The sequence below is a fragment of the Hahella ganghwensis DSM 17046 genome (assembly GCF_000376785.1).
Lineage (GTDB): Bacteria > Pseudomonadota > Gammaproteobacteria > Pseudomonadales > Oleiphilaceae > Hahella > Hahella ganghwensis.
In genome coordinates this window covers 1-43,706 of sequence record NZ_AQXX01000085.1, presented here as the reverse complement: position 1 = coordinate 43,706, position 43,706 = coordinate 1, and the positions used below count along the sequence as shown (strand labels likewise).

Genomic DNA, 43,706 nt, shown 5'->3' with positions numbered 1-43,706 from the left:
AAACCAGATCCGGCCTTGGGCGCTGGGTCGTTCCAACTGGTTGTTTGCCGGATCGCTGCGCAGTGGTCAGCGGGCAGCGGCAGTAATGAGTCTGATCCAATCGGCCAAACTGAACGGACATGATCCCTATGCTTATCTGAAAGATGTACTGGCGCGTCTGCCGACGCAGAAGAACAGTGCCATTGCTGAATTACTGCCTCACAACTGGAGCGGTCCGGTCAACCTGTGATAGCCGGACGCTTACGCCTGTGAGGCTGGAAAGCTTAATGACCAGCAATTGGCGCGTATTAAGCAAGAATACCTGGGTGAGGAGGTGGCGGATGGCGTCTAACCAAGATAGAACGATCCTGGACACGTTGAGGTCTGCATTGCGCAGCCCTCAGACAATTCAAAATGAATGCCTAGCCAATGGTTTGGATCGTTTCAAACTGAGGCAGGTAATGCGCCAGGCGGAAGAACGGAACCAAGAGAGGAGGCAGGTAGAAATTGCCGAAAACCGCAGTAAAGCGCTTTTCAGCTCGAAAATAGATGAATTGGAGGATTTGTCCCGTATTTTTGAAGACTGAAACCGCACTCATGCGGTTTTCGTCATTCCCTTTCATTGAGTGGGCGGGGTTTCGTGCGGTTTTCGGCACTTTCCCGCTCAGTTTTCATGGCGCAGCAGATGTTAGGCAATGAGATTGGTTCATCTGGCACCACGACATAGTTATAGCGGCTCCGCTCTTCAGGGGAGGCTGCATCATATTCAGCCTTGGTAACCAGAAATCTGGAAAAATATCTTTCGGCCATGCGGGACTTAATCCGGTGTGTTGATAAAGGGTAACAGATACCCCTGTACAAAATTATTGGCATGTAACGACGAGTTTGAAAGGAGTCGCTCACATTCGGCGATGAGATTGTGTCCTGACAGTTGTGATTCGGAAAGCTTGGACAATAACGCCCTAGCATCATCGATCAGGATCGCTAACTTAGCATAGGTCAGGGCGTGAGATGCTCCTGCTACTGCGGCTCTGGTTGCAATATTTTCCGGATGTACACTAACTCGAATACATTGATAACTTGGGTAGTGATTTGAAAACCATTCCGCTGCAACCAACAGTTGTCCGTGCTCTTCTTTCGTTAAAGCATTTTTAGCTTTCTTCCTACTTTTGGCCTCTATTACAAGTCCAACATTTCCAGGTAAGAGCCACAGTATATCTGGGCCTTCACCGTTACTATCGTGCCTTTCAGAGGATAGGCCTATCATGGATGCCAAGTCTGCCAACGCCTGTTCAAATTGGTTCGCTGTGGCGTTTTCATTGAGGCTAGTTACCGTGTTTTCGAATGATTGTAATACCCCTCTTCGTAATCTATAGCTACCTAGCATTTCAACAATAGCTCCAGCCTGGCCATTGGGGATTGGCAGTGGTCGATATGGAGGTAAAACTTTAGGCCGAACAAGGTTTCGGTTATGAGCATAAGCTTGACGTTGAAGGTCTTCAGCTCTTTCAGGGTGGCCCCATTTGTCTGCTACTCTTGCTGCTAATTGCTCTAACCAGCCACAGGTCTGCGGATCAATATTTTCTGCTGCTATGGTTTTTTCTATTTTTGCAATAGCTTGCTCGTGATAGCCGTCTGACCACAAGTTGAAAGCTTTCCTTTCTCCAGCGGCTTGCATAAATCCACTTTTATCTTGAGAGGTTTCATCAACTAATTCGGCCAGTGTCTCTGCGTGGTATTCAATCCACCCTTGATCCCGGTTGTAGCTTCTAAGCATTGTCTGAGCTAGATCATTTAAATCAGTGACCTCTTTACTAATTTCTGCTCCCATTTCTAGCTGAGCACGTGTTGCATTAGTGAGGAATTTAAAATTAGCATTTTTGGCTATCCAACCTGCTAAATCCGATCCGGCGAGCAAAACTACACAGTGATCGCCAGCACCTCTGGCGCCTCTTCCAATTCCTTGTTCAATTCTTTGAGCAAGCATTCTGGTTATAGTAACGCCACCGTATAAAGAGCTCGCTCTGAATAGCTCATAATTCGATGTTCCAGATGGCAATCCACTCATAACAAGAAGACGGCAAGAATTACCTGGTAGGTCAATTCCATCATATCCATTTGCAAATATTACAGGGCCATACGAGGTTCCATTTTGTAAGGCTGCGACCAGTGACTCAACGTTTTGTGAACCTTTTGCTACTTGGCCTACTTGACTCCATTGGGATGCAGAGTGATCTGAAGATACGAGCACTACGGAGCCTCGTTGGTTTGAGGATGTCCACTGTAAAAGCTGGAACACATTTTGGGTACTAAACTCAAAAGGCATGAGATCAGGTATCAAAACCATTCTTTCACTAATACCTGCAAGTGAACGAGAGGTTAGCGGTTTTGCCACCATATTAGCGTCAGCATCAAACATTCGGATAATATCGCTATCGTCGGCAATAGTTGCGGACATATATATTCGTCTAGGAGCTTCTGAAAAAGTTGGGAATAAACTTACTAGAGGGAGTATCGGCGTGATTGTGAATGATTTTCTGCTGATGAGTGCGTGGCAGAGGTGTAAGTTATCCCTCAGTAGTGGCCAGACTAGACCATATGCTTCTGCATTTGCTCTAAGTAGCTCCCTGACTGAATCCAGCTTTTCGTGCCAAGCCCAATAAGGAACCTCCAATACTGAATATTCGAGGCCTGAAACTACATCATCAAAGGTGCCTAATCTATCGGTATCCTTAAATGCTTTTCGGAATAAGTCAGCTAGGTTTTGGTATGTCTCTCGGCTTTCACTCGCATTTACTTCAAGCGTAAATGACTCTCGGACTACCGAAAATGCTGCATGAGCATCGTCAAGAATGACGGCTCCGACTCTTTGTGGGTTAGGATCTCCACGTAATCCGAATTTGCTCCTTCCATTGAATAGTGCTTTATAAGTTCCAACCATAATTGCACTGGAGTTTACAAAATCATCATTCAATGGTTGTCCCCGTTCATAAGGCACTGCGTGAATACCTAGCGCTCTGGCTTTCTCCAGGGTTTGATTTACAAGCTGCACAGTTGGAGCTAAATAGAGGACAGGCTCTGATGTTTCGTTTAGGGTCGATTGCGCCATTAACAGGCCAACTAAGGTTTTTCCGCCTCCTGTGTGCAGCTTAATAACGACGTCTCGTTCAGTACGGCGATCAAACCAAGAATTTAATACTTCTGCCTGGCTAGTGTAGAGGTCATTAATGCCTGGCGGTTTAGGGAGGCGGCGGAATATCTCTAACGGCTCTATCGCCTTCGTTTTCTTCTTCTGTGTTCTCAGCTTGTTGAAATCAACCACTGCCTGTATGCCCTAATTATCTGATTTTGAAGTGCGAGATGGTCTTACCTCATTGCTATCACTGTGTTGGCCATCTGTATTTTGGGAAGCAGGCTAACCCCCTGCTTCCTATTGAGCCTGCTTAAATTGAGTAATTTCTACGTCCTGGCCATCGGGAAATTTAGCGTGGATTTCGAGTTTTCCTCCCAACGCTTCCACGTAGGAAGCCAACGTGCTGACCATTGTATCTGGGCGCTTTTCGATTTGAGAAACATTGGGCTGAGCAATTCCAAGTACTCGCGCTACAAGTGCTTGGCTGCGGCCACGTAGCTTGCGAGTTTCTGCCAGTGACATTTCTGCGACTATGCCGACGGCCTTTGCTCGTGCGGCAGCCTGTACCTCAGGATTCATTTTCTTGCGCAGTTCGCTTAAAGGCTTTGCCATTTCATTTCTCCTAGACCTACTTGAGGCCTTCGCTTTTTAAGTGATCCGCAAACTCTGCTTCAGCTAGCGGAACCATCTGTTTGTAAAACTGTTTATCTTTCGATCCATCTTTTCGACCACCGCATAGAAGAACAGCGCGTCGTTTGGGGTCAAAGGCATAGAAAACTCTATATGGTTTTCCTGCGTGCTGAATGACCAGCTCCTTAAGGTTTTTAACCTTCTTTGTGCCTTTTATCGTATCTGCCTGAGGGCGGCCAAGGTTAGGGCCTTTGATCTCCAGAACATCAACCATTGCTTGAACGTCAATTTGTTCCGCATCAGTTAGATCTAGAAACCAGCCCTCATATTCATCTGTGACTAATATTTCCCACGTCATGTATTGTCCCTGCTTTCTTCAAAATATACTCTACAGCTTATATATCGTCAAGCGTATTATTTGGCTGGATGGGAGAGAGTTTGACACGCCTAGCCAGTAAAGCTAATCGGGTGGTTAGAGGCTGTAAAGGCTATCGTTATGTAAGGGGTATGTAGATGATGTAACCCCAGTGTAACCCCGGAAAAATTAGCGTTTCGCGCTTAGGTGGGAGAAGTGCGGCGGGGATTGGTTGGGGTTACGTCTTTTTGAACCCCAGCGGGAGGCGTCAGAAACTGCGGGAAACGCCTAACATACTGATTTTAAAGGTGAAAATGGTGGGCCTTCCCAGACTTGAACTGGGGACCTGCCGATTATGAGTCGGGTGCTCTAACCAACTGAGCTAAAGGCCCATTTTCACTTTTTTGACCCTGGCCTATTGATTATGAGTCGGGTGCTCTAACCAACTGAGCTAAGGGCCCAATTTCACTTTAACCTAGCCGGAAATCAGGGTGATATCTGGTTAGGTCTTTAAAGAGGGCGCCAATTATACTCAGAGAGTACGCTTGGCGCCAGTGCTTATTACTGTTCGTCGATAAAGCTGCGCAGGTGATCTGAGCGGCTTGGGTGACGAAGTTTCCGCAGTGCTTTGGCTTCGATCTGACGGATACGCTCCCGGGTGACGTCGAACTGCTTGCCGACTTCTTCCAGAGTGTGGTCCGTGTTCATTTCGATACCGAAACGCATGCGCAGTACTTTCGCTTCTCTTGCTGTCAGGCCGGCAAGGACGCGACGGGTCGCTTCTCTCAGGCCTTCGGAAGTGGCTGTGTCGATCGGAGACTCTGCATGAGAATCTTCGATGAAATCACCCAGATGCGAATCTTCATCGTCCCCGATCGGGGTTTCCATGGAGATCGGCTCTTTTGCAATTTTCAGGACTTTGCGAACCTTGTCTTCCGGCATGTCCATTTTCTTCGCCAGTTCTTCTGGTGTGGCCTCGCGGCCCATTTCCTGAAGCATTTGGCGAGAAATACGATTGAGCTTGTTGATGGTCTCAATCATATGGACCGGAATACGAATCGTTCTGGCCTGGTCTGCAATTGATCGGGTGATGGCCTGACGTATCCACCAGGTTGCATAGGTCGAGAATTTATAACCACGACGATATTCGAACTTGTCGACGGCTTTCATCAGACCAATGTTACCTTCCTGAATCAGATCCAGGAACTGCAAACCGCGGTTGGTATACTTCTTCGCAATGGAGATAACCAGACGCAGGTTTGCTTCCACCATTTCTTTCTTGGCGCGACGAGCTTTTGCTTCGCCAATAGAAATACGACGGTGAATTTCCTTGATGTCTGAAACGGGCAGGCCCACTTCATTTTCTATCGCCAGAACTCGACGCTGCAGACGGGTAATCTCGTCTTCACGGGCCGTCAGCATTTGTGCCCAGCCGTCCCCGCCTTTTGCCTGCGACTTCACCCAATCCGGGTTGGTTTCGTTGCCGGGGAAGGTCTTGATGAAATTCTTCCGGGGCATTTGGCACTCACGGGTACAGATCCGCATGATTTGTCTTTCGTAAGCACGAATGATGTCATTGGTGTTGCGGATTGTATTAACCATTTCATCAAACTGCTTTTGAGCCAGTTTGAATGGTGCAAAGACTTCGCTGAGAAGCTCAAACGCTGTCTGGGTAACGCTGCTGTCTCTGCCGTATTTGGCAATGCAGTCTTCTACCGAGAAGTAAGCTTGGGCTAACGCATTAAAACGCTCTCGGGCGAGCTCGGGATCCGGGCCGCTTTCAGTTTCGTCATCAGAATCATCCGAGTCACTTTCTTCGTCCTCGTCTTCATCATCCGAATCTTTTTCGCCTTTGGGCTTGTCTTTCGCGTCTTTGTCTTCTTTCGCCTTGGGGGCGACCACTGCTTCCTCTTCTTCATCCTCTTCATCGTCGGCCACTGCAGCAGTGGCAGCCTGAGGGATGCTGGCATCGTCAACTGGATCGAGGAAGCCGGTAATAATGTCGCTTAAACGCCCGCCATCTTCGCCTTGTGTGGCGTCGTAGGCAGTCAAAACGTTAGGAATGGTACCTGGAAAGTAAACCATTGCCGCCATGACGTCGCGAAGACCTTCTTCGATACGTTTGGCAATCTGGATCTCACCTTCACGGGTCAGCAGCTCTACAGTCCCCATTTCGCGCATGTACATGCGAACCGGGTCAGTGGTGCGGCCTACATCATTTTCGACAGATGCAAGCGCTGCAGCTGCTTCGGCAGCGGCAGTCTCATCAGTTGCTGAATCGCCATCGGTGATCAGCAGGGTATCCGCATCAGGAGCTTCTTCCGAGACCAGAATCCCCATGTCATTGATCATGCGGATAATGTCTTCAACCTGGTCAGGATCGGCAATATCTTCTGGGAGATGGTCGTTTACTTCTGCGTATGTAAGGTAACCTTGTTCCTTGCCTCGGGCGATAAGCTCTTTCAAACGGGATTTTCGGGAATTGCCTGACATAGTCACCCTATAAATTCGGTGGCTTAATGGGGAAAAATCAAACAGCCATTATAGCTTGTAAGCTAATTTTGCGCTAGAAATCCAATGTGGAGTTGATTAAAAAATTTTCAAGGTCTCACGCATTATTTTTTCTTTCGTGCGGTCATGGTCTGTTTCTCCTTTGTAAGTGTTTGAAGTTGCGTCAGTAACGCTTTGTCTGTCGGGTTTTCTCGCAATGCCTGATGCAGTCTCTCGAAAGTGATTTCGAAGTGCTTCCGTTTTAGCATACGAAGAGAGTCCCGGGCCTCTGCCTGAAGTTTTTCAACTTCAAATATGTGCTCAATTGCACCGAAAAGGTTCTTAAAACGCTGTCTTTGGCGGGGATCAGTCGCTAACTGGTATAAAAGATCCTGTTGCGTACGAATTTTGTTGTCCAATATCCACTGCAGGAAAAGTCGGAGCGGTGCCATGTCATTTTCGAGCAGTTCAAGGTCGATTGTTTCCGCTACCTCTTCGGCCCAGGCCGGTGCCGAGTACAAGCCCAGGCAAATACGGGCGGCTGTACGATTGGGAACCGGGAGCGGTTCCTCCACAATAATTGGCTGTCGTTCAAAGTCCCGTCGTTTTCCGTTTTTACGGCCTTTCCAGTCCTTGCGGTCCTGCCAGCGGGGGGAGCGGGTAAGTTCACGCAGCCGGGAAAAAAGAGCATCCTTGAGTATTGGGGCCTGGATATTCTGAAAGGCATCTCGGGCCGACTGGTTCAAAACGCCTTTATCTTCGGCAACCTGTAGATTAAGTCCACGACTTAAAGCAGTAAAAAAGTACTCGGAGAGCGGCGAGGCGTTATTGATTCTGTCGCGAAAAGTTTCGCCGCCTTCCTTCCGGATAAGAGTGTCTGGATCTTCGCCCTCGGGCAGGATCAAGAAAGACACTTTGTGGCCGTCGCGAAACAGTGGCAGGAGATTGCGAAGGGCTTTATCCGCTGCATTCAGTCCAGCTTTATCCCCATCAAAGCAGAACACGATATCCGGGCAAGTAGAGAGTAAATGACTGAGGTTTTCTTCATTGGTGGCGGTACCCATGGCCGCCACGGCGTTGGAAATTCCGAATTGCGCCAGTGAAATGACGTCCAGATAGCCCTCTACAACAATGAGTTGGTCCAGTTGTCTGGCTTGTTTGCGCGCTTCCCACAGACCATATAACTGTTTGCTCTTATGGAAAATTGGGTTTTCAGGACTGTTGATATACTTGCTGCGATCCTGTCCCAGGGTGCGTCCGCCAAAAGCGACAACCCGGCCTCTGGTGTCCCGGATGGGGAACATCAGGCGGTTTTGGAAAAGTTCGTAGCGTCGGCCATCCTTTTCGCCAATCAGGCGAACTTCCTGTAAGGATTTTTGTTGTCCAGGAGAGGAGTTATCCTGCAGGAAGGTTCTTTCCGGTGGAGCGAATCCGATCCCGTAAAGCTCTATCATTTCTCTGGAAAGACCACGATTTTTCAGGTAGTTGATGGCGACGTCCCTTTGGGGGTGTTTTCGCAGAGCATCCTGAAAAGCTTCGGAGGCAAAGTGTGACGCGTCGTATAAAGGCTTGAAACGGCTAACCGCCTGCTGGGCAATGGGGTCTCTTGGAATTTCGAGTCCGTACCGTCTGGCAAGTGATTCAACGGCTTCATTGAAGCTCATATGGTCCTGGTTTTTGAGAAAGTCTATGGCATCGCCATGGGCGCCACAGCCATAGCAGTGGTAATGTGCGGGGGAGGCTTCGTTGTATACGTGGAAAGAGGGGGTCTTCTCATCGTGAAACGGGCAGCAACCTTGATAAGTGGCACCACTTTTCTTTAGCTGAACCCTCTCGCCAACCAGTGTGGCAAGGTCAATCCGTGAAACCAGATCTTCAACAAAGTTTTGAGGAATGAGGCCGGATGACATCTGGGAATGGTTACCTTCACAGCATGTGGTGGATTAAATCTGCTGAAATCTCGGAAGTTCCCGCCAAGATTAGCACAGGTTGCAGGAGTTACTATTTTTTCGTGAAAGCGAGTCTTGGTGGAAAGCGCGCCGGCGGATTGATGTCCACTGGCGCGAATATCGAAATGCGGTATTAACCAGCCAATGCGGCTTTGACCATTTGGCTGATAGCGCCCATGTCGGCGCGGCCCTGTACCTGAGGTTTTACCAGGCCCATGACTTTCCCCATATCCTGCATGCTACCTGCGCCTGAATCTGCGATTGCTTTTTCAATAATCGCTTTGAGCTCGTCTTCAGATAGGGCTTCAGGAAGGAATTCGGCAATAACGTCCAGTTCGTTCTGTTCTACAGCGACCAAGTCATCACGGCCAGCATCTTTGAATTGCGTGATCGAATCCTTGCGCTGTTTGCTCATCTTATCGAGAATCGCCAGGATGCGCGCATCATCGACTTCGATTCGCTCATCTACTTCCACGCGCTTGACTTCCGCCAGGATTAGGCGAATGGCGCTAAGACGTTCCTTTTCTTTGTTCCGCATGGCGGACTTCATAGACTCTGTGATCTGGTCTTTCAGAGACATGGCGTTACCCGTCAATCATCATGGTGGTAGGAATAGTGTTTCTGGTAGGCATATGCCGGAAGGAGAGGGCAGTTGCCGCTGGAATTCCAGAAACAGCAATAGCCCAAAGTCGGTCACCACAAAATGTGCTGACCCTTTCGGGCTATTGAAGTCTTTTTTTAAAAAAAGAATTAGCGCTTAGTACAGGCGCTCAAAGCGACGCTGTTCACGCTGAACTTTCTTGGCGTGGCGCTTAACAGCTGCAGCCAGCTTGCGCTTACGCTCTGCAGTCGGTTTTTCGTAGAACTCGCGACGACGTACTTCTGACAGAATACCGGCTTTTTCGCATGAGCGCTTGAAGCGGCGCAATGCAACGTCAAATGGCTCGTTCTCTTTAATTTTTACCGAAGGCATCTAATCTGCTCTCTCTTGGTTACTCTGGTTAAAGCCCCGCTGCGTTGAAGCTTGTGGCCTGAATCTAAATGAATGTTCTTAACCAAACAGACCAAATTCTAGTCTTTGGTCAAAAATAAAATTGGTTAATTTGTATCAATACAAACAAGGGCGCGCATTGTAATCCCTTTACAAGGCACTTGTAAAGGTAGATTACCACATAATCGGTCGTAATTTGATCTTTTATTCCCTTAATAACCGTATGCAACCTTGGCAAGAGGAGGTGTCGGCCTTAAACTGCGGGGCTTTATTTTTCACTTCAAACAATTGGGTTTTCAGATTAAAGAGGCTGGGGAAGGAACTGATGCTGGTATTGGGTATTGAAACCTCATGTGATGAGACAGGAATAGCGCTCTATGAGAGTGATGAGGGCCTGTTGGGGCATGAATTATATAGCCAGATCAAGTTACACGCGGATTATGGCGGTGTCGTGCCTGAGCTGGCGTCCCGGGATCATGTCCGTAAAGTGATACCTCTCATCGAGTCTCTGCTGCATCGCTGTCAGCGAGGCTTATATGATCTGGATGCTATTGCTTATACCGCGGGGCCTGGTTTAGTCGGTGCTTTAATGGTTGGCGGTGCGATTGCCAGCTCTCTGGCCTACGGATTAGGTGTTCCTGCAATTGGTGTGCACCATATGGAAGGCCACCTGCTGGCACCTATGTTAGAAGATAATCCTCCTGAGTTTCCTTTTGTCGCCCTTCTGGTTTCAGGTGGCCATACCCAGCTAGTTCGGGTGGACGGCATAGGTCAGTATGCGCTTTTGGGAGAGTCCGTCGATGACGCGGCAGGAGAAGCCTTTGATAAGGTGGCTAAGATGCTGGGCCTCGATTATCCCGGTGGGCCCCAGGTGGCTAAGCTTGCTGAAAAAGGAAGTACGAACCGTTTTACATTCCCGCGTCCAATGACTGATCGCCCCGGTCTCGATTTCAGCTTTAGTGGTTTAAAAACTTTTACATTGAATACGTTGCAGGATGCTGACTCGAAAGGTGAACTGGATGAACAGTGTCGGGCGGATATTGCTGCCTGTTTCCAGGAGGCGGTGGTCGATACCATGGCGATTAAGTGCCGTCGGGCCTTAAAAGAGACTGGGCTGAAACGCCTTATTATGGCCGGTGGTGTCAGTGCCAATCGCTCTTTGCGGGAAAAACTTGCTGATATGGCAATCAGGGAAAAGGCGCAGGTTTTTTATGCGAGGCCAGAATTCTGTACTGATAACGGTGCAATGATTGCCTATGCAGGACATTGTCGTTTGGTTGCAGGGCAGCAGGCCGAGCTTTCTGTTGTTGCCCGTCCACGCTGGCCACTCACTGAGTTAGCAGCAGTTTAGTTTCTGCGTGTTTTTTGGGAAATGATCGCTAAGGGCTTTATAGCGAGCGCTCATTTCCCTTGGCGAGATTAATAATGTTCTCCCGGTGTCGGATCAGTATGAAGAGTGCTAACGACATGAACAACGCGGAATATTCAGGGTTGAATGCCCAGGCAATCCAGGGAGCCAGCAGCGCGGATGTCAGCGAGGCTATCGATGACACCCGTTTCCAATAAATAATCGCCCCCCACACCAGAGCCAATATCACCGTTGTTTGCCAGGCGAGTACCAAGCCACAGCCCAGGACAGTTGCAACCCCCTTGCCGCCTTTGAAATGGTGAAATACCGGCAGCATGTGCCCCATGATCGCCGCGACAGCGACGACCCCTTGTTCGTAGGGAGATAATGACAGCCAAATGGTAATGAAGATTGCGATCGCACCTTTGGCGGCGTCCCAGAGCAGGGTGAGTGCAGCGGGAAGCCAGCCTCCAAGTCTGTATATATTGGTGGCCCCAGGGTTACCCGAGCCGGAATTGGTCGGATCCGGGAGGCGGAAGATGCGGCAAACCCAGAATGCTCCCATGACAGATCCCAGAAGGTAGCCTGCAGTTGTGCAGATAATCAGTTCTAAAGGTTGATCCGGCATGAGTTGTGAGTCTGGTGAAAAGTCGGTAACTGGTTGAAATATGTCTAAGTCTGCCTTTATGCGAAAAGGAATGCCAGCGATGAAAGCTGAGACCTGTTCAGTGTAAGGAAAATGGCAGACGCTTTAACCTTGCCTGGAAAGCTGAGAGATGGTTGGATTATTGGCCATTACCGACAAAAGGTTTGACAGTCGGGTGCCGTCCTCCTATAAGGAGACCCTGATAACTCCCTGGTGTCTTGCCGGACTCAATCAGTTCTCTAGCTGTCTGGAAGGCCAGGGGAGAGATAAAGGTGAAGAAGGTTGTGAACAAGTCGAATCAGATGCCTGACAATGGGCTTGCCCCGGATAAAATTACTATCGAATCCCTCCAGATAGATACCGTGATTGGGGTGTATCATTTTGAGAAAACCTATCCCCAGAGGCTATTTCTTGATCTGGAACTTGAGTGGGATATCAAAGCGGCGGCCCAATCCGATGATTTAGCCGATACGCTTAATTATGCTGCAGTCTGTCAGAGATTGCGCGACTTTGCGGCAGAAACTCAGTACCAGCTGCTGGAAGTATTGCTCGAAAAGATGGCAGAGTTATTACATCAGGAATTTGGTATCGCCTGGATGCGTCTACATATCCGAAAACCCAGTGCTGTGGCGGAGGCTGCATCGGTGGGAGTTAAAATCGAGAGGAGTTATTGAGACGTGAGCAAGGTGTTGGTCGGCATCGGAAGTAATATTGACCCGCAAAAGAACTTGTTAGCGGCATTTGAGTCTTTGAGTTCTGAGTTTGATGGGCTGCGGTTATCACCGGTCTATCGATGCCGGGCAGTAGGTTTTGATGGTGACGATTTCTATAATCTTGTGGCCTCCTTTGAAACCCAATTGGATGTGGGGCAGTTGCAGCAGGCTCTCAAGGGGATTGAAGCCAGTACAGGAAGAACAGGAAAGGAAAGTAAATGGTCAGGCCGTACACTCGATATCGATATTCTGACCTACGACGATAAAGTGGGAATTATCGATGGTGTTGAGTTGCCCAGGGATGAGATCGTCAAGCATGCATATGTGTTAAAGCCATTGGCAGATTTGTCGCCAGAAGGGGTTCATCCGGAGTTGAAGGTGAGCTATCAGGTATTGTGGGATGAATTTAGCGGTGACAAGTTTTTAGAGCCCGTTACCTTTCAATGGAGAGGACAATGCTGGTAGAGATTGCTGCCTTGAAAATGGAAAGAAAAAAGGGTCGATATTTATCGACCCTTTTTTATGTCTGACTACTGGTTGGCTTGTTTAAAGCGGTTGACCAAGTCAGCGGTTGATGCGTCAACCTGAGCGCTGTCTGACTCTTCACCTTTTAGCAAAGGCAAAATACTGTCGCTCAACTGTTTTCCGAGTTCTACACCCCACTGATCGAAAGAGTTCAGGTCCCAAATGACGCCTTGGACAAACACTTTTTGCTCGTAGAGAGCAATCAGGGCGCCAACAGTTCTGGCATTCACCTGATCCATCAGGATCGTGTTGCTGGGACGATTGCCAGGGATGACTTTGTGTGGAGCGAGTTCCTCAGCTTTTTCCTCTGACATGCCGGAAGCCATTAGTTCGGCTTTGGCCTGTTCGAAAGATTTACCGCACATGAGTGCCTGGCTTTGGGCGAAGCAATTCGACGTCAGCATGGCATGGTGTTCACCAATGGCGTGATGGGTTTTCAGAGGCAAAATGAAGTCTGCCGGAGTCCATCTTGTGCCCTGATGAAGCAATTGATGGTAGGCATGCTGGCCATTGGTTCCTGCACCACCCCAGATTATTGGGCCGGTGCCGTAATCGACCTGATGCCCACCCCGGTTAATGCTTTTACCGTTACTTTCCATGTCGACCTGTTGCAGGTGGGCCGGAAGATTTTCCAGGCTCTGGTCATACGGCAGGATAACGTGGCTGTGTGCGCCCAGAAAATTGTGGTACCACACGCCAAGTAGCCCCAGAATAACCGGCATATTGGCTTCCAGAGGGGCTGTCCTGAAGTGATTATCCAAGTCCTCTGCGCCAGCCAGTAGCTCACGGAAGTTGGCCATTCCTACCTGAAGTGCGATAGGCAGGCCAATGGCTGACCATAGAGAATAGCGTCCGCCAACCCAGTCCCACATGGGGAAGATATTGTCTGCGTCGATTCCAAATTCGGTAGCCAGATTGATGTTGCTGGATACGGCAACAAAATGGCGCGCTATATTGTCCGCGTCACCACCTGTGGAGAGGTACCACTCTTTGGCGGAAAGCGCGTTAGCCAGGGTTTCCTGAGTTTTAAATGATTTGGACTGGACGATAAACAGGGTGGTTTCAGGATTTAGTGATTCCACACAATAGGCAAGATCAGCACCATCCACATTGGAGACAAAGTGGCTTCGTATGTTGTCCACCCAGAAAGGACGCAAGGCTTCTATTGCGACCCTGGGGCCAAGATAGGAGCCGCCGATACCCACGCTGACGACGTCAGTGATAGGTTTTCCAGAGTAGCCCAGCCACTGGCCTGATTGCACTTGGTTAACAAACCCTTCCATTTTGGTAAGCGCTGCGCTGATGTCTTCCCTGATATTTTTGCCGTCAACGATCAGGGGAGCGGTGTCTGTGCTGCGCAGGGCGGTGTGCAGGACCTGCCGGCCTTCTGTATGGTTAATGGCAGCGCCGGAGAACATGTCCTGAATGGCTTGCTTCAGGCCGGAGGCTTCCGCCAGAGCCTTAAGCCTTACCAGGGTTTCTGTATTGACCCGGTTCTTTGAGTAATCCAGGTAAAGGCCTGCCGCTTCCATGGATAGATGGCTAACTCTGTTCGGGTCATTGCTGAACAGATCGACAATAGTGGTGCTTTCTATATCCTTCCGATGGTCGATCAGTGCCTGCCAGGCCGCCGTAACACCGGGGTTGGTTGTTTGTGGTGCAGAATCCATAAAGCTGTTCCCGCTCGTTCGATAAATAGTTGAAATTACAACGTAATACTGATGTTATCAATGAGCCGGGTGTTGCCGAGATAGGCCGCCGCCAATACAGTGATTTCTTTATCGTCGGCAGTGGCCGGGCGCAATGTGTCACTGGCAACGATGTTGTAGTAATCCGGACGGAAGCCTGCCTCAGTCAGCTTTGCCCTGGCTTCAGTTTCCAGGAGGGCAAAGTCATCATTCACCGGCTTGCTTGAGAAAGAGTTTTTCAGCTTATCAGTAGTCTGCTGCAAAGTCTGGTAGAGGATAGTCGCAGTCTTGCGCTGGTTCGCATCGAGATATCCGTTTCTTGAACTCATGGCCAGACCATCATCTTCGCGTATGGTGGGGTGTCCTTCAACAGTAACCGGCATGTGCAGGTCTTGGACCATTTTGCGTATAACAGCCAGTTGCTGGAAGTCTTTCTGGCCGAATACGGCAACATCAGGCTGAACCATATTGAAGAGTATGGAGACCACCGTGGTCACGCCGTCAAAATGGCCAGGGCGGCTGGCACCGCAATGATCTTCGGTCAGGTTGGGAACAACGACTTTGGTGTGTTCCTCCAGTCCGCCTGTATAGATTTGACTGGTTTGTGGCAGAAACAGAGCGTGGTTGCCTGCCTGGACCAGCTTTTCCTTGTCTGCCACCAGTGTGCGCGGATACTTCTCCAGGTCTTCATTGGCGCCAAACTGGAGGGGATTAACGTAGACTGACGTCACTACGTAATCGCACAAATGCAGTGCCCTGTTGACCAGCGCAATATGGCCGTCATGCAGATTGCCCATGGTGGGAACGAAGCCGATGCGCTTGCCCTGTGATTTTTGCTGTCGGATGGTTGCCCGAAGCTCTTTCTCGCGTTGTATGGTAATCATAGGTTGAAGCAATTCTCCTCAGCAGGAAAGCTACCATTCTTGACGGCTTTCACGTAATTCTCCAGAGCTTCCTGAATGGAGCCGGCTTCTTCCATAAAGTTTCTGACAAAGCGTGGACGGCGATGTAAGCCCAAACCCAACATATCATGAAGAACCAATACCTGTCCGTCGGTATCTGGTCCAGCCCCGATCCCGATAACGGGGACGGGGACAGCCTTGGTCAGTTCAGTTGCAAGACGGGAGGGAACGCATTCCAGCAGCAGAATATCGGCTCCGGCATGAACCAGGGCCTGAGCGTCTTCGATGATCTGTTGCTGGGCTGACTCATCTTTACCCTGTACCTTAAAGCCGCCGAACTTGTTTACCGCCTGAGGGGTCAGACCCATGTGTACGCAGACGGGGATACCTTGCCGGGAAAGTGCGGTGGTAGCATCACATAGCCAGGCGCCGCCCTCCATTTTGACCATGTGAGCGCCTGCCTGCATCAGCACTTTGGCATTTTCCATGGTTTGTTCCGGAGTTCCGTAAGACATGAACGGCATATCGGCAATAATCAATGAGCCTTGATTACCACGTTTTACAGCGGTCGTGTGGTAAGCCATATCGGTAATACTGACTGGGAGGGTGCTGTCATGTCCCTGCAGGACCATGCCCAGAGAATCTCCTACCAGAATTGCTTCAACACCAGCACCGCTGACAGCGTTTGCGAAGGTGGCATCATAAGCGGTCAGAACCGCAAATTTCTCTGATGCGTGTTTGAGCTTTTGTAACGTGCTTAGGGTAACGGCCATACACTCTATCCACCTTTGTTGTGGGCCATAGACTAAATGTAATCGATTGGACAATAAAGTCCCGCTTTTGATAGTGCGAATCCGTATTTGATTATCGGACTTCTGCGGGAGGCTTCAGGTCTCCGTCGTATTACAGTGGTGTCATACCTTCCTGGGTCAGCGTATCGCTTATTTCCGCCAGGGAACCAAGGCCCGGGATGTGACAGTCCGGGCAGAGTTCGAGTAACGGAAACACCACAAAGTTACGTTCATGCAGGGCGTAATGGGGGACGACTAGCCTTTGGCTGCGAATGACTTCCGTACCGTAGAGCAGCAAATCCAGGTCCAGAGTTCGGGAGCTCCAGCGTTGGCCGTTTCGTTCTCTTCCCTGCTGGGTTTCGATAGTTTGCAGCTCATCAAGGAGTGATTCGGCCTTCAGTTGCGTCCTGATGTGGGCGACCCCGTTAACATACTGAGGTTGGTCCAAGCCGCCCAAAGGGACGGTACTGTATAGACGGGAAACGGCCTGCAGGGCCATGGCGGGGTGTTGCCTGATTGCCTCAATTGCCTGATTTAACTGCAGTTCCGGTTGGTTCTGGTTGCTGCCCATGCCTATATAGCAATCGACCACGGGCCCAGACTGATGGGGAACATTAACGCTCATGCACATTCCAAAATAGTTATTATAAGGGGCGGTCAGCTGGGTTTGTTATGGTGGCGACGACGGCGTCTTGGGCGACGCTTGCCTTCACCTTGTCCCTGCCCCTGTTGTAGTTTCTGGCGAGTGTTTGCATCGCCTTCCTGGAAATCGGTCCACCATTTGCCCAAGCCTTGCAGATCTTCGCCGCTGGCTTCCCGCAGAAGGACGAAGTCATAGGATGCGCGGAATCGTGGATGCTCCACTATCGCTTGGGCGCTTTTACCTCTGCGGCGCGGCAGTCTCAGCTGTAATTCCCAGATTTCTTTCATGGGCTGGCTGAAACGCTTGGGTAATGCCGTATGTTTAACCTGCGCATCAATGACCTTTTGACTGGCTTTGTGCATGGCAGGTATCGGTGGAATGCCGTCATCCAGACAACGCTGAAATTCCAGCTGAGTTGCAGGCCATAACAAGGCTGCATAGAGAAATGCAGGCGTTACTGGCTTATCGGCATTAACCCGCTTGTCGGTGTTAATAAGAGCCTGCTCGACCAGCTTTTGTGCGTGCGGATGGCCATCATTGATTAGTTGATCGGTGGAAGGGAACAGAAACTTGAACAGATTCAGTTCTCTCAGAATGTTAAAGGTCGCCTCTGCCTTTCCAGAGAGAAATAGTTTTAATACTTCTTCAAATAGACGGGCTGACGGAATGTTCAGCAGGAGTGGGCCAAGCTCGGAAATTGGCGCAGCTGTTTTTTCCTCGATTGTAAAGTCCAGCTTAGCCGCAAATCTGGCGGCTCGCAGCATTCTTACCGGGTCTTCACGATATCGGGTGGCTGGATCGCCTATCAGGCGCAGTAAACGGTTGCGCAGGTCTTCCATTCCATTGGCGTAATCGTAGATACCAAAGTCTTTGACGCCATAGTAAAGCGCGTTGACTGTAAAATCGCGGCGTAGGGCATCTTCTTCCTGATTGCCGTACACATTATCCCTGAGGATCTGCCCGGAATCGCTGGTTGCAGCCCGATGAGTATCGTCTTCAGCTTTTTGATGACTGGCCCGAAAGGTGGCTACTTCAATGATTTCCCGGCCAAATCTGACATGGGCAAGGCGAAACCGCTTGCCTATCAGGCGACAGTTGTTGAATTGGGCGCGTACCTGTTCCGGTGTGGCATTGGTGGCAATGTCAAAATCTTTGGGATGTTCCCCCAGTAACAGATCACGGACACCGCCGCCTACCAGAAAAGCTTCGTATCCTGCACTGTTGAGACGGTAGAGCACTTTTAATGCATTTGGGCTGATTTGTTTGCGCGAAACGCTGTGTTGTTCTCTGGGGATAATGCTCAGAGAAAAGCGCTTGGAGGATTTTGTCCCCGGCCTAATCATGCCAATAAACTTTTTTAACATTGCAAAAGGGTATCTTGACACCTGCTTATAGAAGGCGGGGAGTTTACCCTGTTGTGGCCCAATTTGCGACCAGCTTGCAATAGATATTCTTCGATAGGGAACAGTTAGTTAAGTTATGTTGAGGCAATAACAGTTCAGGAAGGTGTAAATGGTGAGTCAGAGGAGAAGAGAACTATGGGGATGGATATCCATCCCCACTGAGAAGAAGGTCAGACGATTTTTTGTTTTTGTTTCGTCCCAGTCCCATAAATTTCGCTCCACAATTAGAGCCTTCGAATTCTGTATGCAAACGGAACGCTTTGAATACGTCGAGCAGTAATAGGTGTGAGGGAAGAGTTGAATGTCTAGCGTTTCTCGCATTCGCGTTTGTTGTTCTTCTAGACCGCTACCCATACCTTTGATACCGCTAAAAAGCCTGGCATCCAAAACAATCAGTTCGCCACCCGTATTCTTGTTTTTGTTCTGGGTTGTTTTTGTTGTTTGCTCTGCTTTTTTATTTTTATTTGTGCAGTTTAAGGGGCTCTTATTTTTATTTTGTGATTGGTAAATAGCATCGGCTGTGCCAGCTTTATTAAAAGGCTTTTATAAACAAATAGTTAAGTGTTTTTAATAAAGGGTGATAAGTAGTTTTGCGTACGAAAGTGTTACCGTGCCCCACTTTGTCGCGCGAAGTTGTTCCCACGGGTAACAACTGGTAACAAGTGAGCAGGTAAGTTGGAATGTTTCAGCTCAATTACTTTTTGTTTTGTTTAAATATTGCACAGGTTTGACGTACTGCAAGAAAAAAATATGGATATTTGATTGGAATTATTAATCCCTTTGTTATTTCTAATAGCTAAATGGGTATTGATGTAGGGAAATAACCAATTTGGTGCATTCTTGGGTATGGGGAGGATTTCTGGCTGGGAGTCATCTTGTTGGAGAAATGACTTGAAAGTGTTACCGAACTGTTACCTGAAAATAGAGGTAAGCTTCGAAGAAATATCGAGAGGGAGGCTATAAAGTTCAAAAAGTTGGAGTATAGAGGGCCGGACGAAAGACGCAGAGTTCATCCGGCAGAGTGGAAGGGGTTATTTAGAGCTCTTCTTGGTTCGGGGTATACCGAGGCGCTGACGTCTTTCCCACAGGCTTTTACGGCTGATACCAAGTTTCTTGGCTAGCTCGGTTTCGCTCATGGTGTCCTGGTTCTCGAGCACAAAGTGCTGGAAGTAATCTTCCAGAGACAGATCAGCGGCTTTATCACCTCCTTTTTCCACTCCCATCATGCCTTCCGGCATATCGAAGTCTCCTTCTGTTTCAATATCGAGAAGATCGGATGAAATGATATCGCTGTCTGCGAGGATAACGGCCCGTTCCACAGCATTTTCCATTTCCCGGACATTTCCGGGCCATTCGTAGTGTCTGATGGCGGAAAGTGCTTCTTTCTCAAATTTAAGGCTGACCTTGCCCATGCGATCACCGATTTTTTTCAGCAGCATCTTCGCCAGGCCGACAACATCTTCTTCTCGCGCCCGTAGAGGCGGTATTTTAAGTTGCATCACATTGAGGCGGTAATAAAGGTCTTCTCGAAACTGACCTGTTTTCGTCATGGCCTTCAGGTTTCGGTGAGTGGCGGCCACCAGCCGGATATCGACCTGCTTGGACTGGGTTGAGCCTACCCGACGTATTTCACCTTCCTGAAGTACACGCAGTAACCGGGCCTGGGCTTCCAGAGGTAGTTCGCCGATTTCATCGAGAAACAGGGTTCCACTATCCGCGGCTTCGATCAGTCCACTGCGGGCGCCGACGGCTCCGGTAAAAGCACCTTTCTCATGGCCGAACAGCTCTGATTCGATTAACGTTTCCGGTATCGCTGCGCAGTTGACGCAGATCAGTTGAGCAGAGTGCCTTGGGCTCAGGGTGTGAAGTGCCCGTGCGGCCAGCTCTTTACCTGTGCCTGACTCGCCCTGTATTAAGACGGTGGTATCTGTCGGGGCAACTTTTCGGATGAGATCAAAAAGTTTCTGCATCTCATAGCATTCGCCGTACATTAACTGGCTGAGGTCAACTTTTTTAGGTTCTTCCCGGGAAGAGCCTGCTGATGTAGGGGGCGCTTCTACTGCCGGCTCATCCGTTGTGCGGTCCAGAATCGTCTGGATGGATGAGAGCATTTCTTCATGGTCGAAAGGTTTGGCAATGTAATCAACCGCGCCGAGTTTCATTGAATCCACAGCTGACCGGAGACTGGCGTAACTGGTCATGATCAGAACAGGTACGTCGGTTAATGTAATTAATTCGGTGCCCGGTTTTCCAGGTAGTCTTAAATCGGACACGATGATGTCTGGTTTTGTTTCGGCTATCGTGGCCATGGCAACATCAACGGACTCTGCCTCCAGGACCTGATGACCATTGTGTTCCAACAGGCGTTTTAACGCCGAGCGGATAATGCTTTCGTCTTCAACTACTAAGATTAAAGCCATAAATCAGGATTCCGTCTGTTCTTGAGTCTGCGGCGATTTATCAATGGCGGCACCCGGTACTTGCATAATAACCCGAGTTCCGCGCCCGGTGTCCGGGTCAGCTGGGCTTTCAACACGAATGTGTCCATAGTGCTCTTCTATAATACTGTACACCAAAGCCAGGCCCAGGCCTGTCCCCTTATCAGGATCTTTGGTGGTGAAAAACGGTTCAAATAAATGATCGAGCTGATCTCCGGGAATGCCTGAGCCTTCATCGATCACTTCGATTCGCGTCGTATAGTCTTCAATGCTTGCCTTGATCCAGACATGAGCCCCTTCCGCAGGAGAGGCATCTCTGGCATTGCTCAGCAAGTTGACGAACACCTGCACCAATCTTTGTCCGTCCCCCATGACCTGTATCTCAGAGTTGACGTTATTTATAAAGCTCACCTGGGGATCTGCCGCAGACAGAGAGAGTAAGTGGATTGCTTCATCAACGCAACGTTTGAGTTGTGTTGGTGTATGCTGCAATGGCTGGCTGTAATTCCCTGACCGGCTGAACCGCATCAGGGTCTGTAGTATTTTCGAGACTCGTTGTGTCTGGTCGAGTATCTGATCTGCTGTAAGCAGCACTTCCTCATTCTTGGTCATCAGCCTGAGGTTCTGGGCCAGGCAGGCAATACCGGTCACAGGGTTTCCGATTTCGTGGGCAACTCCGGCAGCAAGTCGCCCGACAGAGGCCAGGCGTTCACTGTGAACCAGTTCTTCTTCCAACAACTGGGTTTCAGTGTAATCTTCGATCATCAACACCTGGCCGGCAGCATCGCTGTCTATGGTGGCTTTGTGCAGATTAAACCAGTGTGGCCGGCCTTCAAGGTCAATACGCTTTTTGGAAACGTGGCGTTCTTCACCGTTGGCAAAACTGAATAGCAGTTCCGCCCAGGGAGCATCGATTGAGCTGATGTGAGAGCCGATGACCTGGGGGGCTGAAATGCCGGTTATTTGCTCCATGGCCTGATTCCACATTAAAACTTCCAGGTCAACGCCCAGTGAGCAGGAGGCAATAGGAAGGTTCTGAAGCGTCTGCCGGTGATAGCGCCTGAGGGTGTCCAGTTCGCCTGCCAGACCGCTAAGGCGATGGTGGTAATCTTCAAGCTTGGTTTCAACAAAGTAGATGTCCTGGGCGGGAGTGACACTGCTGGCCGGTTTGAATTGCAGATATTGCTGGACAATGTCCTGGGCAATGGCTGGCCCGAGTAAGCCTGACAGGTTGGCCTCAATCTGATCTCGTAAACGCCTGAGTGCATAGGGCCGGAACTCGACCTCGTGCAGCTGGAGCTGAGCAATGGCGTGGTTAACCTCCCTGTCTGCGGCGGTTTGTCCCAGTGGTACCGATAGAAAGTCTTTGAACTCTTCTGAGCTTGTGGCAATCAGTTCGCGTCTTGAGGGACGCATTAACGTATCCACGGAACAGGCCTGCGCGGCGCGTTCTTCTTCTGTGGTCAGCTTGAAGAAAAGTGATAGACCGACAAAGACGCAAATGTTGGCGGTCAGAGAAATCATGACATAGTAATGCCAGTCATTATTGTTCAGCCGGTAGTCCGTAGGCCAGATTCCCCAGGCCAGAATATCAATTTCCAGTATTAGTGGAAGGGCAAGTGTCACCAGCCATAAGGTGAACCCTGTGACGAGTCCCCAGATGAAGCCGATGCGATTGCCCAAAGGCCAGTAAATGACACATAGAACGCCGGGTAGGAGTTGCAAGCCGGCAGAAAAAGCGAGAACCCCTAGGATAGACAGGGATAACTTCCCGTCCAGCCAAACGGCAAACAGATAACCGCTACCCAGAATGACCGTGATTAGCAGGCGTCTGACCAGGGTCAGCCAGCGGTAGATATCGCGTCTGGCCAGAGGCTGGTAAACGGGCAGGATAATGTGGTTCAGTGCCATAGAGGCCAAGGCCAGACAACTCACAATCAGTAAACCACTGGCGGCTGTGAGACCCCCGAGAAATGCGACAGCATTGAACCAGGGCATTTCGAACCGGTCGCCCAACCCGAGAATAAAGTAGTCTGGCTCTGTCGGCACTGACATCTTGATGCCAGCCCACATGAAAAGCGGAACCGGTATGCTGATCAGTAACAGATATAGCGGGAGCCCCCAACTGGCTTTGAAGAGTGCCTGGGAGTTGAGGTTCTCAGTGAATATCATATGGAACATGTGTGGCATGACCAGGGCGGAGGCAAAAAATATCAGCAATAGCGCCCGCCAGGGGCCATCTTCCAGGTGTCTGTCCAGGGAGCTGACACGCTGGGCATTATCCGCGAGCCATTGATTCAGTTCACCGAAGCCGCCGAATACCTTGTACGCAACGATAGTTCCCAGAACCAGGATGATGATAATTTTTAACAGACCTTCCAGTGCTATCCCCACCATCAGGCTTGGATGGCGTTCCACTCTTGACTGTCCCCGAGCTCCAAAAAAGATCGTAAACAGAATCACCATTGCGCAAAACACCGAGCCAACCCAGAAGTGGTGATCTGTTCCGGTCAGCACATTCATCGACATCATGACTGCTTGAAACTGAAGGGCCATCAGGCAAAGGGAGCTGATGATCATGAACAATGTGCTGAGCGTTCCCGCCCATTGGCTGCGATAACGGAAAGTAAACAGGTCGGCGATGGAACTGAGTTGATAGGATTTGGCTACTCGCAGGATAGGCATTAGCAGTACTGGGGCCAGCAGGAAAGCTCCACAGATACCGAGATAGAAAGCAAGAAAGCCAAAACCGTATTCATACGCCAGCCCGACAGAACCGTAGAAGGCCCAGGCGCTGGCATAGACACCGAGAGAAAGAATATAAACGGCAGGATGTCTCACCCAACGCAGAGGTATCAGGCCGCGCTCGCTGAGGTATGCGAGTGTGAACAGAGTGGACAGGTAGAGGCCGCCGAGACCCAGCAGTTGCCAGGCACTAAAATTCATTCGGACCTCGCTTACGTTCCAGCCAATAGGCAAGAATGATGATCAGAAACCACATGATGTAGGGGCGGTACCAGGCACTGCCTGGCGCGATCCACCAATCCATGATCACCGGGGAAAATATGTAAACTCCCAGTATCAGCAAAAATACCAATCGGTAAATATACATGTGAGTCGCAGCCTCGATAACAACCTGTCCATGTTACTTAACCGGGAGTTTTCATGCAAAACTCCTTTGCAGGCATGGAGTTAGTCGGATGGTGTTGAGTAAGGTACCGGAGATGGCACCTGTTTGAGCCCCATTAGCGGCGATCTTGACCATCGGCTGATCATCCATTGCAGCAGTAGCTCCGGTTTATCGGGAAGTATATCGTCAGAATCAATCAGACGAAGCGCCTGCCCGGCCAGTACAAGATTGTTATGCACTGTGCCGGTATCCAGTGCCGGGGACAATCTCTGTTTGCTGAGCTTTTGACCGTTTGCTGTCACCACAACCGGGAAATGACCGAAAGCCGGCGCTTTTTCGCCAAGGCCTTCGTAGAGCTGCAATTGCAGGGGCGTAGAGTCGATCAGATCAATGCCCCTGATAACGTGGGTTATGCGCTCTTTTATATCATCACAGACGACCGCCAACTGATAGGCATAAAAGCCTTCCTTGCGCTTAAGAACAAAGTCATCCATTTCATGCTGTAGTTGGTAGTTGCAGGTACCCTGTATCAGATCATAAAACTCCCTGCATTCAGTCGTCACATTGAATCGAATGGCGACATCGGGCTCAAAGGAAATTTCACGGTTTCGGCAGAGGGACAGGTGAGCACCATGCTGGGCCTGGAGTTGTTTACGGCTGCATGGGCAGGGATAGATTAGGTTGTGATTTTGTAGTTGAAGAAGACGCTCTTCGTATCTGTGGCTGTGTTGAGATTGGAAGGTAACGGTTTCATCCCATTGCAGGTGATGTGCCTCAAGAGCTTTCAAGATGGCGTCAGCCGCACCGGGCTTTTCCCGTAGAGGATCAATATCTTCAATTCGGACTAACCATTGGCCATGGTGGGATCTGGCATCAAGAAAGCTGGCCAGTGCTCCGACCAGAGAGCCGAAGTGAAGAGGGCCGGTAGGCGAGGGGGCAAATCGCCCCCGATAAACAGGCTTGGAAGCAGGCATAAACCGGGAAAAGCTGGTTAGATGCCGGTTTGCTTCTCCTTGATTTCCGCCAGTGTCTTGCAGTCAATGCATAGCGTGGCGGTCGGACGGGCTTCCAGGCGGCGGATACCAATTTCCACACCGCAGGAATCACAGTAGCCATAATCTTCGCGGTCAATCAGCTCAATGGTCTGATCGATTTTTTTGATCAACTTACGCTCACGATCACGAGTGCGTAACTCCAGGCTGAACTCTTCTTCCTGTGTGGCACGATCGCTTGGGTCGGCGTAGTTTGCCGCATCTTCCTGCATGTGATGCATGGTGCGATCGACTTCTTCCATGAGTTCCTGTTTCCAGTTGAGCAGAATCTGCTTGAAATGCTCAAGCTGGCCTGCACTCATGTATTCTTCGCCCTTCGCAGGTTCGTAAGGTGTGAAGTTAGTAAACTTTTCAGCGCTTTTCGCTTCTGTGTTTGGCATATGTTCTGCCCCATGTTTAAACTGCCCGGCGTACGGCACGTCTGGGTCTGTGAAAGACCGGGACTGGTATCCGGGAACCATTTTGTCTGGTTATGATTGGCGATTAACCGCCGCTAAGCGTGCGAAAAATAGCAGATCTGAGATCACGGCGCCAACTCTTTTCAAGGTAGCCTATAAATTTTATTTTGGGAATAACCTGTTGAAGCCGCTGTCCTGAGCAAAAACAGTTTGTAGCATAAGTAGTTACAACTTGTTTTAAAAGCTGCATCTGATACTGAATGTGTGGCAGGGCTTGATCTGTTAAAGCGCTAATTGGGGCAGAATACCTGGAAATTATGTTGTCATTCGATTGAAAAAAATTGGGAGATGGAGATTGAAACTGGAGCTGGAACCAGGGTACGGACGGCTGATAAAGCGTTATAAACGATTCCTGGCGGATATTGAGTTGGACAACGGCGAAGTGATCACTATCCACTGTCCTAACACAGGTTCTATGAAAGGCTGCGCTGAGCCGGGATCAAAAGTCTATTTTAGCCGGGCTGCCAACCCCAAAAGGAAATATCCGTATACCTGGGAACTCAGTGAAACACCGGCCGGTCATTGGATTTGTGTTAATACAGCCAGGCCAAATGAACTGGTCGGCGAGGGTGCAGCTTCAGGTGTCATTACCGAATTGTCAGGTTACACAAACCGAAAGCCAGAGGTGAGGTATGGTAGCCAGGGAAGTCGTGCTGACTGGTTTTTGTCTGGTCACGCGGAATTACCAGACTGCTATGTGGAAGTAAAAAACGTGACGCTGCTAGAGGATGGGCTGGGCTATTTTCCGGATGCTGTGAGCACCCGGGCATCCAAGCATCTGGAAGAGCTGATAGAAATGGTGCAGGCTGGAATGCGCGCTGTACTTTGTTATGTGGTGAATCATTCTGGAATTAACAGTGTGCAGGCGGCAAAGCACATTGATCCGGCATACGCACAGGGTTTGAAAAAGGCCAGCGAAAATGGCGTGGAGGTGATTGCCTATAAAAGTCTGATTTCCCCTGATGAACTGGTGCTTGATCATCAAGTGCCGGTTATTATTTAGCGTTACTGTCAGGATGAAAGTAGAAAGTCCACGTCATCACCGTTTTCCTGCATAGTAAGAGGACGAAGAAACTGTCCCTGGCATGGACCCGCAATACATTCGCCTGTCCGGATCAGAAACAATGCCCCATGGGTGCTGCAGTGGATAAATTGTCGGGCATGGTCGAGGAACTGATCCGGCATCCATTCCAATTCAATCCCAAGATGAGGGCATTGATTCAGGTAGGCATAAACTCTGCCCTGATGACGAATAATAAAAAGACTATGTTGCGCCAGATGGATACCTTTACTTTCCCCTTCGTTCAGTTTTTCAATTAGCTGCCTGGAGCAGCTTCCCAGTAATTGCGACGGCATTAATATCCCCGGTCATTGTATTGATGTCCGCATTTTAGAGCCTTTTTGTTCGTTGCTGGAGATCAATGTACCCAGTGCCAGTCTCCGGGTGGCTCTGAAAAGTCTCAGGGGAAATAGCGCATGCGGGTACCATGTGTGAGGGACATGATGATTTCGTCAGCCGGGAGTGCTTTGGGAAACAGGCAGCCTGAAATTTTTGTTGCTGCAATGCTGGCGCCCTCCATGAGCGTATCCTCGAAGTTAATTCCCCGCAGGTCTGCCCCGCGGAAATACGCGCCCCTTAAGTCAAGCCCATGCGCATCCAGTCCTCTTAGATCGAGTCCTCGAAAGTCGCAAAGCTCAAAACTGGGTGCGGCCTCTCCTTGACCTTTCCGGGTGTTGAACTCCTCAATTTTTTCATCCCGTAGTAGCTGGTACATGGGATGGTCAATAATTTTTACCTTTTCCATTCCCGATCTCCCGTTTGATTCTGGCAGGCGTACGCTCAGTTTATGTTGAGCGACAGGCATGATTTTTATTTCAGTATAGTCAGACTGGGATGCTGTGCCATTTGAGACTGCAAAGGGGCTGGGACAGGTGCGTGCTGGAAGAGGACGGCACTCGGTGATCAAGTGCCGTCGTAAAGAGCTGGGGATTAATTTCGTCCCAGTTTGCTGGCTAGTCTGTCAGCGAGGGCGTCAATTTCTTCGAGATTATCACTGGCCAGTTCGACCACATGGGTCATTTCGTCATCGGTGAAAGGCTCTGCGTGAGTTAGTTGATGACGCATGACGCTGACATCCGCCTCTGCTGCATCCTGACTCTCGGCTGAGCGTTTTTCCAACCACTCTTCAATTTTGGCTTGAGGTGCACGGCAGTCGACAATAGCAAAAGGTACGCCGTTCTCCGCTGCAACCTCATCCATAATATTGCGCTGATCCTGATGTAGAAAAGTCGCATCTATTATGACGGCCTGCCCAGCTTGCAGGAGCATTTCCGCCTCTTCTGCCAAATACTGGTAGGTTTTGAGGTTGGCCTCGGGGGAATAAATTCCACCGTCCAGGTCCGAGTGACTCTTCTCGCCTGATTTCAGGCCAAACAGTCGCTTGCGCTCGATATCGGAGCGAAGGCGGATAATGCCCAGACGTTCCAAGAGGTGTGAGCTGATGGTCGTTTTTCCGCTGCCGGACACGCCGTGAGTGATAATCAAAAAGCGTGCTGGCACTGACATGTAGGATTCAGCCAGATCCATGTAGCGCTTGTATTTCTTTTCCTCTTCCTGCCGCATTTCTTCACTGATACCGGGAGCTCCCATAGTGAAAAGGGCAATCTTGCAGCGTACCATGGCGCGGTAGGCTTTATAGAAAGGAAGCAGAATCAGGCCTTGGTAATCTCCAGTCTGTTCCAGATAGGTATTGAGTACCCGGTAGCCGAAGCCTTTCAGTCCTCGGTCTTCCAGGTCCATTAACAGAAAGCCGATATCGTTATATACATCCAGCCAGCGGAAATAATCGTTAAACTCGATGCAGTCGAACAGCATGACGTTGCCATCTTCCGTAGTGACGTTGGCCAGATGCATATCGCCGTGACACTCGCGGACAAATCCGTCTTTATCCCGCTTTTCCATCAGAGGACGCAGGCGTTCGAAGGTGCTTTGTGCCCATCCTTCCAGGTATTCCAGTTGTTTCAGCTCCTGTGGGTCTGAAAGCAGTGGACGGATCTGGTCAAAGTTTTGTTGTACTGGCTCGAACACAACGTCCGGATGTCCGTAGGTCATATTTTCATCAGTTCTGGCGGACTGATTAAGGTGGAAGTCCGCCACTTTCAGTGCCAGCTGTTCCAGGTGGCCCCCCAATTCAGGCGCATCATGGGACATCTTGTCCAGGGTCTGGGGGTTAAACTGACGCATTTTTATCGCGTATTCGAACGGATCTCCGTCTCCGCCCAGCTGTGGTGCCTCAGGTGTCCCGCTGATAGGAATGACCTCAAGGTAAACGTCCGGTACAAGGCGGCGATTCAAGCGAAGCTCCTCCTCGCAATAGAACTTCCGTTTTTCCAGTGCGGTAAAGTCCAGAAAACCATAATCCATGGGCTTCTTGACCTTGTAAGCATAGGTGCCGGTCAGAAATACCCAGGAAATGTGGGTTTCGATCAGTTGAATATCGGACACAGGATGGGGATAAGTGTCCGGATTTTTGAGTGCTTGAACCAAGCTTTCGCTCACGCGTAGCTCCTTTATGTAAGTTGTCTTGCCGCAGCGCACAGATTATTGCGAGGTTTTCATGCCATCGTGGCATGCAAATTGGTTATGATAACTCACAGCCATGCTTCAATCATTAGCTTAGGCTATCTGCACCAATTTAAACTGACGAAATGCAGCCTACATGCCCAAAACCAGAAAAAACAGTACTCGATCACGGAAATCAACCTCCCAAAAAGCTTCCAGACGCCATTCCCGTTGGAAGTCGGCGATTTGGAAAGTCCTGCTGGTCTGCCTGACGATATTTCTCGGCTGGTGTGTCTATCTGGACGCCACTGTCCGGGATAAGTTTGATGGCAAGCGTTGGCAATTGCCTGCTCAGGTGTTTGCCCGACCTCTGGAAATTTATCCGGGGTTGGCGTTGGTGAAGGCTGACCTTCAGGCCGAGCTTGCTGAGTTGGGGTATGAACGCCGGACCAGGGCGGACAGGCCCGGTACCTTTGCCGCGGGTAGTTACGCGGTTGAAATCTATAGTCGGGGATTTCAGTATGCCGACGGAGCGGAAAAACCGCGCAGGATTCGCGTCGAGTTTTCGGGAGATAAGGTTAGCCAATTGCTCGATTCAGGTGGAAGAGCTCTAACATGGGCGCGCCTGGAGCCGGTCAAGATTGGTGGTATTTATCCTGCGCAGCAGGAAGATCGGATTCTGGTCAACCTGGATCAGTTGCCTGATATGCTCGAAAAAGCACTGATACAGGTTGAGGACCGTCACTTTTACAGCCACTTTGGTGTATCGCCTCAGGCAATTGCCCGGGCTACCTGGGCAAACATTCGTGCAGGCAGGGTTGTACAGGGCGGAAGCACCCTGACCCAGCAGTTGGTAAAAAACTTTTATCTGACCAATGAGCAAAGCCTCTGGCGTAAGGCTAATGAAGCCTTGATGGCTCTGATACTGGAGTTTCATTACGACAAAGATGAAATTCTGGAAGCCTATGCCAACGAAATATACCTGGGCCAGGCCGGGGCTCGAGGGATTCATGGGTTTGGAATGGCCAGCCACTTTTATTTCGGCAAGTCAGTGTCAGACCTTACCTCTGATCAGATCGCGCTACTGGTGGCCATAGTGAAAGGTGCGTCCTATTACGATCCCCGACGCCATCCAGAGCGTGCAAAGGAGCGCCGTAATCTGGTTTTGGACCAGATGGCAGAAGCCAATGTGATTTCCGATAGTCAGGCCAATGCTGATAAGGCAAGAAGATTGAATGTGATACCGAAACCCCGATATTCCTCCAGCGCCTATCCGGCGTTTATGGACGTGGTGAAGCAGCAGCTCACCAGGGACTATCGCGAGGAGGACCTTCAGTCTGAAGGATTGAGGGTCTTCACGACGCTGGATCCTCTGTTACAGGCCAAAGCGGAAAAGTCTCTGAGTGACACGATTCGACAAAAAGAGCAGACGGCAATTAATCAGGGGCTTCAGGGGGCAATGATCACCACGGCGGTTAGCAGCGGCGAGATATTGGCCGTGGTGGGAGACCGCCAGGCTAATTTCAGTGGCTTTAATCGTGCTTTGCTGGCTAAGAGACAGATCGGCTCATTAATTAAACCGTTTGTGATGCTGACGGCTTTAAAGCACTCCCAAAAATACACTCTGGCTTCTCCGTTGGATGATGAGCCTTTTATGCTCAAATTTGAAAACGGGGATGAGTGGATGCCCAAGAACTATGATGGTGAAAGCCATGGTCCTGTGATTATGCAGGAAGCGCTGGCCAGGTCTCTCAACCTGGCAACTGCCCGGTTGGGGTTGGAGGTCGGTGTGCCAGAAGTGCTTGAGACTATTCGTGAGCTGGGGGCCGATGTAGATGTGAGGCCTTACCCGGCTGTTTTGCTGGGGGCCTTGAACCTGTCTCCCATGGAAGTGACGGAGCTGTATCAAAACCTGATATCGACGGGATTCCGCACGCCACTGCGGGCAATTCGGGCTGTTACCACGTCAAATGGAGAGCTTCTATCCCGTTATTCATTCGACACTGAGCAGGTGATTGACTCCGGCATTGCTTATATCGGCCAATATGGGCTGTTCGAAGTGATGCGCAACGGAACCGGCCGCAGTGTATATCGTACGTTGCCAGAGGACTATTATGTCGGTGGCAAGACCGGTACCACAGATGATTACCGGGATAGCTGGTTTGTCGGCTTTAATGGTCAGTATCTGACCACTGTCTGGTTGGGGAAAGATGATAATACTTCCACCAGCCTGACGGGCTCCTCTGGCGCGCTGGCCGCTTGGTTGAAGCTCTATCGCCAATTGCCACAGGTATCGTTTTTGCCCTCAGCGCCAGAGTCTGTGGAATGGGCCTGGGTGGATCAGAAGAATGGTCTGCTGTCTGCTGAGCATTGTGAGGGGGCGGTAGCGTTGCCATTTTTACTCGATACGGTTCCCGAAGAGAGGGCCGGTTGTGTCGATCGGGGGAATATACTTGAGCGATGGTTACGCAAATGGTGGAATAGTTAAAAATCGAGAAAGAGCAGAGGCTTGTGATTACAAAAAACATGAAGTTAGTACCTAATCCGCTGGTATCCCGGAATTGCCTGGCGCTTGCGGTCCTGTTGCTGATACACGGGTGTACTTATTCCCCGATTCAGGAACCTGCCCGTAAGCCGGATCCTAGAGTGACTGATCCTTCGGATGCTTATCCAAAAGAACAGCCTGTTGAACAACCTGATACAAAAACACCAACCCAACGTATCGGGCAGCCGGTCACTAAGCCGGTGGAGATCGACAGAGAGCGCCCCTCTGCAGCGGCACTTCAGGTGTTAGCTCAAGCTGAAGCAACGGCCCGCAGCGGAAATTACGATCAGGCTCTGCTATTGCTGGACAGGGCGCAAAGAATTTCGCCCCAGGCAGGTGAAGTGTATTTGCAAATGGCGAGAGTTCAGTATGATCAGGGGTCGTACAATAGGGCAGAACAGCTTTGTCTCAAGGCAATTGCATTGAGCGGTAAAGATCCCCGCTTCAAAAAGCAGTCTCTGCAGACACTGGCGATTGTCAGAGACGCCAAAGGAGACTCGGCGGGAGCTGATGCAGCCCGCAAGCAGGCCGCATCACTGTAACAGGATTTTCCCTTAAAGAGATTTGAGAACCTCTGCTGCCGCATCAATGGTGGCAGAGATATCCTGGTCTGAGTGGGCAGAAGAGATGAAGCCTGCTTCAAAGGCGGATGGAGCCAGGTAGATACCTTTCTGAAGCATGCCGTGATAGAAGGCTTTGAACCGCTCCGTATCACATTTCATAACCTGATCGAAACGGGTGATAGTGTCTTCTTCGGAGAAGAAGAAACCGAACATACCGCCGATTTGATGCGTGGTCATTGGGATGCTGGCATCAGCAGCAGCCTGCTTAAATCCTTCGATCAGGCGTTTGGCCTTGGCGCCCAGCTCGTCATGAAATCCTGGCTGGCTGATCTCATTGAGCATTGCCAGCCCGCTGGCCATGGCCAACGGATTGCCAGACAAAGTGCCTGCTTGGTATACCGGTCCAAGTGGTGCAATGTGGGACATGATCTCGCGCCGGCCTCCAAAGGCCCCCACGGGCAGACCAGCACCAATGACTTTGCCCAGTGTCGTGAGATCCGGTTGGACCGAATAGATTTCCTGCGCCCCTCCCAGAGAAACACGGAAACCGGTCATGACTTCGTCAAAGATCAGCACCGCGCCGGCATCGTCACAGCAGGATCTCAGAGCTTCAAGAAATCCATGAACAGGCGGTATACAGTTCATGTTTCCGGCAATGGGTTCTACGATAACCGCGGCAATGTCCTGACCGATCTCTTCGAAGCAGCGTTTTACCTGATCAATGTCGTTGTAGGTCAAAGTAATCGTGTGCTCTGCAATACTGGCAGGTACCCCCGGTGAGTTGGGAACACCCAAGGTCAGGGCACCAGAGCCGGCTTTGACCAGGAGAGAGTCAGAGTGGCCGTGATAACAGCCTTCAAATTTGATGATTTTATCCCGGCCGGTATATCCGCGGGCCAGTCGGATAGCACTCATGGTGGCTTCGGTGCCGGAATTTACCATCCTGACCATTTCAATAGACGGCATCAGGCTGCAGACCTTCTCGGCCATATCGACTTCGATGCGTGTCGGTGCCCCGAAGCCAACGCCGTTTTTCAATTGAGCCTCCAGTGCTTCCCGGACCTTCGGGTGGTCATGACCCAGGATCATAGGACCCCAGGAGCCGATATAGTCGATATAGCGCTGACCGTCCTCGTCAAACATATAAGGACCTTCCGCTCGGGTGAAGAATATGGGGGTACCGCCGACACCTTTGAATGCTCTGACAGGAGAGTTAACCCCCCCGGGGATATATTGCTGGGCACGGGTAAAAAGTGATTCTGACTGGGACATATTAAATCCTTAAAGCTGGTCGAAAACGATAAATGCCGGTTTCTGCTCGGCTGGGTAAGCTGCAAACTCAGGAATACAGGGCGGTAAACCGGTAGCTTTGCTCCTGAATATTCTCCTGTCCAAATACACCATGAATGACCGCCAGAAAATCTGCTCCGGCTTCGATCACCTGAGGCGCATTGTCCAAATTGATGCCGCCAATTGCAACGGTCGGAAGTCCGGTTGCCTGTTTGGCATTGGTGATGACCTCCAGGTTGGCCGGAAGGGCATTTGGTTTTGTTTTGGAGGTAAAGAATCGACCGAAAGCCAGGTAGCTGGCGCCCTCTTGAGCCGCTTTTAGTGCCAGCTCCAGTCTGCCATGGCAGGTCACCCCTATGATGGCATGGTTCCCAAGCTGCTCTCTTGCCTGACGGAGGGAGCCATCAGATTGCCCCAGGTGTACGCCGGAAGCTCCGGAAGCTGCCGCCAGTTGGATGTCATCATTAATGATAAGTGGTCTGTCGTATTGGTGGCATATTGTCTGTAGCTTTGTCGCTTCGGCCAATCTTTGGGCGTGAGAGGCATCCTTATTGCGGTACTGAACTACTGCTGCCCCACCCAAGAGTGCTTTCTCCACACCGTTGAACAGTTTTTCTCCGGGAAGCAGGTGTGTGTCGGTGATAACGTACAGCCCATGGGATGGTAATACCTGTGCTGAGGAGGTTGGTGTCATGGCGTTTTCAGGATTCCAGAAAGTTTAAGTAAGTTTGCCCACGGCCTATTTGATAAGCGCTGCGAATTCGGTTTGTAATCCAGGCTTGTGAGTCTTCTATAGACTGCTGCAGTGTGTATCCTCTGGCTATCAAGGTGGCGACAGCACTTGCCAGGGTGCACCCGGTGCCATGATATTCGCCGCCGATCCTTGGTAGATGCCATTCGTGACAATCGAGCGGCTCCTTGTTAGAGGAACTTATCTCGGGTTGAGAGGAATCGCTTGTGTCAGCTTGAGAGGAGTAAAGCCTGTTGCGTATGTCTGTGCCAGACTCATGTCCGCCGGTGACCAGCACATGATTTACGCCGATATCGAGTAATTGGCGAATGGCTTCTTCTTCATCATCGGCGCCTGTCAGCAGAGCCAACTCCTGGGTATTCGGCATAAGGAGATCGGTTAATGGTAACACCTTTTGCTTTAGTGTCTTGATCTGAGAATTTTCGGACAAAGAGCCTCCGCCTCCTGCACTGAGGACCGGATCGACGACCTTGAATACTTCTTTGGGCAAACCTCTGAATACATTGCCCAGCCAATCAGTGATTTCAGAATTGCCCAGCGCGCCACATTTAACGGCTTGGGGTTGGCAGTCTCTCAACAGCGTACTCAGTTGTGACTGAAGAATATCCGGGGATACCGGGTGCTGCCCATAAACCTGAAGACTGTCTTGAACCGTCAGAGTGGTGACAATACTTGCCCCATGGCCACCCAGGTGATTGATGGTTTTCACATCCGCATGTATTCCGGCTCCGCCGCTGGGATCTAAACCTCCAATGGTCAGGATGACCGGCGGGGTTTTGTCGGTTTTTTGTGGTGTTGGCATTAAATGGTCACAAAATCGATTAATCAGTGAGCCTTTCGTCAATAGGCTGTTTAGAAGGGTTTGACGACGGCGAGAATAACGACGGCAATCAGGATTAACACCGGTGCTTCGTTTAGCCAGCGATAAAATACGTGAGAACGTTGGTTACGATCCTCGCGGAATACCTTGATCAGATGGCCGCAGTAGAAATGATAGCCAATCAAAATAGTGACCAGTGTCAGCTTGGCATGTATCCAGCCCTGGGTCATATACCCCTGAGGGTTGTAGGACAATAACCATAGTCCGAGTGCAACTGTCGCAATCATTGAGGGAGTGCCAATCCCCCGATAGAGTTTACGCTCCATGATCTTGAATCTTTCTATGCTGGTGCTGTCTTCTGACATGGCGTGATAGACAAACAACCTTGGCAGGTAGAATATCGCCGCGAACCAACATACGACGGCGATGATATGAAAGGCTTTTACCCAGAGCATTTGTTCCTCAGCATGTTTTCCATAGTTTAATCGGTGATCGACACAGTTTGGCCCTTTAGCGCAGAGAAGACTTACTTTGCCTTGTAGCGGTAGAAACTATCAATCTCTGCCCTGGTAATCACGCCAATGATGGGTTTTATCAATGGGGCAGAGGTACGTTCCACGTACAATGCTTCCACTCCTTTGTCGTTAAAGCGTTGCAAGGCTTCCTCCAGTGTTGCCTGTATATGCAATGACGCCGCATCCCGGCGCTGGGCTGGAATGCTAAGAAGATCCAGCGTCATGGCGTCAGGGTCGAAATCTTCTTCCGGTTTGTTTTCGTCGAGATATCGGGCGAGGTCGGCAGCGGGAAGTACGGCACGGGGTTTATCCTCCCCTTCAATCACAATCCACTTTGGTTGCTCTTTCAGTATGAGCTGACACTCTGCCCAACTGACTTGTTGTTTGGCGCGCTTAATGCTGCGCTCCATGATCGCGCCGACCGAGATCCGTCTCAGGGCCATCGTCAACGGTTCCGCTTTGTAGTCCAGTCCCTGCAGTTGCAGAATCGCCAGAAATACCGATCTTTGTTTGAAATAGTGGGATGCGATCAAGCTCGAAAGAATAATGATCAGCATGGTGGGTAAGATCACATTAGGATTCCTGGTGAGCTCAATCACCGCCATGATCGCGGCCAATGGAGCCTGAAGCACAGACCCCATCATGGCTCCCATGCCTAGTACTGCATAGAAACCGGGCTCAGATGCGAGAGTAGGCATCAGGTTTTGGGCCAGCACCCCCAACGCGCCGCCCAGAGTAGCGCCGATGAATAAGGTAGGACCAATAATACCACTCGGCATGCCCAGGCCAATCGTCGTGGCGGTGACCAGTAGTTTCATCAGGGCGATAGTAATCAAAAACAGGAACGGCAGCGTGCCAGCAATGGACTGGTTTACCGTGTCATATCCGATCCCCATGACTTCAGGAAAGGCCAGGGCGGTGGTACCGGTAATCAACCCTGCCAGCAAAAGCTTCCAGACAATACCGGCTTTGACACGAGTCATCGTTTGCGTCATGACTTTCACGAAAAGCACAGAAAACAGGCTGATCAAAATGGCTGCCGCGACAATGTAGGGCAGTTCAAACAGTGATTCCAGACTAAAACCGGGAACAATAAATGCCGGGTCATCCCCATATACACTTTGCGAGACAACCGCAGCTGTGACTGCAGCAAGGATTATCGGCGTAAAACCGTTGATGGTGTAGTCCAGCATGACCACTTCCATGGCAAAAATAACCCCGGCAATGGGGGTATTGAATGAGGCGGAGACGGCCGCGGCAGTGCCGCATCCCACAAGCATTCTGATACTGTTGTTGGGCAGCCGCATCCTTTGGCCGAGAAGGCTCGAGGCTGTAGCTCCCAAATGAACGGCCGGCCCTTCACGACCTGCGCTCTGACCGCTGACAATCGTCATAATGCCGCAAAAAAACTGCAGCAGGCCACTCTTGAGCGAGATGTACCCCTGGTGATATCCCAAACGTTCCATGACATGGGCAACCCCGACCTTTCGATTCTGCACTCCCAGTCGTAACAGGACTAACGCCAGAGTCAGGGCGCCACACAAGGGAAGAGTGACTCTTAGTAAAGCGCTTAAACCTTCAAAGGCTTCGGGATTCCCATCAGGAAGCAGGTAGGATAAAGGCCATTCGATAGCCAAACGGAATAACAGAATCACTGCGCCGGTCAGCAAGCCGGATAAAATGCCTAAGAAAGCCAGTTGAGGAAGTGCATCATAGCTGGCAACCCGTCGTCGGAAAGACTGAAATGCAAGGTCCCAGCGCTGCGCAAGCGCAGGAGGAAGTTCTAGCCGGAGTTTAGACTTCTCCTTCTTCTGCACTACATCTCCTTAATCAGGCTGGTTGGAACTCACTATGTTTGACTTGAGTGACAAGTTTGTTCAGACCGAGAGATTGATCTTTAAATATGAATGCGTGCCCTCTTGGGGAGCCGTTTATTTATGTAAACAACTCTGCCAGGACTGGTGAAAACTGATAGTATACGCAATCCATCAGACGAATGTGAGTTATTGCAAAATCATTCGCTTAGTACTTGAAAAAATAGTACTTGAAAAAAATTCAGTCGTATATCCATTGCGCAATAGCGTGATGCATCGTGTTTAAGGTTCGCATATGGTTAAGGTTGGCATAGTAGGTGGCACCGGTTATACCGGCGTAGAGCTGATTCGTTTGCTGATAGCCCACCCGCAGGTGGAAATCAGTGTCATCACTTCACGGGGAGAGGCCGGCACGAAGGTTGCCGATATGTTCCCGAATCTGCGAGGACACTTGGATCTCGCATTTACGGAACCCGATACCGACGTGCTGGCAGAGTGTGATCTGGTATTCTTTGCCACTCCCAATGGCGTGGCTATGAAAGTGGTTCCGGAGTTATTGTCCAGAGGAACCAAAGTGGTGGACCTGGCAGCGGACTTTCGTTTGTCCGACGCAGCAGTCTGGCAGCACTGGTACGGACAGGAGCATGCTTGTCCGGAAATCCTGGCGGAAGCAGTATATGGCTTACCGGAAATCAACCGAGACAAGATTCGTTCTGCAAGATTAGTCGCCAATCCCGGGTGTTACCCTACGGCTGTTCAACTCGGCTTTATTCCGCTGCTGAAAAACGATTTGGTTGACACCAGTCGACTCATCGCTGATGCGAAGTCAGGAGTGAGTGGCGCCGGCCGCCAAGCCAAGGTCGGTACGCTGAGTTGTGAGGTTTCGGAAAGTTTTAAGGCGTATGGTGCTTCTGGTCATCGTCACTTGCCTGAAATTAAGCAAGGGTTGGGCCTGGTTGCAGGCAATGAGGTAGGGCTGACATTTGTTCCTCATCTGCTTCCTATGATTCGCGGTATTGAAGCGACCTTATATGCAGAGCTCAAAGGTGACTTTGCCGAGCTGCAGAATATTTTTGAGGAACACTACCGTAGTGAGCCGTTTGTTGATGTTATGCCTCTAAGGGAGCATCCGGAAACCAGGACTGTGCGTGGCACCAACCTTTGCCGGATAGCACTGCATCAGCAACCTGACAGCAATACCGTCATCGTGTTGTCAGTTATTGATAATCTGGTGAAGGGGGCCGCAGGCCAGGCCGTGCAAAATATGAACCTTATGCTAGGTTTGGAAGAAACGGCCGGATTGAAACAGATGGCCTTGCTACCCTGATTAAATAGTTAATGATATTCGGTGAGGGATCGAAGGGTATCGTTTTTCGCTATGACCGGGCTGCTGTCAGTTGTCATTAGATTGTAGAAAAATGAAAAGCGCAGAAGAGAAATTAATTGTTGTTCCTTATCGGCCTGCTGAAAAGGCAAAGCGACATTTGCTTGCTTGGGCGGCAGTGGTATTGAGCATATTTGGCGGTATTACCATGGGTTGGTACACCGCTAACAGCCGCAGTGCTAACTATGCTGAACAGAACCGGGAACTGAAGCAGATGCTGGAATCGGCAGAGGACAAAGCCACTGAGCTTGCCCAAAAGGTGGCAAACCTGGAACGCGGTCGAGTCATCGATCAAGTGGCAAATCGTGATGTGCAGTCCACTGTTCAGAGTTTGGAAAGCAAGATCCTGCAATTAGAGGAGGATATTGCTTTTTACAAGAATATCATGGCCCCTTCCGGAGCTGATAAAGGATTGCAGATTCAGAAAATGGAACTGCATAAAGCCCGCGGAGAACGGCGCTTTCAATATAAGTTGGTGCTTACTCAGGTGGCAGATAACAACTCCTATATCCAGGGGTTGGTGGCTGTAAACCTGATCGGAAGCCTAAAGAATAAAAAAGAGATTCTTCCCTTGCGAGACGTGGCGGGTGCGGAAGACCTTGGGGTCAAATTTCGTTTCCGTTATTTCCAGGATATTGCTGGAGAGCTGGAGTTGCCTGAAGGATTTGCTCCAGAGCAGATTCAGGTGGTAGCTCAGGCTTCCGGTAAGAAAGCGACAAAGATTGAGCGAACCTTCGATTGGAAGGTGGAGGAGTAATCCTATGTTTGGAAGTAAAAAGAGCAAGCCATCTTCAGGTGGGCGTTACGATACCCTGATTGCCAAGGGAACTGAGCTTAAGGGGGATATCTCCTTTAGCGGTGGGCTGCATATTGATGGACGAATCGAAGGTCAGATCTATTCGGCGCCCGATAATAATGGCGCGATTGTGCGGATAAGCGAGGCTGGAGAAGTTCATGGAAATGTAATGGCTCCCCACGTCATCATCAATGGCACGGTACATGGTGATGTATATTCCTCGGAGCATATTGAATTAGCGCCTAAAGCCTCCATTACAGGAAATGTATATTACAACCTGATTGAGATGGCAATGGGGGCTGAAGTGAACGGAAACCTTGTTCATCAAAAGGATGCTGATAAAGAGAAGGTGGAACCTATCACATCAAAGAGCAAGCCGGCCAAGGTTGAAAAGGTGGAACCGGTAACGGAAGATTCTGCCAAAGATAAGGGGAAAGAGCTGGCTCAGGGGATGAATAGTTGACCTGCCTGCTTGGTTAATTGGATAATTTCATTTCAGGCTGTGGCGTCTGTTGACGTTATCGGTCAAGTAAATGCTTTATCAGAGTAGGATTATTGAATGAGTGTCGCAGAAACCTTTGAACCGAAGCCCTTCTATCTGAGTGACAGCGCAGCTGCTAAGGTAAAAACGCTGATCGAGGAAGAAGGGAATGATGAGCTCGCATTGCGGGTATTCGTCACCGGTGGTGGTTGTTCCGGGTTTCAATACGGATTTTCCTTTGATGAGACTATTAATGAGGATGACACGATCGTTGAAAAAGATGGTGTTAAATTATTGGTGGATTCATTGAGTTATCAGTATTTGGTCGGATCAGAGGTTGACTATAAGGAAGGTCTTGAAGGGGCGCAGTTTGTTATCAATAATCCTAATGCGACAACCACCTGTGGGTGCGGAAGTTCATTCTCCATATAGAGAAGGTGGAGGTGGTTATGTCAAGATCTAAGTTCCTGCTCAGTCTGGCTTGCCTGACGGGGTTGTTCTTGACCTTGACGACTGCTGCCGAAACACCCACAACCACTCCTGCCATAGCGGAAGATCAAACCCGCTACCTTGCCAAAATTGAGCTCCATACAGAGGGTGAAATTGCCGACCTTTTTGAGCGAGCTTCCCAGTTGCTTGATGAGGAAAGCAGTTTTGCTTTTGGAGAGCCAATAGCTTTTGTCCTACATGGCCCGGAAGTGAAGTATTTCTCAAAAGATAATTACCGTGAATTCAAAGGCATTGTTGACAAGGCGGCTCAACTGGATGCTTTTAGGGTGATTGATGTTCGAGTCTGTTCGACTTATATGAAGCTTCACAACATTTCGCCGGAATCTCTTCCCCCATTTATTGAAATTGTACCTTATGGACCCGCAGAAGAGCGTCGCTTACGTTCAAGCGGATATGTCGACTTCTAAATGCTGTTATGTTGGGTGCAATTATCGGGGGTAAATTGCGCCAAGAATCCGAGGGCCGTGCGCACCCGTGACGGAGGGTTGGTTGCCGGGCTGTAAGTGAATGGTTTGTCTGGCTATCCAGGCGAAAGCTATGGCTTCCATGAAATCCGGATCAACTCCCACTTCAGAAGACGGTGCAATGACAGTTTGCGGAATCAGTCTCTGTAGTCTCTCGAGAATATAGAGATTGTTGACGCCGCCGCCGCATACATACATATGTGTAGGCTTGCTGTTTTTCAGTGACTCGGCAATTGATACGGCTGTGAATTCGGCCAGGGTTGTCAATACATCCTGATCAGAAACGTCATTGTAGGAAGCTAGTTGAGACTCCAGCCATGGCAGATTAAACTCTTCGCGTCCGGTACTTTTGGGAGCAGGGAGCTGTAAATAGGGATGTTTTAGCAACTGCTCAAGTAGTCCCTGGTTGATGTTGCCCTGCCTTGCCTGTTCGCCCCCTTCATCCCGTGGTTTGTTGAACCGTGTCTGCATCCAGGCGTCTGTTAATCCATTTGCCGGTCCGCTATCAAAGCCGATCAGTCGTTCCTGATCCCAGATGGTCAGGTTCGCGATCCCTCCCAGATTCAATACTGCGGCATTAGGATGTTGCGCGGATAATGCGGCATAGTGGAACGCTGGTGCTAGAGGGGCACCCTGGCCTCCTGCCGCCATATCCCGGCGTCGAAAGTCGGTGACAACCGTACAGTTGGTCAGTTCGGCCAGTAGTGAGCCGTTAATCATCTGAACAGTATATGCGGGCTTGGTAAAGGCGCGATGTCTGACTGTTTGTCCATGGCAGCCAATAGCCGTGATATTGCCGGGTTCAACACGGGCAGATACCAGGGCAGCTTCCACAGCATTGGCATAGACTTGGGTCAACTCGGTTTCAATCTTGAAATAGTGATCAGGATGCCATTGTTCTGCCAAAGTGAGCTCGGCAAGATCTTTTTGTAGCTGCTCAGGAAACAGACTGAATTGAGTGAAGTGAGTCGAGAGCTGGTTTTGATCGCACTCTACGATCGCCAGGTCGACACCATCCAGGCTGGTGCCTGACATGATACCGATGTAATACTCCGGCGGGTTCGTAGAGGCTTCACTCATAAGTCCTGCTCAAGCTTGGGGGGGCTTTTGGATGATGCAAACTGGTAGCCATTTGCATAGGACTTTAACTGTGCGACCGCTACCTCAGCATGTTCCTTGAATGCTTTTAGTTCGGATTTCGCCACAGGCTGGGCTTTTGGCAGTTTTACCGTCACCGGGTTTTTATGCACGCCATTAAGGCGGAACTCAAAGTGAAGGTGAGGACCTGTTGCCAAGCCAGAGCTGCCTACGTAGCCAATGGTTTGGCCCTGGGATACGCGTTTTCCGGATCTGATCCCGCGAGCAAAGCCTTTCATATGAGCATACAAGGTGGTAATGGATTGGCCGTGCTGGACGATAACAACGTTACCGTAGCCGCCTTTCCGTCCGGCAAAGATAACCTTGCCATCTCCGGTAGACTTGATCGGAGTTCCTCTGCCTGCTGCATAGTCTGTGCCCCGGTGCGCCCGTATAGTGTGCAGGACAGGGTGCTTTCTCTTCAGGTTGAAGTGAGAGGACACGCGGGCAAAGTCGATAGGAGAGCGAAGAAAGGTTTTCTTCATGCTTTCCCCTTCGGGAGTGTAATAACTGACTTTCCCTTCTTTGTCTTCGTAGCGCACAGCAGTGAAAGTTTTGCCCTGGTTGGTAAATTCGGCGGCCAGGATGTTGCCTATGCCGATTTTTTCGCCTTCAAAATAAAGGTCTTCGTAAACCAGCTTGAAAGAATCTCCCGCGCGGATGTCTAATATGAAGTCAATGTCCCAGCCAAAGATGTTGGCGAACTCCATAATGAGCTGATCTGACAGGCCGGCTTTCTTTGCGTCGATAAACAGGGCTGTGTTGATTGTCCCTTCTGCATAGGAAGTTTGAATTTCTGGTTCAGCCAGGACTTTATCCAGCTCGAACTTTCCTTCGTCGCTTTCACTGATCAGCCAGTTTTCCAGACGGTTTCGATGGATTCGCATGGTATGGAAGGTTTCATCGTTAAAGCCGAACTCGATCTCTTCTCCTGGATAAAGTTGAGTCCATTCTTTCCCGGGAAGCTCTTGAACCATTTTAGCCAGAACCTTGGGGGAGACTCCTGCGCGTTTGAACAGTGTCGAAAAACTATCTCCACTCTGCACTTGGTAGGCGTGCCAGGATAAGGAGGATTTCAGGACGTTTGCTTTGTCAGCGGATTCCAGTTGGGAAAGATCGTCGGCAGAGAGAGTGTCTGCATCGAGGGTTACCGAAGGCGCTGTGCTCTGCTCAGAAGGAGTTATCATGGCGAGGGTGGCTTGTTCAGCATTTTGTGTTCCGGTTAGGGGAATTGTCTTGCTGATCCGATTGGCTTCTGCCTGCTCGCTGGGACTGAATATAAGCGCACTGCAAATCATAACACCGGCAGCAGTCGCCGCCAGGAAATGAGTTTTTGGCATTTTGAGTAGCAATTTTCTTTGAAACATGGATGGTTAGATCCGACTTTTTGCAAAAAGCTTTAATAGGCAAGTATAAGCATTTTTAAAAACTATGCATCTATTAAGCAGTGTGCTTTTGTGAAAGTGTGTTTCTTTTTCTAGATTTCTTCTGCGTTGCTTTTCTTTATTGCAAGACATAGTGATCTAAGGAGAGTCTGAATAACCCCAAGGTTCTGAGGTAATTCAAACTCTCGACGATATATGGCCGAATATTCAGAGTGTTTTTCCGGCCATTTTGGATCTTCCCCCCCTGTGGGGCGTCATCTGGGCTCACTGCCCCTATACCTGCAGCTCTTTCCTTGCCATCAGCAGATTGCTGAAGGCCGCCAACAGATAGAGCCGGCTCTTGTTCTTGGCCAAGCCTCGATAGCGGACTTTGTCGTAACCAAACACCTGCTTGATGTATCTGAACGGGTGTTCCACTTTAGCCC

Annotated in this window: 44 protein-coding genes and 1 tRNA gene; 14 read left to right on the top strand and 31 right to left on the bottom strand. The window is 50.0% G+C overall.

The genetic code is table 11. From position 1 onward, the window contains the following. Together F566_RS0106225 and F566_RS0106220 are read left to right on the top strand one after the other, a co-directional pair. Window positions 1-229: transposase domain-containing protein (locus F566_RS0106225; RefSeq protein ID WP_020406124.1), on the top strand; the 229-nt coding region annotated here is incomplete at its 5' end. Window positions 230-320: 91 nt separating this feature from the next. Further along, window positions 321-566, top strand: coding sequence for a hypothetical protein (locus F566_RS0106220; protein WP_020406123.1), 246 nt, complete (start codon window positions 321-323; stop codon window positions 564-566). Window positions 567-588: 22 nt separating this feature from the next. On the opposite strand, the gene F566_RS0106215 is transcribed toward F566_RS0106220, so the two are convergent. The 9 genes from F566_RS0106215 to rpsU form a co-directional block, all read right to left on the bottom strand. After that, a complete protein-coding gene (locus F566_RS0106215) occupies window positions 589-789 on the bottom strand; it encodes a hypothetical protein (RefSeq protein ID WP_020406122.1) in 201 nt (66 codons plus the stop codon). Between the two features lie 7 nt (window positions 790-796). After that, complete coding sequence (locus F566_RS0106210) at window positions 797-3,301, bottom strand: DEAD/DEAH box helicase (protein ID WP_020406121.1); 2,505 nt, start codon at window positions 3,299-3,301, stop codon at window positions 797-799. A gap of 108 nt (window positions 3,302-3,409) precedes the next feature. After that, window positions 3,410-3,724, bottom strand: a complete 315-nt coding sequence (locus F566_RS0106205; RefSeq protein WP_020406120.1) for an XRE family transcriptional regulator — start codon at window positions 3,722-3,724, stop codon at window positions 3,410-3,412. A 16-nt stretch (window positions 3,725-3,740) separates the two neighbouring features. After that, window positions 3,741-4,100, bottom strand: coding sequence for a type II toxin-antitoxin system RelE/ParE family toxin (locus F566_RS0106200; RefSeq protein WP_020406119.1), 360 nt, complete (start codon window positions 4,098-4,100; stop codon window positions 3,741-3,743). Window positions 4,101-4,412: 312 nt separating this feature from the next. Then, a tRNA-Ile gene (locus F566_RS0106195) sits at window positions 4,413-4,489 on the bottom strand. Between the two features lie 169 nt (window positions 4,490-4,658). Next, the gene (rpoD, locus tag F566_RS0106190; protein ID WP_020406118.1) at window positions 4,659-6,590 is read right to left on the bottom strand and encodes an RNA polymerase sigma factor RpoD; all 1,932 of its coding nucleotides are present in this window, start codon (window positions 6,588-6,590) and stop codon (window positions 4,659-4,661) included. 122 nt (window positions 6,591-6,712) lie between these two features. Then, window positions 6,713-8,497 carry a DNA primase gene (dnaG, locus tag F566_RS0106185; RefSeq protein WP_020406117.1) on the bottom strand — a complete coding sequence of 595 codons (1,785 nt, stop codon included), beginning with the start codon at window positions 8,495-8,497 and terminating at the stop codon, window positions 6,713-6,715. A gap of 172 nt (window positions 8,498-8,669) precedes the next feature. Continuing rightward, on the bottom strand, window positions 8,670-9,116 hold the full coding sequence (locus F566_RS0106175; RefSeq protein ID WP_020406115.1) for a GatB/YqeY domain-containing protein: 447 nt from the start codon (window positions 9,114-9,116) through the stop codon (window positions 8,670-8,672). 177 nt (window positions 9,117-9,293) lie between these two features. Further along, on the bottom strand, window positions 9,294-9,509 hold the full coding sequence (gene rpsU, locus F566_RS0106170; protein WP_020406114.1) for a 30S ribosomal protein S21: 216 nt from the start codon (window positions 9,507-9,509) through the stop codon (window positions 9,294-9,296). A 343-nt stretch (window positions 9,510-9,852) separates the two neighbouring features. Here rpsU and tsaD point away from each other — a divergent pair, with 343 nt between their 5' ends. Beyond that, on the top strand, window positions 9,853-10,878 hold the full coding sequence (gene tsaD / locus F566_RS0106165) for a tRNA (adenosine(37)-N6)-threonylcarbamoyltransferase complex transferase subunit TsaD (RefSeq protein ID WP_020406113.1): 1,026 nt from the start codon (window positions 9,853-9,855) through the stop codon (window positions 10,876-10,878). 37 nt (window positions 10,879-10,915) lie between these two features. Here the strand turns inward: tsaD and plsY are convergent, their stop codons facing one another. Further along, window positions 10,916-11,503: a glycerol-3-phosphate 1-O-acyltransferase PlsY gene (gene plsY / locus F566_RS0106160; protein WP_020406112.1), complete on the bottom strand. Its 588-nt coding sequence runs from the start codon at window positions 11,501-11,503 to the stop codon at window positions 10,916-10,918. Window positions 11,504-11,651: 148 nt separating this feature from the next. Here plsY and F566_RS0106155 point away from each other — a divergent pair, with 148 nt between their 5' ends. The 3 genes from F566_RS0106155 to folK (F566_RS0106145) are packed head-to-tail and all read left to right on the top strand — an operon-like array spanning window position 11,652 to window position 12,699. Then, entirely contained in the window at window positions 11,652-11,831 is a 180-nt protein-coding gene (locus F566_RS0106155; RefSeq protein WP_020406111.1) for a hypothetical protein, read from the top strand. Then, the gene (folB, locus tag F566_RS0106150; protein ID WP_020406110.1) at window positions 11,824-12,195 is read left to right on the top strand and encodes a dihydroneopterin aldolase; all 372 of its coding nucleotides are present in this window, start codon (window positions 11,824-11,826) and stop codon (window positions 12,193-12,195) included. Before F566_RS0106155 ends, folB begins: the two co-directional genes overlap by 8 nt. Window positions 12,196-12,198: 3 nt before the next feature. Further along, window positions 12,199-12,699, top strand: coding sequence for a 2-amino-4-hydroxy-6-hydroxymethyldihydropteridine diphosphokinase (folK, locus tag F566_RS0106145; RefSeq protein ID WP_020406109.1), 501 nt, complete (start codon window positions 12,199-12,201; stop codon window positions 12,697-12,699). Between the two features lie 65 nt (window positions 12,700-12,764). Here folK (F566_RS0106145) and pgi read toward each other — a convergent pair whose 3' ends face one another. The 10 genes from pgi to dksA form a co-directional block, all read right to left on the bottom strand. Beyond that, window positions 12,765-14,429, bottom strand: a complete 1,665-nt coding sequence (gene pgi / locus F566_RS0106140) for a glucose-6-phosphate isomerase (protein WP_020406108.1) — start codon at window positions 14,427-14,429, stop codon at window positions 12,765-12,767. A 35-nt stretch (window positions 14,430-14,464) separates the two neighbouring features. Further along, window positions 14,465-15,331, bottom strand: a complete 867-nt coding sequence (gene panC, locus F566_RS0106135) for a pantoate--beta-alanine ligase (RefSeq protein ID WP_020406107.1) — start codon at window positions 15,329-15,331, stop codon at window positions 14,465-14,467. Then, window positions 15,328-16,122: a 3-methyl-2-oxobutanoate hydroxymethyltransferase gene (gene panB, locus F566_RS0106130; protein WP_020406106.1), complete on the bottom strand. Its 795-nt coding sequence runs from the start codon at window positions 16,120-16,122 to the stop codon at window positions 15,328-15,330. The genes panC and panB overlap by 4 nt, the downstream gene beginning before the upstream one ends. A 130-nt stretch (window positions 16,123-16,252) precedes the next feature. Further along, the gene (folK, locus tag F566_RS0106125; RefSeq protein ID WP_020406105.1) at window positions 16,253-16,765 is read right to left on the bottom strand and encodes a 2-amino-4-hydroxy-6-hydroxymethyldihydropteridine diphosphokinase; all 513 of its coding nucleotides are present in this window, start codon (window positions 16,763-16,765) and stop codon (window positions 16,253-16,255) included. Between the two features lie 32 nt (window positions 16,766-16,797). Continuing rightward, a complete protein-coding gene (gene pcnB, locus F566_RS0106120) occupies window positions 16,798-18,147 on the bottom strand; it encodes a polynucleotide adenylyltransferase PcnB (protein WP_020406104.1) in 1,350 nt (449 codons plus the stop codon). Window positions 18,148-19,217: 1,070 nt separating this feature from the next. Next, the gene (locus F566_RS0106115) at window positions 19,218-20,606 is read right to left on the bottom strand and encodes a sigma-54-dependent transcriptional regulator (RefSeq protein ID WP_020406102.1); all 1,389 of its coding nucleotides are present in this window, start codon (window positions 20,604-20,606) and stop codon (window positions 19,218-19,220) included. A 3-nt stretch (window positions 20,607-20,609) separates the two neighbouring features. Then, window positions 20,610-23,570 (bottom strand): sensor histidine kinase, encoded by a 2,961-nt coding sequence (locus F566_RS0106110; protein WP_020406101.1) that lies wholly within the window; start codon window positions 23,568-23,570, stop codon window positions 20,610-20,612. After that, the gene (locus F566_RS37145) at window positions 23,560-23,736 is read right to left on the bottom strand and encodes a hypothetical protein (RefSeq protein WP_020406100.1); all 177 of its coding nucleotides are present in this window, start codon (window positions 23,734-23,736) and stop codon (window positions 23,560-23,562) included. The genes F566_RS0106110 and F566_RS37145 overlap by 11 nt, the downstream gene beginning before the upstream one ends. 80 nt (window positions 23,737-23,816) lie before the next feature. Further along, entirely contained in the window at window positions 23,817-24,728 is a 912-nt protein-coding gene (gluQRS, locus tag F566_RS32095; protein WP_020406099.1) for a tRNA glutamyl-Q(34) synthetase GluQRS, read from the bottom strand. Between the two features lie 17 nt (window positions 24,729-24,745). Further along, window positions 24,746-25,186 carry an RNA polymerase-binding protein DksA gene (gene dksA / locus F566_RS0106095; RefSeq protein WP_020406098.1) on the bottom strand — a complete coding sequence of 147 codons (441 nt, stop codon included), beginning with the start codon at window positions 25,184-25,186 and terminating at the stop codon, window positions 24,746-24,748. 373 nt (window positions 25,187-25,559) lie between these two features. On the opposite strand from dksA, the gene sfsA reads away from it, so the two are divergent. After that, entirely contained in the window at window positions 25,560-26,267 is a 708-nt protein-coding gene (gene sfsA, locus F566_RS0106090; protein ID WP_157496682.1) for a DNA/RNA nuclease SfsA, read from the top strand. An 8-nt stretch (window positions 26,268-26,275) separates the two neighbouring features. Here sfsA and F566_RS0106085 read toward each other — a convergent pair whose 3' ends face one another. The 3 genes from F566_RS0106085 to F566_RS0106075 all read right to left on the bottom strand — a co-directional run bounded on the left by F566_RS0106085 (window position 26,276) and on the right by F566_RS0106075 (window position 28,823). Further along, complete coding sequence (locus tag F566_RS0106085; RefSeq protein ID WP_020406096.1) at window positions 26,276-26,620, bottom strand: Rieske (2Fe-2S) protein; 345 nt, start codon at window positions 26,618-26,620, stop codon at window positions 26,276-26,278. A gap of 104 nt (window positions 26,621-26,724) precedes the next feature. Then, window positions 26,725-27,069: a pentapeptide repeat-containing protein gene (locus F566_RS0106080; RefSeq protein ID WP_026179796.1), complete on the bottom strand. Its 345-nt coding sequence runs from the start codon at window positions 27,067-27,069 to the stop codon at window positions 26,725-26,727. Window positions 27,070-27,254: 185 nt separating this feature from the next. Continuing rightward, window positions 27,255-28,823, bottom strand: a complete 1,569-nt coding sequence (locus F566_RS0106075; RefSeq protein WP_020406094.1) for a bifunctional aminoglycoside phosphotransferase/ATP-binding protein — start codon at window positions 28,821-28,823, stop codon at window positions 27,255-27,257. Between the two features lie 160 nt (window positions 28,824-28,983). Here F566_RS0106075 and mrcB point away from each other — a divergent pair, with 160 nt between their 5' ends. Beyond that, window positions 28,984-31,314 carry a penicillin-binding protein 1B gene (gene mrcB, locus F566_RS0106070; protein ID WP_020406093.1) on the top strand — a complete coding sequence of 777 codons (2,331 nt, stop codon included), beginning with the start codon at window positions 28,984-28,986 and terminating at the stop codon, window positions 31,312-31,314. A 38-nt stretch (window positions 31,315-31,352) separates the two neighbouring features. Beyond that, window positions 31,353-31,913, top strand: a complete 561-nt coding sequence (locus tag F566_RS0106065) for a tetratricopeptide repeat protein (protein WP_020406092.1) — start codon at window positions 31,353-31,355, stop codon at window positions 31,911-31,913. 12 nt (window positions 31,914-31,925) lie between these two features. On the opposite strand, the gene hemL is transcribed toward F566_RS0106065, so the two are convergent. The 5 genes from hemL to F566_RS0106040 all read right to left on the bottom strand — a co-directional run bounded on the left by hemL (window position 31,926) and on the right by F566_RS0106040 (window position 37,127). Then, a complete protein-coding gene (gene hemL, locus F566_RS0106060) occupies window positions 31,926-33,206 on the bottom strand; it encodes a glutamate-1-semialdehyde 2,1-aminomutase (protein WP_020406091.1) in 1,281 nt (426 codons plus the stop codon). 67 nt (window positions 33,207-33,273) lie between these two features. After that, window positions 33,274-33,918, bottom strand: a complete 645-nt coding sequence (thiE, locus tag F566_RS0106055) for a thiamine phosphate synthase (protein WP_020406090.1) — start codon at window positions 33,916-33,918, stop codon at window positions 33,274-33,276. 7 nt (window positions 33,919-33,925) lie between these two features. After that, a complete protein-coding gene (thiD, locus tag F566_RS0106050) occupies window positions 33,926-34,777 on the bottom strand; it encodes a bifunctional hydroxymethylpyrimidine kinase/phosphomethylpyrimidine kinase (RefSeq protein ID WP_020406089.1) in 852 nt (283 codons plus the stop codon). Window positions 34,778-34,827: 50 nt separating this feature from the next. Then, window positions 34,828-35,250 (bottom strand): protoporphyrinogen oxidase HemJ, encoded by a 423-nt coding sequence (hemJ, locus tag F566_RS0106045; protein ID WP_020406088.1) that lies wholly within the window; start codon window positions 35,248-35,250, stop codon window positions 34,828-34,830. Between the two features lie 71 nt (window positions 35,251-35,321). Then, window positions 35,322-37,127 carry a chloride channel protein gene (locus F566_RS0106040; protein ID WP_020406087.1) on the bottom strand — a complete coding sequence of 602 codons (1,806 nt, stop codon included), beginning with the start codon at window positions 37,125-37,127 and terminating at the stop codon, window positions 35,322-35,324. Between the two features lie 292 nt (window positions 37,128-37,419). Between F566_RS0106040 and argC the strand changes: the two genes are divergently transcribed. From argC to F566_RS0106015, 5 genes are all read left to right on the top strand, one after another. Then, window positions 37,420-38,451: an N-acetyl-gamma-glutamyl-phosphate reductase gene (argC, locus tag F566_RS0106035; RefSeq protein WP_020406086.1), complete on the top strand. Its 1,032-nt coding sequence runs from the start codon at window positions 37,420-37,422 to the stop codon at window positions 38,449-38,451. A 91-nt stretch (window positions 38,452-38,542) separates the two neighbouring features. Beyond that, window positions 38,543-39,265 carry a DUF6776 family protein gene (locus F566_RS0106030; RefSeq protein WP_020406085.1) on the top strand — a complete coding sequence of 241 codons (723 nt, stop codon included), beginning with the start codon at window positions 38,543-38,545 and terminating at the stop codon, window positions 39,263-39,265. Window positions 39,266-39,269: 4 nt separating this feature from the next. After that, complete coding sequence (locus tag F566_RS0106025; RefSeq protein WP_020406084.1) at window positions 39,270-39,767, top strand: bactofilin family protein; 498 nt, start codon at window positions 39,270-39,272, stop codon at window positions 39,765-39,767. A 96-nt stretch (window positions 39,768-39,863) separates the two neighbouring features. Further along, the gene (gene erpA / locus F566_RS0106020) at window positions 39,864-40,217 is read left to right on the top strand and encodes an iron-sulfur cluster insertion protein ErpA (RefSeq protein ID WP_020406083.1); all 354 of its coding nucleotides are present in this window, start codon (window positions 39,864-39,866) and stop codon (window positions 40,215-40,217) included. 17 nt (window positions 40,218-40,234) lie between these two features. Further along, the gene (locus F566_RS0106015; RefSeq protein ID WP_020406082.1) at window positions 40,235-40,702 is read left to right on the top strand and encodes a DsrE family protein; all 468 of its coding nucleotides are present in this window, start codon (window positions 40,235-40,237) and stop codon (window positions 40,700-40,702) included. A 21-nt stretch (window positions 40,703-40,723) separates the two neighbouring features. On the opposite strand, the gene F566_RS0106010 is transcribed toward F566_RS0106015, so the two are convergent. From F566_RS0106010 to F566_RS32085, 3 genes are all read right to left on the bottom strand, one after another. Beyond that, window positions 40,724-41,839 carry an anhydro-N-acetylmuramic acid kinase gene (locus F566_RS0106010; protein ID WP_020406081.1) on the bottom strand — a complete coding sequence of 372 codons (1,116 nt, stop codon included), beginning with the start codon at window positions 41,837-41,839 and terminating at the stop codon, window positions 40,724-40,726. Then, the gene (locus F566_RS32090) at window positions 41,836-43,263 is read right to left on the bottom strand and encodes an OapA family protein (protein WP_033415877.1); all 1,428 of its coding nucleotides are present in this window, start codon (window positions 43,261-43,263) and stop codon (window positions 41,836-41,838) included. The genes F566_RS0106010 and F566_RS32090 overlap by 4 nt, the downstream gene beginning before the upstream one ends. 291 nt (window positions 43,264-43,554) lie before the next feature. Continuing rightward, window positions 43,555-43,706: transposase (locus F566_RS32085; RefSeq protein ID WP_020405401.1), on the bottom strand; the 152-nt coding region annotated here is incomplete at its 5' end.

Coding starts and splice junctions, on each gene's coding strand:
- F566_RS0106085 (WP_020406096.1), bottom strand. CDS start 26,620: ATGCCGTCGCAATTACTGGGAAGCTGCTCCAGGCAGCTAATTGAAAAA.
- F566_RS0106215 (WP_020406122.1), bottom strand. CDS start 789: ATGGCCGAAAGATATTTTTCCAGATTTCTGGTTACCAAGGCTGAATAT.
- F566_RS0106200 (WP_020406119.1), bottom strand. CDS start 4,100: ATGACGTGGGAAATATTAGTCACAGATGAATATGAGGGCTGGTTTCTA.
- hemL (WP_020406091.1), bottom strand. CDS start 33,206: ATGTCCCAGTCAGAATCACTTTTTACCCGTGCCCAGCAATATATCCCC.
- F566_RS0106175 (WP_020406115.1), bottom strand. CDS start 9,116: ATGTCTCTGAAAGACCAGATCACAGAGTCTATGAAGTCCGCCATGCGG.
- folB (WP_020406110.1), top strand. CDS start 11,824: ATGCCTGACAATGGGCTTGCCCCGGATAAAATTACTATCGAATCCCTC.
- F566_RS0106220 (WP_020406123.1), top strand. CDS start 321: ATGGCGTCTAACCAAGATAGAACGATCCTGGACACGTTGAGGTCTGCA.
- folK (WP_020406105.1), bottom strand. CDS start 16,765: ATGAGCGTTAATGTTCCCCATCAGTCTGGGCCCGTGGTCGATTGCTAT.
- panB (WP_020406106.1), bottom strand. CDS start 16,122: ATGGCCGTTACCCTAAGCACGTTACAAAAGCTCAAACACGCATCAGAG.
- F566_RS37145 (WP_020406100.1), bottom strand. CDS start 23,736: ATGTATATTTACCGATTGGTATTTTTGCTGATACTGGGAGTTTACATA.
- argC (WP_020406086.1), top strand. CDS start 37,420: ATGGTTAAGGTTGGCATAGTAGGTGGCACCGGTTATACCGGCGTAGAG.
- gluQRS (WP_020406099.1), bottom strand. CDS start 24,728: ATGCCTGCTTCCAAGCCTGTTTATCGGGGGCGATTTGCCCCCTCGCCT.
- F566_RS32090 (WP_033415877.1), bottom strand. CDS start 43,263: ATGTTTCAAAGAAAATTGCTACTCAAAATGCCAAAAACTCATTTCCTG.
- thiD (WP_020406089.1), bottom strand. CDS start 34,777: ATGCCAACACCACAAAAAACCGACAAAACCCCGCCGGTCATCCTGACC.
- plsY (WP_020406112.1), bottom strand. CDS start 11,503: ATGCCGGATCAACCTTTAGAACTGATTATCTGCACAACTGCAGGCTAC.
- pcnB (WP_020406104.1), bottom strand. CDS start 18,147: ATGTTAAAAAAGTTTATTGGCATGATTAGGCCGGGGACAAAATCCTCC.
- F566_RS0106110 (WP_020406101.1), bottom strand. CDS start 23,570: ATGAATTTTAGTGCCTGGCAACTGCTGGGTCTCGGCGGCCTCTACCTG.
- F566_RS0106025 (WP_020406084.1), top strand. CDS start 39,270: ATGTTTGGAAGTAAAAAGAGCAAGCCATCTTCAGGTGGGCGTTACGAT.
- rpsU (WP_020406114.1), bottom strand. CDS start 9,509: ATGCCTTCGGTAAAAATTAAAGAGAACGAGCCATTTGACGTTGCATTG.
- dksA (WP_020406098.1), bottom strand. CDS start 25,186: ATGCCAAACACAGAAGCGAAAAGCGCTGAAAAGTTTACTAACTTCACA.
- F566_RS0106065 (WP_020406092.1), top strand. CDS start 31,353: ATGAAGTTAGTACCTAATCCGCTGGTATCCCGGAATTGCCTGGCGCTT.
- hemJ (WP_020406088.1), bottom strand. CDS start 35,250: ATGCTCTGGGTAAAAGCCTTTCATATCATCGCCGTCGTATGTTGGTTC.
- F566_RS0106010 (WP_020406081.1), bottom strand. CDS start 41,839: ATGAGTGAAGCCTCTACGAACCCGCCGGAGTATTACATCGGTATCATG.
- thiE (WP_020406090.1), bottom strand. CDS start 33,918: ATGACACCAACCTCCTCAGCACAGGTATTACCATCCCATGGGCTGTAC.
- tsaD (WP_020406113.1), top strand. CDS start 9,853: ATGCTGGTATTGGGTATTGAAACCTCATGTGATGAGACAGGAATAGCG.
- F566_RS0106115 (WP_020406102.1), bottom strand. CDS start 20,606: ATGGCTTTAATCTTAGTAGTTGAAGACGAAAGCATTATCCGCTCGGCG.
- pgi (WP_020406108.1), bottom strand. CDS start 14,429: ATGGATTCTGCACCACAAACAACCAACCCCGGTGTTACGGCGGCCTGG.
- F566_RS0106030 (WP_020406085.1), top strand. CDS start 38,543: ATGAAAAGCGCAGAAGAGAAATTAATTGTTGTTCCTTATCGGCCTGCT.
- F566_RS0106155 (WP_020406111.1), top strand. CDS start 11,652: ATGGTTGGATTATTGGCCATTACCGACAAAAGGTTTGACAGTCGGGTG.
- panC (WP_020406107.1), bottom strand. CDS start 15,331: ATGATTACCATACAACGCGAGAAAGAGCTTCGGGCAACCATCCGACAG.
- dnaG (WP_020406117.1), bottom strand. CDS start 8,497: ATGTCATCCGGCCTCATTCCTCAAAACTTTGTTGAAGATCTGGTTTCA.
- erpA (WP_020406083.1), top strand. CDS start 39,864: ATGAGTGTCGCAGAAACCTTTGAACCGAAGCCCTTCTATCTGAGTGAC.
- F566_RS0106205 (WP_020406120.1), bottom strand. CDS start 3,724: ATGGCAAAGCCTTTAAGCGAACTGCGCAAGAAAATGAATCCTGAGGTA.
- mrcB (WP_020406093.1), top strand. CDS start 28,984: ATGCCCAAAACCAGAAAAAACAGTACTCGATCACGGAAATCAACCTCC.
- rpoD (WP_020406118.1), bottom strand. CDS start 6,590: ATGTCAGGCAATTCCCGAAAATCCCGTTTGAAAGAGCTTATCGCCCGA.
- F566_RS0106015 (WP_020406082.1), top strand. CDS start 40,235: ATGTCAAGATCTAAGTTCCTGCTCAGTCTGGCTTGCCTGACGGGGTTG.
- F566_RS0106080 (WP_026179796.1), bottom strand. CDS start 27,069: ATGGAAAAGGTAAAAATTATTGACCATCCCATGTACCAGCTACTACGG.